General features: G+C 61.6%; 48 protein-coding genes (2 of these 48 cut by a window edge). 20 read left to right on the forward strand and 28 right to left on the reverse strand.

The window, feature by feature from the left end; genetic code table 11:
• Window positions 1-155, reverse strand: partial view of a high frequency lysogenization protein HflD gene (gene hflD, locus CKO25_RS01265; RefSeq protein ID WP_200386081.1) — the start only. The gene continues 478 nt to the left of window position 1, outside the view; the window shows 155 of its 633 coding nt (coding positions 1-155); its start codon is at window positions 153-155; its stop codon lies beyond the left edge, outside the window.
• 121 nt (window positions 156-276) lie between these two features.
• Window positions 277-1,395 carry a tRNA 2-thiouridine(34) synthase MnmA gene (gene mnmA / locus CKO25_RS01270; RefSeq protein ID WP_200386082.1) on the reverse strand — a complete coding sequence of 373 codons (1,119 nt, stop codon included), beginning with the start codon at window positions 1,393-1,395 and terminating at the stop codon, window positions 277-279.
• Between the two features lie 272 nt (window positions 1,396-1,667).
• On the opposite strand from mnmA, the gene icd reads away from it, so the two are divergent.
• Window positions 1,668-2,927 carry an NADP-dependent isocitrate dehydrogenase gene (gene icd / locus CKO25_RS01275; protein ID WP_200386083.1) on the forward strand — a complete coding sequence of 420 codons (1,260 nt, stop codon included), beginning with the start codon at window positions 1,668-1,670 and terminating at the stop codon, window positions 2,925-2,927.
• Between the two features lie 172 nt (window positions 2,928-3,099).
• On the opposite strand, the gene cspD is transcribed toward icd, so the two are convergent.
• Window positions 3,100-3,306: a cold shock domain-containing protein CspD gene (gene cspD / locus CKO25_RS01280; protein WP_007193300.1), complete on the reverse strand. Its 207-nt coding sequence runs from the start codon at window positions 3,304-3,306 to the stop codon at window positions 3,100-3,102.
• 257 nt (window positions 3,307-3,563) lie between these two features.
• On the opposite strand from cspD, the gene clpS reads away from it, so the two are divergent.
• Both clpS and clpA read left to right on the forward strand, forming a co-directional pair.
• Entirely contained in the window at window positions 3,564-3,887 is a 324-nt protein-coding gene (clpS, locus tag CKO25_RS01285; protein ID WP_200386084.1) for an ATP-dependent Clp protease adapter ClpS, read from the forward strand.
• A 114-nt stretch (window positions 3,888-4,001) separates the two neighbouring features.
• Window positions 4,002-6,266, forward strand: coding sequence for an ATP-dependent Clp protease ATP-binding subunit ClpA (gene clpA / locus CKO25_RS01290; RefSeq protein ID WP_200386085.1), 2,265 nt, complete (start codon window positions 4,002-4,004; stop codon window positions 6,264-6,266).
• Between the two features lie 325 nt (window positions 6,267-6,591).
• Here clpA and infA read toward each other — a convergent pair whose 3' ends face one another.
• From infA to CKO25_RS01320, 6 genes are all read right to left on the reverse strand, one after another.
• Window positions 6,592-6,810, reverse strand: a complete 219-nt coding sequence (gene infA, locus CKO25_RS01295) for a translation initiation factor IF-1 (RefSeq protein ID WP_200386086.1) — start codon at window positions 6,808-6,810, stop codon at window positions 6,592-6,594.
• A 256-nt stretch (window positions 6,811-7,066) separates the two neighbouring features.
• On the reverse strand, window positions 7,067-7,840 hold the full coding sequence (locus tag CKO25_RS01300) for an arginyltransferase (protein ID WP_200386087.1): 774 nt from the start codon (window positions 7,838-7,840) through the stop codon (window positions 7,067-7,069).
• Window positions 7,841-7,892: 52 nt separating this feature from the next.
• The gene (gene aat / locus CKO25_RS01305) at window positions 7,893-8,627 is read right to left on the reverse strand and encodes a leucyl/phenylalanyl-tRNA--protein transferase (RefSeq protein ID WP_200386088.1); all 735 of its coding nucleotides are present in this window, start codon (window positions 8,625-8,627) and stop codon (window positions 7,893-7,895) included.
• A 92-nt stretch (window positions 8,628-8,719) separates the two neighbouring features.
• Window positions 8,720-9,886 (reverse strand): GNAT family N-acetyltransferase, encoded by a 1,167-nt coding sequence (locus CKO25_RS01310; protein WP_200386089.1) that lies wholly within the window; start codon window positions 9,884-9,886, stop codon window positions 8,720-8,722.
• Between the two features lie 98 nt (window positions 9,887-9,984).
• Window positions 9,985-10,950 (reverse strand): thioredoxin-disulfide reductase, encoded by a 966-nt coding sequence (trxB, locus tag CKO25_RS01315; RefSeq protein ID WP_200386090.1) that lies wholly within the window; start codon window positions 10,948-10,950, stop codon window positions 9,985-9,987.
• A gap of 96 nt (window positions 10,951-11,046) precedes the next feature.
• Window positions 11,047-12,324, reverse strand: a complete 1,278-nt coding sequence (locus tag CKO25_RS01320) for a cation:proton antiporter (RefSeq protein ID WP_200386091.1) — start codon at window positions 12,322-12,324, stop codon at window positions 11,047-11,049.
• 368 nt (window positions 12,325-12,692) lie between these two features.
• Between CKO25_RS01320 and CKO25_RS01325 the strand changes: the two genes are divergently transcribed.
• From CKO25_RS01325 to CKO25_RS01365, 9 genes are all read left to right on the forward strand, one after another.
• Entirely contained in the window at window positions 12,693-13,151 is a 459-nt protein-coding gene (locus CKO25_RS01325) for a C40 family peptidase (protein ID WP_200386092.1), read from the forward strand.
• A 275-nt stretch (window positions 13,152-13,426) separates the two neighbouring features.
• On the forward strand, window positions 13,427-13,795 hold the full coding sequence (locus tag CKO25_RS01330; protein ID WP_200386093.1) for a high-potential iron-sulfur protein: 369 nt from the start codon (window positions 13,427-13,429) through the stop codon (window positions 13,793-13,795).
• A 215-nt stretch (window positions 13,796-14,010) separates the two neighbouring features.
• Window positions 14,011-14,865 carry a hypothetical protein gene (locus CKO25_RS01335; protein WP_242467259.1) on the forward strand — a complete coding sequence of 285 codons (855 nt, stop codon included), beginning with the start codon at window positions 14,011-14,013 and terminating at the stop codon, window positions 14,863-14,865.
• Between the two features lie 4 nt (window positions 14,866-14,869).
• Window positions 14,870-15,490 carry an RlmE family RNA methyltransferase gene (locus CKO25_RS01340; RefSeq protein WP_200386094.1) on the forward strand — a complete coding sequence of 207 codons (621 nt, stop codon included), beginning with the start codon at window positions 14,870-14,872 and terminating at the stop codon, window positions 15,488-15,490.
• A gap of 84 nt (window positions 15,491-15,574) precedes the next feature.
• Window positions 15,575-17,488 carry an ATP-dependent zinc metalloprotease FtsH gene (gene ftsH / locus CKO25_RS01345; protein ID WP_200386095.1) on the forward strand — a complete coding sequence of 638 codons (1,914 nt, stop codon included), beginning with the start codon at window positions 15,575-15,577 and terminating at the stop codon, window positions 17,486-17,488.
• Between the two features lie 11 nt (window positions 17,489-17,499).
• A complete protein-coding gene (glmM, locus tag CKO25_RS01350; RefSeq protein ID WP_200386096.1) occupies window positions 17,500-18,861 on the forward strand; it encodes a phosphoglucosamine mutase in 1,362 nt (453 codons plus the stop codon).
• Between the two features lie 73 nt (window positions 18,862-18,934).
• Window positions 18,935-20,320: a sodium-dependent transporter gene (locus tag CKO25_RS01355; protein ID WP_200386097.1), complete on the forward strand. Its 1,386-nt coding sequence runs from the start codon at window positions 18,935-18,937 to the stop codon at window positions 20,318-20,320.
• 344 nt (window positions 20,321-20,664) lie between these two features.
• Window positions 20,665-21,099 carry an SRPBCC family protein gene (locus CKO25_RS01360; RefSeq protein WP_200386098.1) on the forward strand — a complete coding sequence of 145 codons (435 nt, stop codon included), beginning with the start codon at window positions 20,665-20,667 and terminating at the stop codon, window positions 21,097-21,099.
• A complete protein-coding gene (locus CKO25_RS01365; RefSeq protein ID WP_200386099.1) occupies window positions 21,089-21,418 on the forward strand; it encodes an RnfH family protein in 330 nt (109 codons plus the stop codon). The genes CKO25_RS01360 and CKO25_RS01365 overlap by 11 nt, the downstream gene beginning before the upstream one ends.
• A gap of 148 nt (window positions 21,419-21,566) precedes the next feature.
• Here CKO25_RS01365 and CKO25_RS01370 read toward each other — a convergent pair whose 3' ends face one another.
• Window positions 21,567-22,058 carry an outer membrane protein assembly factor BamE gene (locus CKO25_RS01370; RefSeq protein WP_200386100.1) on the reverse strand — a complete coding sequence of 164 codons (492 nt, stop codon included), beginning with the start codon at window positions 22,056-22,058 and terminating at the stop codon, window positions 21,567-21,569.
• A gap of 396 nt (window positions 22,059-22,454) precedes the next feature.
• Between CKO25_RS01370 and fur the strand changes: the two genes are divergently transcribed.
• Window positions 22,455-22,883 (forward strand): ferric iron uptake transcriptional regulator, encoded by a 429-nt coding sequence (fur, locus tag CKO25_RS01375; protein WP_200386101.1) that lies wholly within the window; start codon window positions 22,455-22,457, stop codon window positions 22,881-22,883.
• 225 nt (window positions 22,884-23,108) lie between these two features.
• Here the strand turns inward: fur and mfd are convergent, their stop codons facing one another.
• The 7 genes from mfd to CKO25_RS01410 all read right to left on the reverse strand — a co-directional run bounded on the left by mfd (window position 23,109) and on the right by CKO25_RS01410 (window position 37,898).
• Window positions 23,109-26,603: a transcription-repair coupling factor gene (mfd, locus tag CKO25_RS01380; RefSeq protein WP_200386102.1), complete on the reverse strand. Its 3,495-nt coding sequence runs from the start codon at window positions 26,601-26,603 to the stop codon at window positions 23,109-23,111.
• Window positions 26,604-26,761: 158 nt separating this feature from the next.
• Complete coding sequence (locus tag CKO25_RS01385) at window positions 26,762-27,631, reverse strand: DUF429 domain-containing protein (protein ID WP_242467261.1); 870 nt, start codon at window positions 27,629-27,631, stop codon at window positions 26,762-26,764.
• A 66-nt stretch (window positions 27,632-27,697) separates the two neighbouring features.
• On the reverse strand, window positions 27,698-28,738 hold the full coding sequence (locus CKO25_RS01390) for an NADP(H)-dependent aldo-keto reductase (protein WP_200386103.1): 1,041 nt from the start codon (window positions 28,736-28,738) through the stop codon (window positions 27,698-27,700).
• Between the two features lie 328 nt (window positions 28,739-29,066).
• A complete protein-coding gene (locus CKO25_RS01395; RefSeq protein ID WP_200386104.1) occupies window positions 29,067-31,235 on the reverse strand; it encodes a T6SS phospholipase effector Tle1-like catalytic domain-containing protein in 2,169 nt (722 codons plus the stop codon).
• 283 nt (window positions 31,236-31,518) lie between these two features.
• Complete coding sequence (locus tag CKO25_RS01400; RefSeq protein ID WP_200386105.1) at window positions 31,519-32,460, reverse strand: glutathione S-transferase family protein; 942 nt, start codon at window positions 32,458-32,460, stop codon at window positions 31,519-31,521.
• Window positions 32,438-34,432, reverse strand: a complete 1,995-nt coding sequence (gene glsA / locus CKO25_RS01405) for a glutaminase A (RefSeq protein WP_338115039.1) — start codon at window positions 34,430-34,432, stop codon at window positions 32,438-32,440. Before glsA ends, CKO25_RS01400 begins: the two co-directional genes overlap by 23 nt.
• Window positions 34,332-37,898, reverse strand: coding sequence for a PPi-type phosphoenolpyruvate carboxykinase family protein (locus CKO25_RS01410; RefSeq protein WP_242467263.1), 3,567 nt, complete (start codon window positions 37,896-37,898; stop codon window positions 34,332-34,334). The genes glsA and CKO25_RS01410 overlap by 101 nt, the downstream gene beginning before the upstream one ends.
• 479 nt (window positions 37,899-38,377) lie before the next feature.
• Here CKO25_RS01410 and galE point away from each other — a divergent pair, with 479 nt between their 5' ends.
• A complete protein-coding gene (galE, locus tag CKO25_RS01415) occupies window positions 38,378-39,391 on the forward strand; it encodes a UDP-glucose 4-epimerase GalE (RefSeq protein ID WP_200386106.1) in 1,014 nt (337 codons plus the stop codon).
• 218 nt (window positions 39,392-39,609) lie between these two features.
• On the opposite strand, the gene thiC is transcribed toward galE, so the two are convergent.
• Window positions 39,610-41,502: a phosphomethylpyrimidine synthase ThiC gene (thiC, locus tag CKO25_RS01420; RefSeq protein ID WP_200386107.1), complete on the reverse strand. Its 1,893-nt coding sequence runs from the start codon at window positions 41,500-41,502 to the stop codon at window positions 39,610-39,612.
• An 897-nt stretch (window positions 41,503-42,399) separates the two neighbouring features.
• Here thiC and CKO25_RS01425 point away from each other — a divergent pair.
• Complete coding sequence (locus CKO25_RS01425) at window positions 42,400-44,472, forward strand: EAL domain-containing response regulator (protein WP_200386108.1); 2,073 nt, start codon at window positions 42,400-42,402, stop codon at window positions 44,470-44,472.
• Between the two features lie 32 nt (window positions 44,473-44,504).
• Window positions 44,505-45,059, forward strand: coding sequence for a hypothetical protein (locus CKO25_RS01430; RefSeq protein ID WP_200386109.1), 555 nt, complete (start codon window positions 44,505-44,507; stop codon window positions 45,057-45,059).
• Window positions 45,060-45,078: 19 nt separating this feature from the next.
• Here CKO25_RS01430 and CKO25_RS01435 read toward each other — a convergent pair whose 3' ends face one another.
• The 4 genes from CKO25_RS01435 to CKO25_RS01450 form a co-directional block, all read right to left on the reverse strand.
• Entirely contained in the window at window positions 45,079-45,861 is a 783-nt protein-coding gene (locus tag CKO25_RS01435; protein ID WP_200386327.1) for an endonuclease/exonuclease/phosphatase family protein, read from the reverse strand.
• A 189-nt stretch (window positions 45,862-46,050) separates the two neighbouring features.
• Complete coding sequence (locus CKO25_RS01440) at window positions 46,051-46,665, reverse strand: c-type cytochrome (protein WP_200386328.1); 615 nt, start codon at window positions 46,663-46,665, stop codon at window positions 46,051-46,053.
• A 311-nt stretch (window positions 46,666-46,976) separates the two neighbouring features.
• A complete protein-coding gene (locus tag CKO25_RS01445) occupies window positions 46,977-47,465 on the reverse strand; it encodes a copper chaperone PCu(A)C (RefSeq protein WP_200386110.1) in 489 nt (162 codons plus the stop codon).
• Window positions 47,466-47,489: 24 nt separating this feature from the next.
• The gene (locus tag CKO25_RS01450; protein WP_338115040.1) at window positions 47,490-48,143 is read right to left on the reverse strand and encodes an SCO family protein; all 654 of its coding nucleotides are present in this window, start codon (window positions 48,141-48,143) and stop codon (window positions 47,490-47,492) included.
• A 203-nt stretch (window positions 48,144-48,346) separates the two neighbouring features.
• Between CKO25_RS01450 and CKO25_RS01455 the strand changes: the two genes are divergently transcribed.
• Both CKO25_RS01455 and CKO25_RS01460 read left to right on the forward strand, forming a co-directional pair.
• The gene (locus tag CKO25_RS01455) at window positions 48,347-49,162 is read left to right on the forward strand and encodes a M90 family metallopeptidase (protein ID WP_200386111.1); all 816 of its coding nucleotides are present in this window, start codon (window positions 48,347-48,349) and stop codon (window positions 49,160-49,162) included.
• Between the two features lie 206 nt (window positions 49,163-49,368).
• Window positions 49,369-50,115 (forward strand): methyltransferase domain-containing protein, encoded by a 747-nt coding sequence (locus tag CKO25_RS01460; RefSeq protein WP_200386112.1) that lies wholly within the window; start codon window positions 49,369-49,371, stop codon window positions 50,113-50,115.
• 31 nt (window positions 50,116-50,146) lie between these two features.
• Here the strand turns inward: CKO25_RS01460 and CKO25_RS01465 are convergent, their stop codons facing one another.
• From CKO25_RS01465 to ampD, 3 genes are all read right to left on the reverse strand, one after another.
• Entirely contained in the window at window positions 50,147-50,881 is a 735-nt protein-coding gene (locus CKO25_RS01465) for a 16S rRNA (uracil(1498)-N(3))-methyltransferase (RefSeq protein ID WP_200386113.1), read from the reverse strand.
• 10 nt (window positions 50,882-50,891) lie between these two features.
• Entirely contained in the window at window positions 50,892-51,311 is a 420-nt protein-coding gene (locus tag CKO25_RS01470; protein WP_338115041.1) for a DUF423 domain-containing protein, read from the reverse strand.
• A gap of 560 nt (window positions 51,312-51,871) precedes the next feature.
• Window positions 51,872-52,465, reverse strand: a complete 594-nt coding sequence (gene ampD / locus CKO25_RS01475; protein WP_200386114.1) for a 1,6-anhydro-N-acetylmuramyl-L-alanine amidase AmpD — start codon at window positions 52,463-52,465, stop codon at window positions 51,872-51,874.
• 86 nt (window positions 52,466-52,551) lie between these two features.
• Here ampD and nadC point away from each other — a divergent pair, with 86 nt between their 5' ends.
• Entirely contained in the window at window positions 52,552-53,466 is a 915-nt protein-coding gene (gene nadC / locus CKO25_RS01480; RefSeq protein WP_371829687.1) for a carboxylating nicotinate-nucleotide diphosphorylase, read from the forward strand.
• A 69-nt stretch (window positions 53,467-53,535) separates the two neighbouring features.
• On the opposite strand, the gene CKO25_RS01485 is transcribed toward nadC, so the two are convergent.
• The 3 genes from CKO25_RS01485 to CKO25_RS01495 all read right to left on the reverse strand — a co-directional run bounded on the left by CKO25_RS01485 (window position 53,536) and on the right by CKO25_RS01495 (window position 56,568).
• Window positions 53,536-53,880, reverse strand: coding sequence for a chaperone modulator CbpM (locus tag CKO25_RS01485; RefSeq protein ID WP_200386115.1), 345 nt, complete (start codon window positions 53,878-53,880; stop codon window positions 53,536-53,538).
• Window positions 53,881-53,883: 3 nt separating this feature from the next.
• Window positions 53,884-54,810: a DnaJ C-terminal domain-containing protein gene (locus CKO25_RS01490; RefSeq protein WP_200386116.1), complete on the reverse strand. Its 927-nt coding sequence runs from the start codon at window positions 54,808-54,810 to the stop codon at window positions 53,884-53,886.
• Between the two features lie 228 nt (window positions 54,811-55,038).
• A complete protein-coding gene (locus CKO25_RS01495; protein ID WP_242467268.1) occupies window positions 55,039-56,568 on the reverse strand; it encodes an AAA family ATPase in 1,530 nt (509 codons plus the stop codon).
• Between the two features lie 392 nt (window positions 56,569-56,960).
• On the opposite strand from CKO25_RS01495, the gene CKO25_RS01500 reads away from it, so the two are divergent.
• Window positions 56,961-57,671, forward strand: the 5' portion of a protein-coding gene (locus tag CKO25_RS01500; RefSeq protein WP_200386117.1) for a 2-isopropylmalate synthase. The gene runs 840 nt beyond the window's last position; the window shows 711 of its 1,551 coding nt (coding positions 1-711); the start codon lies at window positions 56,961-56,963; its stop codon lies beyond the right edge, outside the window.

Below are 57,671 nucleotides of genomic sequence, written 5' to 3' on the forward strand. Positions count from 1 at the left end.
CTGACCTCATCGGCATCGACCTGGAGCAGGCTGTAGATGCAGGGCTCCATGGTGTCGAGATCGACCGTGCCATGCCGTGCGACGCGCAGGACGCAGTTGACGGCCTGGTAGATGCCAGCGAGAGCGGTGAGGCGGTCGAGAGGGTCGTGGGACATGCCAGTGGGGTCTTCTTCCATGGGGATTGTCTTGTTATACCCGATCCAGTCGAAATTTTCGCGCTCTAGGGGATACCGGGTCGGCCTCGCGGGGATGACCCTGGGGGGCCGTTGAGCGGGCTCATGCCGCGCAATCCGATTGCAGCACAACCGCGCCGCCAAGACATTCATCGTCACGGTAGAAGACGATTGATTGCCCTGGCGTCACGGCGCGTTGTGGCTGATCGAAGTGGACGCGACAGCCCGCCTGATCACCGGCGAGGATCTCACAGCCTTGGAGCGGTTGGCGGTGACGCAGTCGGGCACGGCATCGGAAGGGCCATTCCCCTGGTGGGTGCCCGGCGATCCAGTGCGCCGGGCCGGTATGGGCCACGCTCGACATCAACAGTGGGTGATGGGTGTCCTGGACCAGGATCAGGCGGTTCCGCGCGACATCCTTGACGGCGGCGAACCAGGGCCGCTCGGGGCGCCCCGGCTTCCCACCGACCCCGAATCCTTGTCGTTGTCCAATGGTGTAGAAGGCCAGACCGCGATGCTCGCCGATGCGGACGCCATCGGGGGTCTCGATGGGGCCAGGCTGATCCGGTAGATAACGCGCGAGGAAATCGCGAAACCGACGCTCGCCGATGAAGCAGATCCCCGTGCTGTCCTTCTTCTCGGCGTTCGCCAGCCCGAGTTCGCGTGCGCGGGCGCGAACCTGGGATTTCTTGAGGTCCGCGAGCGGAAACCGGGCTTGGGCGAGCTGCTCCTGGTCGAGCAGGTGCAGGAAATAGGTCTGATCCTTCTCCGTGTCCGCGCACAGTCGCAGGTGCGCTCCCTGCGCGTCATGGGTCACGCGCGCGTAATGACCGGTGGCGATCGCCTCGGCACCGAGCGCGCGCGCATGGTCGAGGAAGGCGGCGAATTTGATCTCGCGGTTACACAGCACATCTGGGTTGGGTGTGCGGGCGGCGCGGTATTCCGACAGGAAGGTCTCGAAGACGTGATCCCAGTACTCGGTTGCGAAGTTGACCGTGTGCAGCTCGATGCCCAGACGCTCCGCGACGGCGCGGGCATCCGCGAGATCGGCGGCCGCGGCGCAATAACCGGGGTCATCGTCCTCCTCCCAGTTCTTCATGAAGAGCGCCGAGACCGCGTGGCCGCGTTCGATCAGGAGATGAGCCGCAACGGCGGAATCAACGCCGCCCGAGAGACCGACCATGATGCGTTTGCTTCGCTCGGCGTCTGGCCTGTTGCTCATCTGTCGCTTGTCCTGCATGCCAACGATCACCACTGCATTCTACACCGAAGGGTGCGAATCGCCTCGAGGCTCACCACGCCTCGGCCGCGCGCGCATGGCGTGGTGAGCATTCCTGGACGCGCTGGCCACCAGCGAGTGGCGCCTGCCACGGCGCGGCGCTGAGCGGCGGCTTGCGGGCGGACGGGCGAGCCGCCGCGCGGGCGGCGAGATCTGCGCAAGCGACGACGGCAATGGTAGCATGAGGGTTTTCCGCGATCGGGAGAGCAGGCAAGATGGCGTACACAAAGGTTCAGATTCCAACGGGCGGTGAGAAGATCACCGTCAATCCTGATTTATCGCTCGTAGTGCCGGACAACCCCATCATCCCCTATATCGAGGGAGATGGGATCGGGATCGACATCACGCCGGTGATGTGCGCGGTGGTCGATGCCGCGGTCGCGAAGGCCTATGGCGGTGCGCGCCGGATTCACTGGATGGAGATCTTCGCCGGGGAGAAATCGACCCGAGTCTATGGCGAGGACGTGTGGCTTCCGGAGGAGACCCTCGCCGCGGTGAAGGATTTCGTGGTCTCGATCAAGGGGCCATTAACCACGCCCGTGGGCGGTGGGATCCGCTCTCTGAACGTGACCTTGCGCCAAGAGCTCGACCTCTATGTCTGCTTGCGACCGGTGCGGTATTTCAGCGGGACACCGAGCCCGCTGAAGGAACCACAGCACACCGACATGGTGATCTTCCGGGAGAACTCGGAAGACATCTATGCCGGCATCGAGTGGCAGGAAGGCACGCCTGGCGCCAAGCAGGTCATCGAGTTCCTGCGCACCCAGATGGGGGTCACCAAGATTCGCTTCCCGGAGACCTCCGGCATCGGCATCAAGCCGGTATCGCGTGAGGGAACGGAGCGGCTGGTTCGCAAGGCCTTGCAATATGCGATCGACAACGATCGCACCTCGGTGACCCTGGTGCACAAGGGCAACATCATGAAGTTCACCGAGGGGGCCTTTAAGCAATGGGGCTATGACCTCGCGCAACGAGAGTTTGGCGCCGCGGAGATCGGTGGCGGACCCTGGTGTGCCTTCAAGAACCCGAAGACGGGACAGGAGATCGTGGTTAAGGACGTGATCGCCGATGCCTTCTTGCAGCAGATCCTGTTGCGACCGAAGGACTATGCGGTGATCGCGACCCTCAACCTCAATGGCGACTACATCTCGGATGCCTTGGCCGCCCAGGTCGGTGGCATTGGGATGGCGCCCGGGGCCAATCTCTCGGACTCGGTGGCGATGTTCGAGGCCACCCACGGCACCGCGCCAAAATATGCCGGTCGCGACCAAGTCAACCCCAGCTCCCTTATCCTTTCGGCCGAGATGATGCTGCGCCACATGGGATGGACCGAAGCGGCTGACCTGGTCATCAAGGGGGTCGAGGGAGCGATTGCAGCCAAGACCGTGACCTATGATCTCGATCGCTTGATGGACGGGGCCACGAAGGTGAGCTGCTCGGGCTTTGGTGCAGCGGTCATCGAGAAAATGGACTGAGTGCCCGATCGGCGTCCTCCTGGAGTTCGTTGACCTCCAGTCGACGCGTGCCGCGGCGCGTTTCGGGGGGGGTGGGGAGGACGCACGCGGTGTCAGGCGGTGAGGCTCGGGACGTCGCACGCAGGCCGCGCGACGTCCCCATCTGAGGGGGAACGACTCCGATCGCGTGAGTTCAACTCACCCGATGAACATTTGCCGCATGCAGACCCTTCGGACCTTGGCTGATCTCGAACTGAACTTTTTGTCCCTCACGGAGGGTTTTGTAACCGTCCATGTCGATCGCCGAGAAGTGTACGAAAACATCCTCATCGCGCCCGTCTGGCTGGACGAAGCCGTAACCTTTCGCGTTGTTGAACCACTTGACCACACCTGTAATCATCGTCAGCACTCCTCCGGGAGGTTCAGGTCTCTCATTTGGTTTCATCGTCGTTGTTGTCGTCTGGCGTGCCTTGAAACCACCGGAGCACACCATAACTGCGAAGTATAGTAAGGTGAATTCGTTGGTCAAACCGACTCTTTACCACTCTCTACGACGACGGAGCAGGCGACGCCTCCGTGCCGGGGTCCGTGCGGCAGTGTCACACGGGTGTTCGATGCGACCTGCAAGCCTAACATTGATGTCTAGAATTCCGAATTATGAGCGATGACCTTCCCGGCGACGGGCGTGAATCAGGACTGACCGTCCAGGAAGCCAAGCCGAAACTGCGGCGACCGCCTCTGTTCAAAGTCCTGTTGTTAAACGACGATTACACCCCGATGGAATTCGTCGTGCTCGTCTTGGAGACCTTCTTCGGGATGAATCGTGAAAAAGCGACCCAAATCATGCTGCACGTCCACACGCGCGGACGCGGCATTTGCGGGGTCTATACCAAGGATATCGCCGAGACAAAGGTCTCGCAGGTAAACGATTTCGCACGCAGCCACCAACATCCGTTGCTGTGTACGATGGAAGAGGCTTGACTCGATCGTGCAGCGGTTGCCTGGCGTCCAGCCAGTCACGCTATCCCGGCACCTGCTTGCGGGACACGATCGTGACGTGAACTGTTTCGTCAACCCCCCGCTTGGACCAGGCCAATGCTGAGCAAAGAACTCGAATTTACGCTGAACCGGGCCTTCAAGGAAGCGCGCGCGAAGCATCACGAATACATGACAGTCGAACACATGTTGCTGTCACTGTTGGATAACCCGACCGCGGCGAAGGTCTTGCGGGCCTGTGGCACGGATTCCGAGCGGCTGCGCCGCGAAATCACCTCTTTCATCGACGAGACCACGCCCCTGATCCCCGAAAGCGAGGATCGCGACACCCAGCCGACCTTGGGTTTCCAGCGTGTCCTCCAACGTGCGGTTTTCCATGTGCAATCCGCCGGCAAGAAAGAAGTGACTGGCGCCAATGTCCTCGTTGCCCTTTTCAGCGAACAGGACTCGCAAGCGGTCTATCTGCTCAATCAGCAGGATGTCACCCGGTTGGATGTCGTGAACTACATCGCCCACGGCATCTCCAAGGTTCCGGGTGAGAGCCAGGAAGACGAGGCGCCGGGTGATCTCGAAGAGCCCCGTGGCGAGGACAAGGAAGGTCACAGCCCGCTTGAGAATTTCGCGACCAACCTCAACGAGATGGCGCGCCAAGGCCGCATCGATCCACTGATCGGGCGCGCCAACGAGGTCGAGCGCACGATTCAGATCCTCTGTCGGCGCCGTAAGAACAATCCGCTCTTCGTGGGTGAAGCGGGGGTGGGTAAGACCGCCATCGCCGAGGGGCTGGCGAAGAAGATCGTCGATGGCGCGGTGCCCGAGGTGCTTGCGGATGCCGTGATCTATGCGCTCGATCTCGGTGGCTTGGTTGCTGGCACCAAGTACCGTGGCGACTTCGAGAAACGCCTGAAGGCGGTGCTTGCACAATTGAAGCGGCAGCGCCATGCGATCCTCTTTATCGACGAGATCCATACGATCATCGGTGCGGGCTCGGCCTCCGGTGGGGTCATGGATGCATCGAATTTGATCAAGCCTGTCCTGGCCTCGGGTGATCTGCGCTGCATCGGCTCGACGACCTACCAGGAATACCGTGGCATCTTCGAAAAAGATCGGGCGCTTGCGCGGCGGTTTCAGAAGATCGATGTCGAGGAGCCCTCGGTCGAAGAAACCTTTGAGATCCTCAAAGGGCTGAAGACGCGTTTCGAGGATCACCATCAGGTGACCTATACCAATCCCGCGTTGCGGGCGGCCGCCGAGCTCTCCAATCGGTATATCAACGATCGGCATCTGCCTGACAAGGCGATCGATGTCATCGACGAGGCCGGCGCGCACGTCCAGCTCAAAAGTCCCGGCAAGCGCAAAAAGCGCATTGACGTTGGCGATGTCGAGGCGATCATCGCGAAGATGGCGCGGATCCCATCCAAAAAGGTGTCTGCATCCGATACCGAGTCGCTGAAGAATCTCGACCGCGATCTCAAGATGGTCGTCTATGGACAGGATGCCGCCATCAATGCCCTGACCGCCTCGATCCGGATGAATCGCTCTGGTCTCGGACCGGAGGAGAAACCCATCGGGTCCTTTCTCTTCACCGGCCCGACCGGTGTTGGTAAGACCGAGGTGACCCGGCAGCTTGCGCGCATCCTGGGCATGGAGCTGTTGCGCTTTGATATGTCGGAGTACATGGAACGGCACACGGTTTCGCGCTTGATCGGCGCACCGCCGGGCTATGTGGGTTTTGATCAGGGCGGACTCTTGACCGAAGAGATCAACAAGCATCCACACTCAGTGTTGTTGCTCGATGAGATCGAGAAGGCGCACCCCGATGTCTTCAATCTCCTGCTCCAGGTGATGGACCATGGAACCCTGACGGATAACAACGGACGCAAGGCCGATTTTCGCAATGTCGTCCTGGTGATGACGACGAATGCCGGGGCCGAGGAGACGGCGCGGCGCTCGATCGGCTTCACCGAGCAGGACCACTCAAGCGATGGGCTCGAGGCACTCAAGCGCTATTTCACGCCGGAGTTTCGCAATCGTCTCGATGCGATCGTCCAGTTTTCGCCGCTGAGCGAAGAGACGATTCGGAGCGTGGTCGACAAATTCGTCTTCGAACTCGAGCAACAACTCGAAGAGAAAAAGGTCGCCTTGTCGGTTGAGCCGGCTGCGCGGGCCTGGTTAGCCCAGCATGGATACGATCCTAAGATGGGCGCGCGGCCCATGGCGCGCGTGATTCAAAACGAGATCAAGAAACCGCTGGCAAACGAGCTTCTGTTCGGCAGCTTAGTGAGCGGAGGCCAGGTTCGGATTGATGTGAATGAGGATGGTACGCTTGGATTCGATGTGAACGGTAGCCCCTTGGAAGCCTGAGGACCAACGGCGCCGCCATGCCTGGATGTGGCACGTTTAGGTTGCCCGGTGTGCGGATGGCATCCCTAGGTTGTGCGTCCGCGGAATCACAACCAACGTCCTCGCTATCGAGTGTTGGCCAAATACAGGCTCGGGTGACCGCCTGAAGTCGGGCCGTCGTGTCTGTGCTGGCTCAAGTGAAGTGAGAGCCATCGGTCATGTGCCGCTGTTTGAGCGACTCGGGACCGTGCCTCGAAGGGGGTGCCGATTCCAAAACAGCCACACGCAGGGAAGATATCAACCCGCGAGTGCGACTGAGGATGGCGATCAGCGGGCGTGTGGTTCGTCAGCGTGCGCGATAGACGATGCGACCCTTAGTGAGATCATATGGAGTGAGCTCCACCGTGACCTTATCCCCGGTGAGGATGCGAATGTAGTGCTTGCGCATCTTTCCCGAGATGTGAGCGGTGACGACATGGCCGTTTTCCAACTCAACCCGAAACACGGTGTTTGGCAGTGTCTCCGTGACCGTGCCTTCCATCTGAATGACATCGTCTTTTGACATAATCTGTTCGTTGCCGACAACTGAAACAATCCTGAACCAAGAACTGCGGAAGTCTAGCATAGGTTCGAAACGGCGTGGGAACGCGCGCGCGTCTGTGTTCACCGCGCCAACGCAAGACCGCGATCCGGATGCCCTCATCTTCAGGGAACCTCGGCCACGGAGCCCCTGACACGCGCGTCAGGGTGCATGACATGAGGCACCCATCCCGTGCGGGCCGACGGCGTGATCAGTCGGTGGGTCCTGGCTCACCCGCCCATCAAGTCCTCGATGGCTCGCCTAGTGAGATGGATTCGCCGCGCTCGACGCGTCGCCACTGGCGACCATCCAAGATCTCAAGTGGGCGAAAGTGCTCCTTATAGCGCATCTTGGGTGAGTCGTGCAGCCAATATCCAAGATAGAGATAGGGCCGCTGTTGGTGCCGTGCCGTCTCGATCTGGGCTAGGACCGCGAAGGTGCCCAGTGCGCGCCGCGACATGGCCGGCTCGAAGAAGGTGTAGACCGCTGACAACCCCCGTGCAAGAACGTCGGTGATCGCCACTGCGAGCAGTCGTGTCCCGAGTCGCATCTCGAGAAACCGTGTCGCCCCACCCCAGCTCTCGACGAGGAAACGACGATAGGCCTCCTCGGTTGCATCCGTTGACATGATGCCACCTGGGTGGCGGGTCGCCAGATAGCGCTGGTAGAGCGCGAAGTGTTCGGGTTGGAAGGAGGGCGTGGCAGCAGTGAGCCTAATGTCTGCGGCATTATGACGCCAATTGCGACGTTGTGAGCGATTTGGCACGAATGCCTCGACTGGGATCCGTGCCGGGATGCAGGCCGCGCATCCTCGACAAGCCGGGCGATAGACATGAGTTCCACTGCGGCGGAACCCCTGTTCAAGTAAAGACTCGTAGGTGGCTCCATCGAGCTGGGCGTGAGGATCGACGAAGAGCGTGCGGGCCTGACGGCCGTCCAGATAGGAACAGGGATGCTCGCCCGTGAGGTAAAGGGCAAGATGGTGGCGGTTCAGTGGGATGGCGCCAGCATGCATGGCTCGAATCCGACGGTTGATGACACATGAACGAAGCGTGGGGTGGAACGGCTCAGCCCGCGGCATCCGCCGGCGTTTGCTCAAGCGGGGTGTGTTCGCAGCCATCGTCCCAATTCGGACCTGGGTCAGGCTGTCGACACAGACGATCGAGTCGGCGGACGAGTTCCTCGCGAGGGATTTCAACGGCGCCCAACCGCATCAGGTGATCCGTTTTCATCTGGCAGTCGATCAGACCGAACCCCCAATGCGCGAGGCGGTGACACAGCTGGACCAAGGCAACTTTCGAGGCATCAGGGCTGTGCGAGAACATCGACTCGCCAAAGAAGGCCCGTCCGATACACACACCATAGAGGCCGCCGACTAGGTCTTGGCCGTGTCGAACCTCGACTGAATGGGCAATGCCCTGACGATGGAGTTCCTCGTAAGCGCGGATCATCCGCGGCACGATCCAGGTTCCGCCTTGGGTGTCACGCGGTGCCGCGCAGGCGCGAATGACGCGCCCGAACTCACGGTCCATCGTAACCCTGAAGAGGCGCTGACGCAGTCGCTTGCGCAGGCTGCGCGAGATGTGAAGGCGCTGCGGGAAGAGGACGGTGCGTGGGTCGGGGGACCACCAGAGGATGGGGTCGCCCTCGTTGAACCAGGGAAAGATCCCGCGCCGATACGCATTGACCAGTCGCTCGACCGTGAGATCACCGCCGCAGGCGAGCAGGCCGTTAGGTTCATGCAAGGCGAGCCGCACGTCGGGGAAGTCGGTGCGATTGCGCGGATCGAGACGTGTGATCACGCGGGCGGCTCCCGTGGTGGCGGGGCCGCGAAATCCTTGATCGTGATGCCAAGGACAGGATCAGGCATGCGGGCGTCGTCCTTGCATTGTATTCAGCTCAAGGCGCCGGTCGCGGGCGGGGGATCTTGCCGATAGGGGCTGTGTGTTCGCATCTGCGCGAGATAATCCTGCATGCCCGCGGTTTCCATCTGGACGAACTGTTCAATCGCGACGCGGAACTGCGGGTCCGCAACCCAGTGCGCGGACCAAGTCGGAGTCGGGAGGAAACCGCGACTGACTTTATGCTCGCCTTGCGCGCCCGGTTCGAAGCGCTCCAGACCCTGTTCAATGCAGAACTCAAGCCCCTGATAATAACAAGCCTCGAAGTGCAAGCTGTGGAAATCCTGGAAGCACCCCCAGTGCCGGCCATAGAGGGTGCGGGTGCCGATGAGATCGAAGGCGGCGGCGACGGTTGCCTGTCCGTGCTCGGCCAGCACCAGTAGGAGTTGCTCCCCCATGGTTTCGGCAATGGCCAGAAAGAACGGCATCGATAGGGTCGGGATGCCGCCACGCTTGTCGAAGGTGTCACAATAGAGTCGATGAAAGGTCGCCCATTCGGCTTCGGTGACCTGATCCCCACGGATCCGCCGAATTCGGACGCCCGCCTCGATCACGCGACGCCGTTCTCGCTTGACCTTTTTCCGTTTCTCGGAGGTGAAGGAGGCGAGCAAGTCGTCGAATGACGCAAAGCCCTGGTTACGCCAATGGAATTGGCAGCCGGTTCGCGTCAGTAAACCCTGTTCCTCGAGCAGTGCCTGCTCATCATCCGCGGTGAAGAGCCAATGCAGTGAGGACACGCCAGTCTCCTCGGCGAAGCGCAGGGCGCCACTGATGAGTGCCCGAGCATGCTGCGAACGTCCGGGCGCGTTGCCGGTGAGGATGCGCGGCCCGGTTGCCGGTGTGTAGGGTGAGGCGATGACCAGCTTCGGGTAATAGGCCAAACCGTTGCGGCGATACGCATCGGCCCAACTCCAGTCGAAGACAAACTCGCCATAGGAGTTGAACTTGAGATAGCAGGGCGCGGCGGCGACCAGAGTGCCCGAGGTGTCCCACAAGGCAAGATGCCGAGGGATCCACCCTAGGGCCTCGCCCACGCAGCCATGGGCCTCCATGGCGTGCAGGAACGCATGGCGGAGGAAGGGGCTGTCATCCCCCGCCAGCCGGTCCCAGTCCGTTGCGGGGATCTCGGCAATCTGAGAGTGGGAGGTCAGTCGATACATGGGTCGTCGCAGGGTCGCGCAACACGGTTGATCGTCTAGATGAGGGCGTGTGGCGCACGCCCAAGGGCGACACGCCAAGCGGGCGAGCGTCCAGTGCGCTACTCTCCCGCCACGGCGAGGGCGTCGAGGTATTTCTCTGCGTCCAATGCGGCCATGCAACCGGTTCCAGCAGAGGTGATTGCCTGGCGATAGACATGATCCATCACATCGCCCGCGGCGAAGACTCCGGGTATCGAGGTTGCGGTGGCATTGCCATCACTGCCGCTGTGCACGCGAATATAGCCGCCGCTCATGTCGAGCTGACCCTCGAACATCTGGGTGTTGGGCTTGTGGCCGATCGCGATGAAGACGCCTTGCAGGTCGATATCCTGCGTCGTGTGGTCCAGGGTGCTGCGGATGCGAATGCCCGTCACGCCCGTGGCATCGCCAAGCACCTCCTCGAGCGTATGGTTCCAAGCGATGCGGATATTGCCGTGGTCCGCCTTATCGAATAGCTGCTGTTGCAGGATCTTCTCCGCGCGCAGGGCATCGCGTCGATGGACCAGCGTGACCTCGGAGGCAATGTTCGAGAGATACAGAGCTTCCTCAACCGCCGTGTTGCCACCGCCGATCACGGCGACCTTCTGATTGCGATAGAAAAAGCCATCGCAGGTCGCGCAGGCGGAAACGCCACGGCCGCGAAACGCCTCCTCGGACGGTAGGCCCAGGTACATGGCGCTGGCGCCCGTGGCAATGATGAGGGCATCGCAGCTGTAAGTAGCCGAGTCGCCCGAGAGGATGAAGGGTCGTACTCCAAGATCCACGGCGTTGATGTGGTCGAAGATGATCTCGGTCTCAAAGCGTTCGGCATGGCGCCGCATGCGGTCCATCAACTCTGGACCCTGGACGCCGTCGGGATCACCGGACCAGTTGTCGACATCCGTCGTCGTCATGAGTTGGCCGCCCTGCTCCAGGCCGGTGATGAGCCTGGGGCTCAAGTTGGCGCGTGCCGCATAGACGGCCGCCGTGTAGCCGGCTGGACCTGATCCCAGAATCAGGAGTCGGCTGTGTTTGGGTGCGCTCATGTCTCGATCCTCGTCTGCTGGTGGGTCTGGTTGAGGGCGGAGTGGCGATCGTCGTGGTGATTCGCATCCACTGTCGAAGCCAAAGGGGTACTGCCCTCAGTGTGCTGTGTCGTCGGGTTGTTCCGCCGAGGGTTGCGCGGGTGGTTTGGCGTAAGCGCGCACCAGCGGTCCTAGGGTCATGCCTTGGATCAGAACGGAGAAGACCACGATGATGTAGGTCACCGTCAAGATGAGGTCACGCGCCTCCCCGTCCGGCAACGACAGGGCGAGCGCGACCGAGACGCCGCCGCGCAATCCGCCCCAGGTTAGGATCGCCAGGAACCCGGGCTCGAAATGCCGTTTGCGTCTCAAGAGGCGGAAGGGGAGGCCGACACTGATCCAGCGTGCGCCCAGGACCAAGGGAATCGCAAGAAGCCCCGCCAGGATGAATTCTCCGGTGATGGTCACCGCCAGCACCTCAAGGCCAATGATCACGAACAGCACGGCATTGAGGATCTCATCGATCAGTTCCCAAAAATCATCCAGGCGATGGCGGGTCGCTGGCGTCATGGCCCGGCTGCGTCCGCGACTGCCGATGATGAGGCCGGCGACCACAATGGCGATCGGGGCTGAGACATGCGCGTGCTCGGCGATCGCATAGCCGCTCATGGCGACCGCCAAGGTGATCAAGATCTCAACCTGATACCGTGAGGTGTGCTTGATCATGTACAGGGCCAGCGCGCCGATCCCGAAACCGAAGGCGAAGCCACCGAGGATCTCGGTCAGGAAGAGCAGCAGGGTGCCGCCGATGCCAGGGGGATTGTGGCCCGTCGCGATGCCGACGAGCAGCATGAAGACGACCACGGCGACGCCGTCGTTGAAGAGGGATTCTCCCGTGATCTTCATCTCGAGGGACTTGGGGGCCGCGGCGTTCTTGAGGATGCCCAGAACAGCGACTGGATCGGTTGGCGAGATGAGCGCGCCGAGGAGCATGCAGTAGATGAACGGGATCCCGAGCCCGAGGCTGTTGAGCAGGAGCCAACTGCCAGTGCCGATTAGGATGGTGGCCCCAATGACGCTCGCCGAGGCGAGTAACGCGATGGACCAGCGGTGTTTGGCCAGTTCGCGCAGGTCGACGTGCAGGGCCCCGGCGAACAGGAGAAATCCAAGCATGCCCTGCAACAAGGCCTCGCCAAGATCGATGCTGTCGATCATCTGTTGAAGCTCGAACTGCAGACTGTTGGTGCCCGGGATTGGGAGCGTGAGGCCGAGCGAGAAGATCAGGGCGATCAACATCAGTCCGATGGCAGTGGGTAGTTTGAGAAAGCGATCGTTCAGCCAACTGAAGAAGGCTGAGAAGCCGATCAAGATCGCAAGGATGTCGAACAATCGCATCGTTGAAGACCCCATCAGGATTGCGTGGTCGTGTCCTGTTGGCAGGACACGGCGGAGGGTCCGGTTGCGTGGCGGTCAGGTCTGCGCGCGCCAGATCCTGGCGGTGTGAGGCGCACCTACTCATCAGGCCCAGCTCGGACGATCCACGTTTGAATTATGCCCACTTCGCGGCGATTCGGCGCGTCGAGCAATCAGACCCCATGTGAAGCGGCACGCCGCGCGCGCGGATCCGCGCGCCCAGAAGCGCGGTAGCGTGCCCCGGCCTCGACCAGGTCAAAGAGTGTCGAAGGGATCCTTGACACCCTTTGGTTCGCGGTCTAAAAGGATTACTTACAGCACTTTGCGCAGGATATCGAGAGCGGCTTGTCATGAATTGCTCAACCATCGCAATCGCCATTGTCATCGGCGCACTGATGCTGCCAGGCTGCGCGACACATCGCCTCAACCCCGCGGATGCCTCGCGCGGCGATGTCGTCCTAGCCGGGTTGTCCCAGGTCGGAACGCCCTATGCGTACGGCGGAACACGCCCAGGTGAGGGGTTGGATTGCAGCGGCTTGACCTACTATGCCCATCATGTTGCCGGGGTGCGGATTCCACGGGTCTCGCTCGATCAATTCCAGGCGGCGAAACCCGTGCCGGGACGGCGCCTGCGCCCAGGGGATATGGTCTTTTTCGAGACCGCGCCAGGCCAGTATCACGTCGGTTTGATGGTGGATGATGAGCGTTTCGTCCATGCCTCTACATCGCGCCGCCAAGTTCGCATCGATCGCCTTAACACACCCTACTGGCAGGCGCGCTATCTTGGCGCGGGCACCTATTTCGATTGAGCCCTGACGGATCCCGCGCCTCTGGTGGTCAACGCCAGCGGATCCCGGCCGGGCGTTTCGCGCCAGCGGGGCTAGGCAGGCGTATCGTGATCGTGCGACGCCAAGCGGAGCGTGGGCTGACAGCCGTGCTCGCGGATCGGAATCCGCGCCGGATCACCCCGCCATGGGGTCTTGTGCTCGCGTTTTGCGAACCAATGTAGCACAATGCGCGACAGCTTCCGGCTGTACTGGAAGCGCCGCATGTCACCACAACGAAGGTTAAGGAGTTGACAATTATGTCCGATAAGCCACAGAGCACGAGCCGTCGAGACGCTGTCAAGGTCATGTTGGGAACCGCAGCCGCGATCCCGGTCATCAACCTCGTCGGCTTTGGCACCGCCCGCGCCGAGATTCCAGCGAATGCCGTTGCTGCCAACGACCCCACCGCGATTGCCCTGAAATATGTCGACGACGCGACCCAGGCTGATCGCGCCGCGGCGAATCGCCCCGGTTTGCCACCGGATGAGCAGATCTGTGAGAACTGTCAGTTCCACCTCCCCGACGTCGCTGGTGCGACCGAAGAGTGGCATGGCTGCAGCTTGTTCCCCGGCAAGCTCATCAATGTGAACGGCTGGTGCGCGTCCTGGACGCTCAAGGCTGGCTGAAGCAATCCGCTGATCGTCGAGGCGGTTTAGATCGGGGCCTGCTGGCCCCGATTTGTCTGACCATCTCTCTTTCAAAACGGCCTGAGTTGCGATGGTCTGTCCGCGACGCGGACTGCTGATTGACCCGAATTCATTGTTGAGGGGTTAAGGACTCTTCGGCACACCCTGTGCATGCACTCTCGTCATCCTTAGGGTCACGAAGCTCCAGTCCCGCCATGCCGCGCTTGCACGAATCCACATCCACGTCTCAATCACTCCCGACGCAACAGGGCACATCACCGCATGCCGGTGGCGCCATCGGTCCGAACTGGCGCCTCATGGTGTTGCGCGGAATCGTCTGGGGTCTGATCGGGATGATCTATGCACCCCTCTTCTCGGGTTTCGTTGAACTTTTCCAACATCTTGGCTTCGGGCATGCGACCTATGTTTTGGCCGCCGCGCTGGCGGGCGCGATCGGCGCCGCGCTCTACGGCGCACGGGAGGTCGCGCTCATCGCAACCGGGATCGGTGTTCTGGTCGGTGTCTTCATCCTCATGGTTCTCGCCGATCATGTGACCGTCATGCAGGTCGTGCTCGCGGCCGCGGCAGTGGCCGCCATGGTCGGGATATTGCTCGACTTTCCCGAGCGGTGCTCACGTCACGTGCCCGGTAAAACGCTGGCGGGACTGGCTACGGGGGCTTGCTGCGGTGGTTTTCTTGCGCTGGTCGAGCCATTTCACCCTCAGCCCTTCTCCGCCTTTGCGGTGCTGGCCTTCCTCGTGAGTGTGAACGGTGTCTTGTACGTGGCAACCGTGCGTTGGTGGGTGCGGCTGTCCCGTCGTCTTCACTGCGAGTCACGGCCCTGTTATGTGATCGAATCCCTGGTGATGGCCACGCTTGCCGGGGTTGCAGCCGGAAGCGTCTGGATGATGATCGGCCCGCTCATCAACCTCGAGATCGGGGTGTGGCAGTCGGCTAGCGCGGCGATGCACGATCGAATCCCGATGGCGATCCTCGGCGGACTCTTCGGTGGCGCGATTGCCGGGATGTTGCTCGAATACTTTCGGTTTTCCTGGGTGCACGATCTCTAACGCCATGGCCAAAACAGCATCCAGTCGAAAATGGCTCGCACGGCAACAGACTGATCCCTATGTCAAACGTGCACAACGTGAGGGCTATCGTTCGCGTGCGGCTTACAAACTTTTGGAGATCCAGGAGAAGGATCGAATCCTAAGGCCGGGGCTGCGGGTCGTGGATCTTGGGGCCGCTCCGGGCAGTTGGTCGCAGATCGCGGCCCGTTTGGTTGGCCGCGGCGGTCGAGTGGTGGCCCTGGACCTGCTGCCGATGACACCACTGCCAGGGGTCGTGTTGTTACAGGGGGATGTCCGTGAGCCGGCGGTCCTCGAGGAATTGGTCACCCAACTCGATGGTGCGCCGCTCGACCTGTTGCTCTCGGATATGGCCCCCAATATTACTGGATTGTCAGCCGTCGATCAGCCGCGCTCGATCCATTTAGTCGAAATCGCCTTGGAACTCGTGCGAGAACGGTTGCAGCCGGGCGGCGTGTTTGTTGTCAAAGCCTTTCAGGGCGAGGGCTTCGATCAAATGCTCGCTGACATACGACAGAGCTTTCAACGGGTCGTGACGCGCAAGCCTAAGTCTTCGCGTCCGCAGAGTCGGGAGCTTTATCTCGTTGCCAAGGGCTTTCATCCTTGAGTCGTCGATGCTAGTTTCGCTCGTTCGGCCCAGGCGCCGGTGCGCCGGTCCACAATCAGTCGGGGGCAAGCTGCCGTGAGTGACATGGCGAAAAATATACTTCTCTGGGTGGTCATCGCGATCGTGCTGATGTCCGTCTTCAACAATTTCACGACCACACCGACCAGCCCGCGGACCCTGACCTACTCGGATTTCATCGAGCAGGTCACGCAGGGCGAGGTGAAGGAGGTCACGATCCAAGGGCGGACGATCGAGGGCATCACGTCCTCCGGTCAACGCTTCACGACCTTCAGCCCAGGTGATGACGGGCTGGTCGGCGATCTGCTGAATCACGATGTTGTGATCAAGGCCACGCCGCCTGAAAAGCAGTCGGTGCTGATGCAGGTATTGATCAACTGGTTCCCGCTGTTGATCTTGATTGCGATCTGGATCTTCTTCATGCGCCAGATGCAGGGTGGCGCGGGCGGTCGAGGCGCGATGTCCTTTGGCAAAAGCCGTGCCCGGCTGTTGTCGGAGGACCAAGTCAAGGTCACCTTCCAAGACGTCGCCGGCGCTGAAGAGGCGAAGGATGAAGTGACGGAAATCGTCGATTTTCTGCGCGACCCATCCAAATTTCAGAAATTGGGCGGGAAAATCCCCAAGGGCGTACTCATGGTCGGTCCTCCGGGTACTGGCAAGACGCTTCTTGCGCGGGCGATTGCCGGTGAGGCAAAGGTACCCTTCTTCACCATTTCGGGCTCGGACTTCGTTGAGATGTTCGTGGGGGTCGGTGCCTCACGTGTCCGCGACATGTTTGAGCAGGCGAAGAAACACGCCCCCTGCATCATCTTCATCGATGAGATCGATGCCGTCGGACGTCACCGTGGTGCCGGGCTCGGTGGCGGGCATGACGAGCGCGAGCAGACCTTGAATCAACTCCTCGTCGAGATGGACGGCTTCGAGGGCAACGAGGGTGTGATCGTCATTGCCGCGACCAACCGTCCTGACGTACTCGACCCCGCGCTGCTGCGCCCGGGACGCTTCGATCGACAGGTGGTCGTGCCCTTGCCCGACGTGCGGGGTCGGGAACAGATCCTCAAGGTTCACATGCGCAAGATTCCCGCCGCGGAAGACGTGCGGGCCTCGATTCTGGCGCGTGGAACGCCGGGTTTCTCCGGCGCGGATCTCGCCAACCTGGTCAACGAGGCCGCACTCTTTGCCGCGCGATCGAACAAGAAAATGGTCGACATGGACGACATGGAAAAGGCGAAGGACAAGATCATGATGGGTGCGGAGCGTCGCTCCATGGTCATGTCGGATGACGAGAAAAAATTGACCGCCTATCACGAGTCCGGACACGCGATCGTGGGTCGTCTGGTTCCCGATCATGATCCCGTGCACAAGGTCAGCATCATCCCGCGAGGGCGTGCGCTTGGGGTGACCCTTTTTCTGCCGGAAGACGACCGCTTCAGCTACAGCAAGCAGCGTCTGGAGAGCAGCATCTCGAGTCTCTTTGGTGGTCGCTTGGCCGAGGAGCTGATCTTCGGTGCGGAGAGTGTGACCACGGGTGCGCAAAACGACATTCACCGTGCCACCGAGATCGCCCGCAACATGGTGACCAAGTGGGGCCTGTCGGACAAGCTTGGCCCGCTCACCTACAGCGAGGAGGAGCAGGAAGTGTTCCTCGGCCATTCCGTGACGCAACACAAAAGCGTTTCCGATGAGACCACGCATCTGATCGATGAAGAGATTCGCAATGTGATTGAGCGCAATTACGAGCGTGCCCGCAAACTCTTGATGGCGAATCTCGACAAGCTGCATGCCATGGCAGACGCCTTGATCAAGTACGAGACGATCGATAGTGGCCAGATCGAAGACATTATGATGGGGCGCCCGCCTCGCCCCCCAAGTGGTTGGGACGACGATGAGCTGAGTGGCCGTCCAGCCTCCGAGCGTGTCGATCCGACCGTGCCGGAGTCAGGAGACGGCTCCCTTGGCCGTCCGGCGAGCGAGCACTGAGGGGCTCCGGGATGTCGGCGCGTCGGTATTTCGGAACGGATGGCATTCGTGGTCGGGTCGGTGAGGGGATGATCACGCCCGATTTCGTCCTGAAGCTTGGCTGGGCCGCGGGCCGGGTGTTTGGTCAGGGCAAGGGCGGGATGGTGTTGATCGGTAAGGACACGCGGATCTCGGGCTACATGTTCGAGTCGGCTTTGGAGGCCGGTCTGGTGGCCGCGGGTGTCGACATCCGTCTGCTAGGGCCGATGACGACGCCGGGTGTGGCCTATCTAACCCGTACCTTTCGCGCATCGGCCGGCATCGTGATCACGGCTTCGCACAATCCCTATCAGGACAATGGGATCAAGTTCTTTTCTCCGGATGGCGATAAGTTGCCCGATGCACTCGAGACGGCGATCGAGGCTGAACTCGAGCAACCCTTGCGGACTGTTGATTCAGCGGCGCTCGGAAAGGTCAAGCGCGTTGAGGATGCAAACGGTCGCTATATCGAGTTTTGCAAGAGCACTGTTCCGCCGCGCATGAACTTTCGTGGGACCAAACTCGTCGTCGATTGCGCACACGGGGCAACCTATCACACCGCGCCTCAGGTCTTCGAGGAATTGGGCGCCGAGGTGATCCGGATCGGTGCCGAGCCAGATGGGTTCAATATCAATCGTGGCGTGGGGTCGACCGCTCCCGAAGCCTGCTGCCGTGCCGTGGTCGCAGCCGGTGCCGATCTCGGGATCGCCTTCGATGGTGACGGTGATCGCGTGTTGATGTGCGATCGCGCGGGCCACCTGATCGATGGTGACCGCCTCCTCTATATCATCGCAAGAGATCGGCTGGCTGCCGGTACGCTGCGGGGCGAGGTGGTGGGAACCCAGATGAGTAACCTTGGACTTGAGCATGCCTTCCAACGGCTCGGGGTCAGCTTCGTGCGCGTCAATGTGGGAGACCGCTTCATTATGGAGCGCCTCAAGGGTGTCGACGGCATCCTCGGCGGAGAGCCCTCGGGGCATCTCATCTGTCTGGATCGCACCAGCACCGGGGATGGGATCGTGTCGGCCTTGCAGGTCTTAGTGGCGCTCAAGAATCTCGATCTGGATCTTGCTGACCTGGGCCGCGAAGTCCAGAGTTATCCGCAGGTGTTGATCAATGTCCAATTGGATACCCCCGCTGAGGTCGTCGCCGCGCCCGCTGTGGTGCAAGCGCTGAGCCATGCCGAGGCAGGACTCCAAACCCGTGGTCGGGTCCTCTTGCGTCCTTCAGGAACCGAGCCCCTCGTGCGGGTGATGGTCGAGGGCGTTGATGAGGAGGAGGTGCGACAGACCGCCGAGTCACTCGCGGAGGTGGTTCGTACGCATGCGCAGCGCGCCCCGCGTGTCGGCGCCTGATGTGGCTCGTAGATCAACAGCATCCCGTGCGGCTGATCGGTCTGTTCGGCACGGCTCCGCCTAGGGTTCATCCATGACGGCAACGACCTCGATTCATGGCATGTGGTCGACACGGCTGGCCTTCATCTTGGCGGCGAGCGGATCCGCGGTGGGTCTTGGAAATATCTGGCGGTTTCCCTACACCGCGGGTGAGTACGGCGGTGGCGCCTTCGTGCTCGTGTATGTGCTCTGTGTGGCGCTCATCGGGCTACCGATCATGATGGCGGAAATCATGCTCGGGCGGCGAGGCCGGCGCAGCCCGATCAATACCATGCGCGAGTTGGCGCGTGCAGAGGGGCGTTCCCCAGCCTGGCAGTTGCTTGGTTGGTTGGGCATCCTATCCGGTTTTCTCATCCTATCCTTCTATAGCGTCATTGCCGGCTGGACCATGGCCTATGTCTTCCGCGCCGCCAGCGGAATGTTCACCGGTATTGACGCGACAGCCAGTGAGGATTTGTTCGCGGCACTTGTGGGCGATGCGGAACGCCTCCTGGCTTGGCACACCATCTTCATGGTGCTCGTGGTGCTGGTCGTGGCGCGCGGCGTGGCAGGAGGACTGGAGAAAGCGGTGCGTGTCTTGATGCCCGCCCTCCTGGTGCTCTTGATTGTCATGGTCGGTTATGGGATGCAGACAGGTTCGTTCGATGCCGCGGTGGCCTATCTCTTCGCGCCGGATTTTGGCGAGTTTCGGGGGAAGGCGGGCGAGGCGATCTTGAATGCCATGGGGCAAGCGTTTTTTAGCCTCAGCCTTGGAATGGGAGCCATCATGATCTATGGCTCCTACCTGAAGCGGGATTCCTCGATCGCACAAAACACCATGTTGGTTGCGGGGTTGGACACATTGGTCGCCATCCTCGCGGGTCTGGCCATCTTTCCGATCGTGTTCGCCAATGGCCTGGCCCCGGACAGTGGTCCAGGACTTATTTTCCAGACCCTGCCGATCGCATTTGGCGAGATGACGGCGGGGGCGCTGTTCGGAATGCTCTTTTTCGTCCTGTTGCTGTTTGCGGCCTGGACGTCAGCCATCTCATTGCTCGAGCCGCTCGTGGCTTGGTTGGTCGAGAATCTCAATCTGAGTCGCGTCCGGGCATCCATTCTCGGTGGCCTCTCCGTTTGGCTGCTGGGAATCGCTTGTCTGCTATCGTTGAATCTTTGGTCCGATGTCAAGATCTTCGATAAAGGGTTCCTCGACCTGTTCGATTATTTGACCGCGAACATTCTGCTGCCTTTGGGGGGGATCCTGATTGCAGTCTTCGCTGGCTGGCTGCTATCTCGCTCCTCGTCAGTCGACGAACTGCAGATGGGCGAGGGACTGGGCTTTCGAATCTGGTGGATCCTCATCCGTTATCTGGCCCCTATAGCGGTTGGGGTCGTGATGTTGAATGCCGTCGGATTGTTTGAACTGTTCGAGATTGGTTGATGGATGCGGTGACGGTGTGATGGCCCTCGGACGAATGCCGTGACGCGGGATCGAATCCGTGTGTCGTTTCAGAGGAACCCATGGTGGGGGACGTCATGGTGTCGATGTCATGCGTCCGTGGCTGAGGTTGGATCTCGTTTGCGATGCCTGGGCGCGTGATTGGACGGGTCGTCACAGACTGTGCCCGCGCGCACCATCCTCGGATCGGACCAGGCTCATGCAATTGCCTGTTTCCGAACCGATTGCGCCGAGTTGAACAAAGCGATCAAGGGCTTTTGACTTGGATGATCGACTGACCATTGGCAACGGATCATTGGTCACCACACTCTATACGCGGTTTCATTGTGGCTATCGTTAGAAAAAGTGCGCTCGTCCCCTATTCGGCCTCGCAGATGTTCGACCTCGTCTACGACGTCGGGGCCTATCCCGAGTTCTTGCCCTGGTGTCACAAGACGCGTGTGATTTCCGAATCTGACGAAAAGATTTGCGGTCAGATCGAGGTGGCACGCATGGGCATCCGGCAAACCTTCAGCACCTGTAACCGCTTCGAGCGTGATCGCAGCATGAACATCGACTTGCTCGACGGTCCGTTTCGCAAATTGGTGGGTGGTTGGCGCTTTATCCCGTTGCGTGAGGATGCCTCGAAGGTTGAGTTGGAATTGGAATTCGAGTTCTCCGGCCACTTAATCGACAAGGCCTTCGGGGCTGTCTTCCATCAAATTGCCAACACCCTTGTGGATGCCTTCTGTCGGCGTGCCGAGAGCGTTTATGGCAACTGATTATCTTCAGGTCACCCTCGTCCATGTCGGGCGGGAGGCGCAATTTCAGCGATCCTTCGAGGTGCAACAGGGGAGCCACATCAGCGAGGTGATTGCGCAGTCGGGTGTTCTCGATGTGTGTCCCGAGATCGACCTGAGCGTCAACCAAGTCGGGATCTTTGGGAAAGTCGCGAAATTAGAGCAGGTCGTGGCCGATGGCGACCGGGTCGAAATCTACCGTCCGTTGATCGCCGATCCAAAGCAAGCGCGCAAGAAGCGCGCCGCGGAAGGCCGGCCACCGCGCAAGGGAGCGTCCGAGGCCGCATCAGCGGATGGGTAGGCCATGTTCCGGAAACCACGCCACGGCAGGGGGGCGGGCGTCCGCTGGACTCAGCGACCGCGGATCGCAAAGTCTTTGGGCCACGCTCAAGTCCTCCCGAACGGTCCCGCTGGGGGGCAGGACTTTGCGGAATGCGCCATCGCGCCCGTCAATCCGCGCGTTCGAGTCCGATGGCATTCAACGTTCGTGTGAGCAAGCTACGACGTTGTTCTTGATCCGGGACGGAGACGATGGTGTCTTCCGGAATACGGGCTTGCGCGCGGGCCGGATTGGGCTGGAGGTCGCCATCGACTCTGACGAGTTCGTCGTCTTGAAAGTGCAGCGTCAACTGACGAATCTCCATGGGATTGTGTCCCCGGCGGATCGTGTAGGTGTAGTCCCAACGGTCAGCCTGAAAGAAGTCCATCAGTAAGGGCGTGCCCAGCACAAACTGTACTTGGCGCTTATTCATCCCGAGTTCGAGTTGATCCACCATCTCATCGGTGATGATATTGCCCTGTTGCACCGTCATCCTGTAGACGAAGGGGAGATCCGCCAGCAGTGACTCCCGGTTCTCGTCGGACCTCCTGTCCTTTGAGCAGCCGATGGTGACGAGCACGCCTAGGCAGCAGAGCAGTGGGAGTGAGAGCGGTTTTGGCATGTCTTTGAACCTAGGGAGGCGGACCGCTTGGCGGATCGTCACCGAGTGTTTGATCAATCGACGGTCGTGTGCAGTCGGGTGATCCACTCGGAGCATGAGATCAGGGTGACCGCCAAGGCATCCCGCGTGCGGCGTTGGGAACGAGTTTCGGACCGTGCGCGAATCGGCAACCCAGTCGAACGCCCCCGATCAGTGGAGGCCGAGCCATCGCACAGCTCGACAAGCCTGTCGGTGGATGGGTGCGACGACCGATCCGGGTCGGTGAAGCGGCACGGTGATCACGATCAGCGACATGATACCGCAGCGTTCGCATCGGATCATCGGGCAACACGTCATCTGAGTGCCCATGGGGTGACTCGGCAGGTGCGCGAAAACCACGGGCGGGGGGGATTAGAGGTGGAAATCGATCAGATCAAACAAGCAGGACTCAAGGTCACGGCGCCACGCGTGGCAATTCTGACCATCCTGGAGAACTGTGGTAAGCGCCATCTGAGCGCCGAGGATGTGTATAAGGAACTGCTCAACAGAGGGGAGGAAATCGGGCTCGCGACCGTTTATCGGGTGCTCACACAATTCGAGGGCGCGGGCCTGGTGTGCCGGCGCCATTTCGAAACCGGACAGTCGGTGTTCGAGCTCAATAGTGGCGAGCACCATGATCACCTCGTCTGTATCAAGTGCGGAAAGGTCGTGGAGTTCTGCGATCCAGTGATCGAGGAACGCCAGGCGAGGATCGCATCGGAGCATGGATTTCGGATCGAAGATCACTCCTTGGTGCTCTATGGGGTCTGTGCGGGTTGCGAGACCAGGAAGCCTGCGTCGGTTTGAGCAGGCGCAGGCATTGCGGTTGCGGATTTGAGCGGGGCGCGCGTTGCCGGTGCTGGGCTGGCGGTGCCAGGTTTCCCGTTGTACGGGGATCATGCCCGGTGAGCCGACGTGGATCTGATGCGCTCGGCGTCGTGCTTGATAGCTACTTGCACTGGTGCCGCGATGCCCATTGCGATGGACCACTGACTCGGGGTAAGCGCATCGGGGCAATGGCGGGTGTCAGGATCAGGCCGCCGGCCTCGGTCCGACGAGCTGCCCGATGATGCGCCCAATGTGGGTGATCCGCTGTGCTGGGTCGGACATGTCGCAATAGAACCGCAGCGTGTCGGCACCGTCGAGCTTGAACTCTTTCGGACGCTGTTGAACCAGGCGAATCAGGTTTGTTGGATCGACCTTCGGGTGCTCTTCGAACAGGATGCGCCCGCTCATGGGGCCAGCCTCGATCTTGCGAATCCCATGTGGTTGGACCTCGAGCTTCAATTGGGTGATGGCGATGAGGTTGCGTGCGGGCTCGGGCAAGAGACCGAACCGATCGATCATCTCGACCTGGAGTTCCTTGAGCTCAGCGGTGGACGTCGCACTGGCGATGCGTTTGTACATCACCAGACGCGCATGGACATCAGGCAGATAATCATTCGGCAAGATGGCGGGCACGCCGAGGTCGATCTCGGCACCATGACTGAGCGGCCGGTCGAGTTCGGGCGTCCGCCCGGCCTTCAGGGCTTGGACGGCACGTTCCAACAGATCCATGTAGAGTGAGAAGCCAACCTCGTGGATCTGTCCGGATTGTTCGTCACCGAGGAGTTCGCCGGCGCCGCGGATCTCCAAGTCATGAGTCGCTAAGGTGAAGCCCGCGCCAAGATCTTCCATCGACTCGATCGCCTCGAGTCGTTTCTTGGCATCCGCCGTGATGGCCGTACTTGGAGGGGTGATCAAGTAGGCGTAGGCGCGATGGTGTGAGCGCCCGACCCGCCCCCGCAGTTGATGCAATTGCGCCAGACCGAGCTGATCAGCGCGGTTGATGACGATGGTGTTGGCGCTCGGCACATCAATGCCGCTCTCGATGATGGTGGTACACACGAGCAGATTGAAGCGCTGGTGGTAAAAGTCCCGCATCACCCGTTCCAGATCGCGCTCACGCATCTGACCGTGCGCGACCTGGACGCGGGCCTCGGGGATGAGGGCCTCAAGCTTTTGGGCCTGGTTCTCGATGGTCTCCACCTTGTTGTGGAGGAAGTAGACTTGCCCGCCGCGTTTGAGTTCGCGCAGCACCGCCTCCTGGATCAAGCCATCGTTCCAAGGGCTAACGAAGGTCTTAATGGGATGACGTTCCACCGGCGGGGTGGCAATGATGGATAGGTCGCGCAAACCGGACATGGCCATGTTCAGCGTCCGCGGGATCGGCGTGGCCGTCAACGTCAGGACATCGACCTCGCTGCGCAGGCTCTTGAGCTGTTCCTTGTGACGGACTCCGAAACGGTGTTCCTCGTCGATGATGGCAAGCCCTAAATGCTTGAAGCGGATGTCTGACTGCAGCAGCTTGTGCGTCCCGACCAGGATGTCGATGGTGCCCTGGGCGAGCCCCTGCAAAATCGCTTTCTGCTCCTTCGCCGAGCGAAAGCGTGACAGGCTTTCGATCTTGATCGGCCAATCGGCGAAGCGATCGGAGAAATTCTCGAAATGCTGTTGCGCAAGCAGCGTGGTGGGGACGAGCACCGCGACCTGCTGACCACCCTGAACAGCGACGAAGGCCGCGCGCATCGCGACTTCGGTCTTGCCGAAACCGACATCACCACAGACCACACGATCCATCGGTTTGGTGTCTGCCATATCCGCTAGCACGGACTCGATGGCGCGGAGTTGGTCCGGCGTTTCCTCGAATGGAAAGGCGGCCGCGAAGACCGCGTATTCCTCGGCTGGGGCCGGAAAGGCGATCCCTTGGCGCGCGGCGCGGCGGGCATAGATATCCAGCAACTCCGCCGCGACATCGTGCGCCTTTTGGGCGGCTTTGCGCTTGATGCGATCCCATTGCTCGCCGCCGAGTCGATGCAGCGGTGCGTTTTCCGGTGAGGCGCCCGTGTAACGTGAGATGAGGTGCAGCGAGCTGACAGGGACATAGAGCTTGTCCCCACCGGCATATTCGAGCGCGAGAAACTCGGTGACCAGTCCGCCGACCTGGAGTGTTTGCAAGCCAAGATAGCGACCGACGCCATGTTCCTCGTGCACCACCGGGGCGCCTTCGGTCAATTCGGTGAGATTGCGCACGATGGCATCCGCATCGCGTTCACGTGCGCGCCGCCGCCGTTCTTGGCGGACCCGTTCACCGAACAGCTGCGTCTCGGTGATCAGCGCGAGGCCGGCGTCCTCGAGCAGCAGCCCTTGCTCGAGTGGCGCGACGGTCAGGGCACGATCGAGATCGCTCGAGAGGAACCGCGACCAGTCCTCGATCTGCCGAAGCCGGATGCCGAAGCCTGCGAGATGCTCGCTCAACAGTTCGCGTCGACCGGTGCTTTCGGCGATGAAGAGGACACGGCGTCCCGGCTCGGCGAGAAAGGTTTGTAGGGCCTGAGCGGGTTGTGCCGTGTGCGCTTGCAGTGACAGTGGCGGTAGGCTACTGGTCGTAAAGTTGTGGAAGCCGGCATAGCCCTTGCCGCGGTCCGTGACCTCGGTTGACTGGTGGATGACTCCGGTGAGGCGGTTGAGTGCGCCGGCGAGTTCATCGGCCGGGAGGTAGAGGCGGTTGGGTGCGAGCAGGGGCCGCTCGAGATCATGACGACGTTGTTCATAGCGTTGCGCCACGCCGCTGAGGAACGTCTGAGCCGCTGCACGACAGGCTTCAGCTTCCAGCACTAAAACCGTCTCGGGTAAATAGTCGAACAGGGTCGAGGTCTGTTCGAAAAAAAGCGGCAGATAATACTCAAGACCGCCCGGCGTGCGCCCCTCGGAGACCTCGCGATAGATGATGCTCGATTGCGGATCACCTTCGAAGCAGGCGCGATAGCGTTGGCGAAATCCGGAGATCGCATCCTCGGTCAGCGGAAATTCGCGTGCCGGCAACATCCGAACCTGCGACAGCTTATCTTGGGAACGTTGCGTTTCCGGGTCGAAGATCCGGATGCTCTCGATCTCGTCATCGAACAGATCCACGCGCAGCGGCTCGGTGCTACCCATTGGAAAGATGTCGATCAGGGATCCACGGACCGCGTATTCGCCGTGGCCAATGACTTGTGACACGCAGCTATAGCCGGCGCGCTCCAGGCGGCGGCGGGTCGCCTCGATGTTTAAGCGCTCCCCGACCGACAGTACAAGAGATTGGCGCTCCACATAGTCGCGTGGGGGCAGCCGCTGGAGCAGTGTTGCGACCGGGACGAGGAGAATGCCCTGGTTCAGACTCGGCAAACGATGCAGGGTCGCCAGGCGCTCGGAAACCAACTCCGGGAGCGGGGAGAAGACGTCATACGGAAGCGTCTCCCAGTCTGGAAAGCTTAACAGCGGCCAATCTTGACCGAGAAAGAAGGCGAGTTCCGCACGCAGCGTGGTGGCGGCTTGCATATCCGCCACCACGGCGACGACCAGCCCAGGATGTCGCCGGACCGACTCGGCCATGGCAAGAGCCGCCCCCGCCCCTTGGAGACACCCCCAGCGCAGCCGTTCGCCGGGTCGCTTGGGCAATGGGGGAAGCAGAACGGACGCCATGGTGTTCAGGTTCGGCGCAGGCATGGACGGGACAACCTCAAGACAACATCAGAAGCCTGATTCTCGCACAGCCCGATTGCCGATGCAGAGGGACCCCGCAGGGCCGGGCGGCGTGCGACCGGGATCGCTGCCCGGGAGGCCAGTTCGTTGGGCACGGGAGGAGCGAGCACCACCCGGATGGATCAGGACACCAAGGGTGCCGCGATGGCATCGGGTTTCTGCGGCTCGAAGCAACAGGGATCGGCGATCACGCCCTCGAGAGCATCGATCACGCCTGGCCATCCTTGTGTGTTGCTGGCGCGCCAAGCCCAGGCGGCCTGAATGGCACAGATGAGTGCATCGAGTCGATCACCGCTGGAATCCGCAGCGGTATCGAGATCGGTCGGGGGCAGGACCCGGAGGCCATAGTGCTCACTGAGGGTGTCATCGAGGATATGCGCGAGCAGTCTCTCACGGGCCGAGGCCTGTGCTGGGTGGTGTCCTCCGCGGCTGTCCTGCTTATAGGGGCAGCGGCCGATGAGGCGGCGTGCGAGAACGCCGGGGTAGGTTTCGACCGCGATGCGCAGCGGGTCACCCGCCAGCAATCCGGGGATGGTGACGCCGGCCTTGAGAAGACGCGGGGCGCCTTCAAAAAACATGAGACCGACCGGGACGCCATAGAGCTTTTGAGGGCTGATCGCACCGGCGGCGATATCGGTCGCGCGCCGGTGTTCCTTATCCCCGATTGCGCGCTGACGCCGATAGCGGTCGAGCTCGGCACGAAAACCATCGCGACCGAGCCGTTGGGCATGCCTGACATAGTTCGACCAGGTGTCCGGCCAGCCCGCGTTGGTGAGAAAGGTCCGTGACTGCCCGAAGGGGAAGTCGAAACCACAGATCCAAGGACCGGGCCGTGCCAACGCGGCCTCGAATGCATCGAAATGACACCATTCCTCGAGCGCGACAGGTGTGAGTGTCGCACCCTCGAGTTGGCAGGTGATGCAGGTGATGGGCTTGCGGGTGCTCGGTCGACTCGTGAAGTCGACTCCGAGGACCCGCATGGCGTTCTTCATCTCCTAGTTGCCCCTTGTCTGCTGATCCATCATGGACACCCTGTTTGACCGGTCAGGAGGTTGCGCTCAAGGCGCCGGGTTCGGCTGCGCGATGTGAATGGCATCGATTTCGGAGATCAAGTCGTCCGACAGGTGCAGATCGAGGCTGGCCAAATTGTGTTCCAGTTGCTCGCGGGTGGTCGCGCCGATGATGTTTGAGGTGGTGAAGGGTCGGCTTGTCACCCAGGCCAATGCCATGTGCGCTGGGTCCAGCCCATGGCGTTGGGCTAACGCAACATAATCCGCCGTCGCGCGTTCGGCCTGTGGATTGGAGTAGCGGTTGAAGCGCTCGTAGAGGGTGAGCCGGGCTCCCGCCGGACGTTGGCCATTGAGATATTTACCCGAGAGCACGCCAAAGCCGAGCGGTGAATAGGCCTGCAGTCCGCAGTGCTCGCGTTGCGCAATCTCCGCAAGCCCGACCTCGAAACTGCGGTTGAGCAGGCTATAAGGGTTTTGGATCGTCACCATGCGTGGGAGTCCTTCGCGCTCGGCGAGTGCCAGGAAGCGCATCAGTCCCCAGGGTGTCTCATTCGACACGCCGATCGCGCGCACCTTGCCCGCGCGCACCAGGTCGCCGAGCACCTCAAGGGTTTCGAGGAGTGGCACGCTCTGGTCATCATCCGTTGGTGAGTAGCCGAGTTTGCCGAAATAATTGGTCTCGCGATCCGGCCAGTGGAGCTGGTAGAGATCCAGGTAGTCGGTTCGCAGCCGTTTGAGACTGCCCGCTAAGGCCGCCTCGATGTTGGGCCGGTCGAGACGCGCATGCCCGCCTCGCAGATGCGGTAACCAGGATCCTGGGCCGGCAACCTTGGTTGCAAGGACAACGCGATCACGACATCCGCGTGCCTGCAGCCAGGTCCCGATGAATTCCTCGGTCCGTCCCATGGTCTCCGCGCGGGGTGGGACTGGGTACATCTCGGCGGTGTCGAGGAAGTTGATCCCCGCATCGAGCGCGCGGTCGAGTTGGGCGTGTGCGTCCGCTTCGTCGTTCTGTTCTCCAAATGTCATGGTGCCAAGACAGAGTGCGCTGACACGGATGTCCGTGCAACCGAGTGGTCTGAATTCCATGCAAGATCCTCCAGAGAAGTCCATGCGGATCACACAGGATCAGTCGTTCTACCGCCTGTGGGCCTGCGGGTCCGCGACATCAAGATGCCCGTGGGTACCGAGATTGACGACGCCTAACGGGTACAGGAATTGCGGTCCATCCGCCGCGATCGGACCAGAAGATATCCAGAATCATCACCAGGGTGCGCAGAGGTGACGAGGCACGTCGTGATGAATCGGTTCGGGCCATCAACACCCTTGATACAGATGCGCCCGCGATCGCTTCGTGCAAGCCGTCGGGCGCCTGCTGGGTCGCCCCGTGAAGGCAGGACGGAGGCCACGGAATCGCTTACCGCTCCTTCGCGCACGTGTGGCCGGGTATGGTTTCGCGGGACCAGCCTGGTGCTTCGTCTGGCAGGTGTTCGACGCGGATCCGCGCGATGCCGTGATTGTTGCAGTAGAAGAGGTCGCGAAGCATGGGGATGCGCAGGTCGGCGTCGTTGACGAAAAGTTCGAGCATGCCCCGGTGCCGCGACTTGATCTCTGTGCCGTGTCCGATCGGTTGTGGACGCGATCGGCCAACCCTGGCGAGCAGCATGAAGATGGGTTGGTGAGGATCCCGGAGCAGTGGCGTCGCCAGCTGGACGAGACGTGGCGGCTGGTTGCAGAGGCCGCAAGGTGTCGCCTCATGGTGTGCGTCGCGCCATCCGGAAGCGTGTTCAACCTCGATCGCGTAACGCTCGCCGGCGGCGAACTCAATTCCCGTCTTGAAGGAAAACTCATTCGTCTCGAATACCAGGCTGCGTGCCTCGCCCTGAGCGAGTCGGATCGGCTTGGCGAGACTGGTATGCCATGGGCACGGTATACACCAGGCTGAATGGAGGTAAGCACCGCCGCGCAGGATCGGGTAGGCGATGGCGGACAGCACGCGGACGATGGCGCCGTGGGTGATCTCAGCGAGCAGATTCACCGTGCGCGCTGTGCGGATGCGCGTCGCGATCTTGAGGATGCTCGAAGATGAGATGTGTTTCAGCAGGTCTTGTCCGTGCGGGCGATGATCCGAGTTGAGACATGCCCAGCCAGCGCTGGCAAACTCGTGTTGCCGCGCTTTGAGGACTTGACGGGCACCGAGCATCAGCGGGATCAGTAGAAGCGGGACCCAGAGTGTCCAGTTGCTCTTCAAGGCATCTTCGAGTCCACCTGGACGCCCGATCTGGTAATGATCGGCCGGGAGCAGGTTCGGTGGCAGGAGGTCGGCGAGTGGCCACATCGTGACCGCGTGCAACATCAGCACCATTAGGCTCAGGAGCAGCACGTAGTAGATGAGTTGACGCATCCATGTCAGGGTCCAACAGGCCTGCATGGCCGTGCGCCATCCATCGGTTGCGACGAGACGGCTCGCGAGTGCGTGGGATGACATGGCGCAACTCGGCAGCTGATGTGGAGCATAGCGGTCAGTTGCCTGTTCGAGCCGGGCAAGGACGGAGGGATGCAGGTGGAGTGCGCCCGGTGTGTAATCCTGTCGCAGTTTCTCCAGGTCGCGTGGTGCATAGCGATAGATGGCACCAAGACCCACACGTGAGTCGTAGAGACGACCATGGGGATCGGCCGCTCGTGCGATGGATTCGAGTATGACCGGATCGAACACGAGCCGCTCGGATGGGTTGGCGATGCTGCGTTGGTCGCATGCACGCACCCGCTCAATCATCCAGGCCAACGAGACCAGTGCCATTTGCGGCTTAGGATAGCCGCCACCGACATTCGCATGGGCGCCGGCGAACCAGACCTGTTGAATCCGTCGCGCGTCTGGCTCGCAATCCAGATCGGGCTCTAGACGCTCGTCCCACATGACCGGATGAAAGGTCTTGCGGGCATCATCGATCGCCAGGGCATGACAGCCATGAGTGACACTGTGGCTCAGCACGCGATCCCGGAAACTGAGATGCATGACCCGATCGAAGGCCTCACGCAACTCGTCAAAGGGCATGCCGATGGCGTCGACCGTGTCCCAGATCCCAACGAAATGAACTGAGATCTTGCCGGAGTTGGTGTCATCAGCGTGTTGGCGACCATGATGCGTTCTGAAGTTCTCGGTGAACTGAGGGGCATCGTGGTGGCGTCGATAGGCACAATAGGCAAGGCGCACGACGCGATTGAACGCATTTTCGGAGTCGATGGCACCGAGGTCGGGAATCCCGCAATGGACGATGAGCCCTGTGAGCAGACGCACAGTGAAGGCGCCACGACTGAACCCGAACAGATAGATCCGGTCACCTGGTTCCCAGTGGCGAATCAGAAATCCATAGAGTTCGCGGACATTGCGGCTCAAGCCGATCCCGAAAGCGCCTGCGGCGGCCCTGAGGGGTTTGAAGTCCTGCGAGCCGACGCCGTCGCCATAGCAACAGATTTGACCGTCCTGACGCGCGATCGCCCGGTCGAGACGCCAAACATTGCTCTCGTGTCCGACCCCGCCGTGATTGCCCGTCCCATCCGACAACAACACGATATTTTTTGGCATGTCCCTAGCCCACCCTTTGCGGCGACGCGCGCGGCATCCGAATTCGGTCTCACCCGATTTTCTGCGGGTTTAAACGTGACGCTTAGATTGGGTATAGAAGGGCACTGGTCATCTGTCAACTGACACCGCGCACCAAGGTCTGATGATGGCGAACGGGGTGCGGAGGGGCCGGGTCGGGGAATCCCAGGTTCGGGGATGACGGAAGTGGTCCAGCGTTGGGCGCAATCACCAAACGCCCAATGATGTCATCGGTCCGGCCGGTCGCTGGGCGAGGGATGCGCGCTCATCCGGGATGCTCTGCACGACCATGGGGCTGCCCGAAATCGAGCTCGGGACCCTTGGGCACGATTCCCGACGGGTTCAGTTGCGGATGGCTGGCATAGTAGTGGGTTTTGATGTGATCCAGGTGCACCGTCTCGGCGATCCCCGGGACTTGGTAGAGGTCCCGGGTGTAGGCCCAGAGGTTGGGGTAATCCATCAGCCGTCGCTGGTTGCACTTGAAGTGGCCATGATAGACGGCGTCAAAGCGCACTAAGGTGGGAAAGAGGCGCCAGTCCGCCTCGGTCCAGGTCGGGCCGAGCAAATAGCGTTGTTGATCCAGACGCTGTTCGAGCCGATCCAGCGCGGCGAACAGGGCGTCGAAAGCGACCTCATAGGCGGCTTGGGTGGTCGCGAATCCAGCCCGGTACACGCCGTTGTTGATCTGTTCGTAGATCTCCTGATTGATGGCGTCGATCTCGCTTTGTCGCTGCGCTGGATAGAGATCGAGGTCGGCGTTGCCCCAGGCATTGAAGGCCTGGTTGAGCATGCGGATGATCTCGGATGATTCGTTGTTGACGATGGTCCGCCGTTGGGTGTCATAGAGCACGGGAACCGTGACCACTCCGTCGAAGTTCGGATCGACCTGGCGATAGAGTTCGCCGAGTGTCGCCAGGCCCTGCACGCGGTCGCCGGTCGCGCCGGGGTAGGCGTCGAAGGTCCAACTCTGTTCCGGCATCACGGGGTGGACAACCGAGATCCCGATACCGTCTTGCAAGCCTTTCAAGGCGCGGACGATGAGGGTGCGATGCGCCCAAGGACAGGCGTAGGACACATAGAGATGATAACGCCCCGGGGCAGCCTGGAAACCGCCCTCACCGCTTGGTCCCGGGGCTCCATCGGCCGTGACCCAGTGGCGGAATCCGGAATGGGTTCGCACATATTCACCCTTCAAAGTCACCTCCATCAGGGGTTGGTTCGCCAGCGCCTGATCCTTCCGTTAGTCGTTCGGCAAGACGCGTGGCGAGGCTCGCGAGCAACTGCACCTTGAGCTCAGGGGCGATCGCGCGATAGGGAATACGCCAGCATGCTGCGCGATCATTCAAGGCGATAACCGTATGATCGCGTGATCGACCGGTCGCGAGCGGCAGATCGCCAAAGACCAGACCCGGTCCCAGCGTTGCGCATCGAAGCGGGATCCGCGCGCTTGCGGTGGATTGGATCTGGAACTGACCACGGGCGATCAGGAAGAGTGCATCGGCCGGATCGCCTGGATGATAGACCACTTGTCCAGCAACGCAATCCAGCCGTTCGGCGATCGTGATCAGTTGATCGCGCGCGTTCGCGTCCAGGGTTTCGCACAGATCATTCTCGATCAGGGGTGTTTCCGTGACAGGATCCTGAAGCGCGCGTCCGAGGAGTTGATCTTCCGCCCACTCGAGCGCCTGGTCGCGCTCCGTGAAGCGCAATGGCCCAGGCGACCCGGTCTCAGAGGATACCTCCGCCAGCGCGTGCACGAGCGGCGGCTGATGATGGCCGCCGGGCAGGAGGAGGGTGCGTTCGTGTGACTGAAGGTCGTGCGCGAGTTCGCTGAGCAGTCGCGCGGCGGCCTGATCGAGACCGACGACGCGGGTCAAGTCGAGGATCAGGATCTCGAATGCAGCGCGTTCTCGCAAGACGTCATGGACTAGGGATTCGGTGGCGCCGAGATTCAGTTCGCCTTGGAGTTCATAAAGGCGCACCCGTGCGCCGCGCGCCCGCAGCCGGGTGCGTTCGGACCGCCGTCGACGTCGGCTGGAGCGGAGCTCGGTCCCATCGGATCGCGAGCGAATGATGGACGCGGCGGTCGCTCTCGGGGTGTGAAAGAGGTGTAGAGCGAAGTCGGCCGAGATCTCTTCGCAGACGCGGATGCCACGCACACTGTTCCCGCGCGAGTCGAGTGGTGGTGAAAAGACGGCAATGCCCATCTGGCCCGGGAGCACGGCGATGATTCCACCCGCGACGCCGCTCTTCGCCGGCATCCCGACCCGATAGATCCAACCACCTGAGAAGTCATACATGCCGCAGGAGGTCATCACCGCGAGCACCCGCGCGACGTCTGGCGCGGCGAGCGCGCGCGCGCCGGTGAGCGGGTTGACCCCGTCGTTTGCGAGGGTTGCCCCCATGATCGCGAGATCGCGACAATCCACCAACACCGAACACTGCCGGAAATAGAGATCGAGCCCGGGCTCGGGATCGCCGGTGATGATGTCGAAGTTGCGCATCAGATGGGCGAGGGCACGATTGCGGTGTCCGGTGCGAGCTTCGGAGGCATAGACGCGCTCGTCCACTGCCATCGTGCGCCCGGTGTAGCGTTCGAACATCGCCATGATGCGGCGTTCCCCATCGGCGGCGTCCGTTCCCGCGATCATGGCGCTGACCGCGATGGCGCCGGCATTGATCATGGGGTTCAGCGGCCGCCCGGTATCGGGCTCCAGGCTGATGGAATTGAAGGCCTCGCCCGTAGGTTCGACGCCCACCTTGGCCAGCACCCGCTCAACACCCTGCTCCGCGAGCGCCATGCCATAGACGAATGGCTTGGAGATGGATTGAATGGTGGCGCATTGCGCGGTGTCGCCGACGCTGTAGAGATGACCGTCCACCGTGGCGATGGCGATGCCGAACCAGGCCGGGTCGGCATGCGCGAGTTCGGGAATATAGGCCGCGACCAAACCCTCACGTAGGGGTGCGAGACGCCGGTGCAGGGCGTCTAGATAGGTTTGGATCGGCGACCCGCCCGGCAGTGGACTCAGCGTCGGATCTCCCTGATGTCGGTGCGCATGGGCCTGCTCGCTCTGTTCAGGCGGCCTCCCGCTGCGCTGCGGGCTGAACGCTGCGTGCCGGCTGTAAGGGGTCTGCTCCGATGGTGCCGACGAGTGATTCGAGGTAGGCCGGATCACGCACGCGCGCCAACTGGTCTTGGGCGCGTTGCAGTCGGGTTGTCGCATCGAGTCGCGCCGCTTCGTCAGCATAATGGCGCAGGTCCAGGAACTGCTGGAGATTCAATACGAGACGGTTGGCTAGTTGGAGATCGCGCTGCTGCTTCACCTCCAAACGTTCGCGGTACCAGTCCGAACTCATCAGGGCCTCGCGTGTGAAGAGCCCGCGGATGGCCGGGTCCTGAATGGTCCGGCCATGATCGTGGCCCTCCGCCATGATGTGGATGAGTGCAGCGAGCGGTGGGCAGGCCTCCGCAATGCTGCCGTCCTCCAGATAGCGCCGGGCAACACGTTGCTGTGCCTCGCAGATGTTCTCGATCCCGTCGACGAACACCGCGAGATCCTGCGACTCGGGACGCAAGATCGCCTCGGTGAAGACGGCGCTGGGGTTGTCGAAGATCTTCCCCATGAAGTGCGCGACGAAGCGGTCGGTGATGCGATAGCCGAGACGACTGGCGAGCACGGTGCGACCGTCGTATTCAAAATCCTCCAGTGCTTCCAAATAACCGTTCTCGATCAGATACCCCGGGTCACGTTCTTGCTCGGTCAAACGGGCCCAGATCTCCGGGATCAATAATGAGATGTCGTGCGCGACTCTGACGTTGGTCCCGATATGACCGGCGGAACTGGAGAAGCCGGCGAAGCCGGTGAGGATGAAGGAGACGAGTGCGTTATTGAGATCGGCCGTTGGATTGAGCGCATTGAAGGGCGCTTTGGTCAGTGCGCCCTCGCTCCCCGCGCCGGTTGTCGAGGGAGACTTGCCGGTCAGGGAACACACGAAATCCATGAAGAGTTCCGGCAACTCCTGGTAGTGGATCGGGTTGTAGACCGCAAGCGGGCGGATGCCCGGCTCGGGTGGGTTATTCCGTCGCCCCACCAGCACCGCGTCCACCGGGGTCGCGAGTGGGATCTGCAGTGGGAGTTTGCGATGGAACCGAGCACCGATTTCAGCGACGTATTTGCGCACCGGATTGACGAGGTCAGGACGGATCTGAAGGTAGCGCGGGTTCTTCGTCGGCTGCCCATTCACCAGCTTCGGATGCGCCGATGACACCACCAGGACCTGGTCACGTGCGGCCTGCTCAAGCCGCTGTCGCATGGGTGCCGTAAAGGTCGAGAGGGTGGGGACGTCCTCGAGGATGGCGGCCAATGCTGGACCACCGAGGGGCTCGTAGTTGGCCATGAAGTTGCCGTGCTGGGCTAACTCACGCTCGGTCTGTTTATCAAAACCCGGGATGATGGCGTCGTCCGGGCGCTGGAACAGCCGATACTCACAGTTGCGGATGAGCTTGATGCTGTGCTCCGTTTCTGGCGGTGTCGGATGCCGACCGGGCACCTGCGCGGGTGGTACAACGACGGACGTGGTGATGTCGTCTTCCATCTGGATCTTCTCCGCGGCGATAAAATCCTGGCGCAGCTTGAAGGTGCGCCATTTCTCCGCCTGATCGAAACCAACACGCAGATAGGAGGCGACGATCCGTCGCCCGAAGACTTTCAGTTCGTGCCCCGGCGCACCGTCGATCTCGTCGACGGAGAAGTGCTTGCGCCAGGCATCGCCCCAGCTTGGCTGATAGAAGCGTTTGATCATGAAGACCAGTGCGAGCAGCCGGGGTGGGATGGAATGCAACCAGGTGTTGTATTCCCAGGTATGACTCGGCGAGGGTGTCAACAATTTGATCACGGAGCCCAGGCTGCGCTCCGAAGAGAGGATCTTGCGCCCGGCATCATGGTCCTCGTGTTCGAAGCCGGGCCGAAATCGATCCGTGTAATCACGTGCGCAGATCTCCTCGACGCGATCGAGATCCTGGCTCAGATCGTCGACGAAGATGGGGCCGTAGAGCACCGCGTCGTCCAACGACTTGGAGATCTCCGACTTCCCACCTCCCGAAACGGTACAGGGTTTGTGGCAGAAGGTGCCCTCGGGCTTGGTGCCGATGAGCCGCCAGGAGGGCGCGCCCGGATGCTTTTGCATCTCGATCTTATAGCCGTTTGGTTGGACATAAATCCGATTCGGCTGCAGGCGGATGCTCTGAGCGACGCCATCCTGTGTCCAGGCGATGCGTTGGGTGCGCAGGTCCATACGCAGGTCTTGTGGCACATAGATGACTTGGGGATAACGCTTGTCGATGCCGTAGCCTTGCGGCTGCAATTCCATGAGTTCACCGAAGCGTGCCACCGTGTCGGCAAAGTCGTAGCCGGGTTCGCGGGTCGCGGGATCGACTCCGAATTCCTCGCCATGGTTGAACCGAGGAAAAGCCAGTGCGCCGCCGGCGTGCTCCTCTTCGGCCATGCCATAGAGGTTTGCGGCGAAGCTGATCTGGGTTTTGACCTCTTTTTTGCAGTAGCCGTAATAGTTATCGGTGATCAGGGTGAAGATCACGCCCGACGCGTCACGTGCGGTGAGTTTAAACGGCGTTCCATCGTTATAGCGCTCCGCTGGGTCGCGCCAGCACATGCCGTCGGTACGCTGACGCTCGGTGGCCTGATCCCAGTGGGGAAGCCCCAGCTCCTGTTTGGTCAAGGTGGTCAAATGGGGGGCGAGCAGGACGCATCCGGTGTGTCCGGACCAGTGATCGACATCCAGAGCAGCATCGAAATCGGCGAGATAAGGATTCCCTCCGTTCCCGAAGATGCTTTCGACGAAATCCAGATTCGAGACCAAATTGCCCGGCGCGAAGAAGCGGATCTCCATGTTCTTCTCCGGTTGGATGCCGGGAATCTCGGGACAGATCGGGGGCCGCAGCAGGAGCGACACGAACATCCGCGCCGGCTGCTCCTGATCAGCTGTAAAGGGGATGACCAGAAGGTCTTCAGGCGGATTCAAGGCTGCTTGCAGCAGGCGCGCGAACACGATCTTGGGTACGGCCTTCTTGTCACCGGGAATGGGCAGCCCGCCCTCGGCGATATGGAATGACCCCGCCGTTGTGCGGCGATCGCTCGCGGGATTGTTCAGCACGCCTTGGGCGACGCGGTAGCTGGAGATGATGTTGGAGTGAAAGGCATCGCGGTCGATCGGAACGGAGAGTTCGCGGGCCAAACCATGTCGGTCGAGGATGAAGGTCTGGTGTGGGAGGGCTGGGATCCGCTCCCATTCCAGGTCATCGAGATAGTGTTGGAGAAAATCTTGGATGCGTCGATCAACCGGGCAGAGATAGTTCGCTAGGAGGCGGTTTTTCTCTCGGTAACTCGACAGCAGATCATGGGCGATCTCAATGAACTCGGCCGTACCGGCCGTCCCGCAGGCGCTCTGTCCCGAGGAGATCAACTTGAAGTTGATGTATAGATGCAGTTTTTGGCGGTCTTCGGGAGTGAGCAGCGGTGTGGGCTGGTGTGCGTGCTCAGCGGTGGAGCCCGCTTGAGTGTGTGCGTCTGTGCAGTGTCCGGTGCTGTCGAGTTGAAGGCCAAGCTGGCGAAGAGAATCGATCATATCGGTTTCCTGCGACGTTGTTGCGAAGGGTCACACGCACTTCAGCGATCTAATAAAGCATAAATGACGCCATCTTTCGCCCCTAAAATTCACCTCCGTTCATCGCACTCGTTGCCGCTGACAAGCACTAGTAGTCTGATTCGCAAGGGAGTTCGAGGACGCATTAGAGGCGATGCACGGGCGTCATGCGCCCCCTTCGCGTGCGACCAATGCATGGTTTCGGTTCAGCGTCGCAGTAAATGCACCCTTTGAGTGCATCGCGATGGCTTAGCCTCCCGCCCATCCGCTCGGTCCGCGGGTGGATCCTAGCCCGGGGTGAATCGCGCTATCATCGCGGATGTGGCCATGATCGGAGGCGCGGATCGTCCTCCGCCAGGGCACTCGGAACTGGGATTGAGCGTCGCGGAGCCGTCTGGATGCACGACGGCAAGAGATCGTTGTCCCGGACACAGCATCGGGCGAGGTGGAGGTAGCGGTTGATGAGGATTCTCGTAACGGGCGGTGCCGGCTACATCGGGAGCCACACCTGCGTGGAGATGTTGCACGCGGGCATGGACGTCGTTGTCCTCGACAATCTGTGCAACAGTAAAGCAGAGTCGTTGCGCCGCGTGGGTGAGCTCACCGGGGCGGCACTCCACTTCGTGAAAGCCGATCTGCGTGATCGTGGTGCGCTTGATGCCCTGTTTCGTGAGATTCGGATCGATGCCGTGGTGCATTTCGCTGGGTTGAAGGCCGTGGGTGAATCGGTTGCTTTGCCGCTTGCCTATTACGACAACAACGTCGGCGGTACTCTCACGCTCTGTCAGGCCATGGCGGCAGCGGGGGTGCGGAGTTTGGTCTTCAGCTCGTCAGCGACCGTCTATGGTGATCCTCGGAGCGTCCCGATCCGGGAAGATTTTCCGTGCAGCGCCACCAATCCCTACGGCCGTTCGAAGCTGTTCATCGAGGACATCCTGCGCGATGTGCAGGTTGCCGATCACGCTTGGAACATTGCCCTACTGCGCTATTTCAACCCGGTTGGCGCGCATCCAAGCGGGCGGATCGGTGAGGATCCGAGCGGGATTCCCAATAACCTGATGCCCTATGTCGCGCAGGTGGCCGTCGGGAAGCTGGCGCGTCTGCGCGTGTTCGGCAATGACTACCCAACAGATGACGGAACCGGTGTGCGCGACTACATCCATGTCGTTGATCTGGCCCGTGGTCATCTGGCCGCCTTACGTCGGCTGGAGCAGGCGCCCGGCGTGGTGACCTACAACCTCGGAACCGGCCGTGGTTACAGCGTTCTGGAGATGGTCGCGGCCTTCGAGCGCGCGAGCGGTCGCCCGGTTCCCTATGAGATCGTGGCCCGGCGTCCCGGCGACATCGCCGTCTGTTACGCGGATGCGTCTTCGGCGAAGGCCGAGTTGGATTGGGAGGCTGAGTTCGACATCGACGCCATGGTGCGCGATGCCTGGCGCTGGCAGTCGCAGAATCCGCGGGGATACGACGACTGATGGTTGAACCGGCGAGCCGCTTGACTCAGGCCGTGCCGCCGCGCTGATTGATCCGTATCCTCATGGGGGGCGCTCCTAGGTCGCTGTCGCATCGGATTTGCGCCGCGCGCGGCGGCGTGTCCTCCTCGATTCTCCATCACGCCAGGCCATGTCCGGCCTGCTCGCGGCGACCCGATGTCCGCGCGCTCGGCGAACACCGGGGAGCATTCCCAGCCTACTCAGATCGGTCGATAAATGTGTCCACCCTCTTCTCTGAATTCGCTGGCCTTCGCCTTCATGCCTTCCTCGAGCGCACTCGTGACGTCATCAAGTCGATGTGCCTCCGCATAATCACGCACGTCCTGGGTGATTTTCATGGAACAGAAATGCGGGCCACACATGGAGCAGAAGTGCGCGACCTTATGTGACTCGTGCGGCATCGTGCGGTCGTGATACTCGCGTGCGCGATCAGGATCAAGCGAGAGGTTGAACTGATCCTCCCATCGGAATTCGAAGCGGGCCTTCGAGAGGGCGTTGTCGCGGATTTGGGCACCTGGCAGGCCCTTGGCGAGATCCGCGCCATGGGCTGCGATCTTATAGGTGACGATGCCGTCGCGCACATCCTGCTTGTCGGGTAAGCCAAGATGTTCCTTGGGGGTGACATAGCAGAGCATCGCGGTGCCGTACCAGCCGATATTAGCCGCACCGATCCCGGAGGTGATGTGGTCGTAGGCGGGGGCGATATCGGTGATCAAGGGGCCGAGCGTGTAGAACGGGGCCTCGAAACAGTCGTGTAGTTCCTTGGTCACATTCTCTTCGATCATCTGCAGCGGCACATGCCCAGGTCCCTCGATCATGACCTGCACATCCTGCTCCCAGGCGAATTTGGTGAGTTCCCCAAGCGTTTCGAGTTCGGCGAATTGGGCCGCGTCGTTGGCGTCGGCGATCGAGCCGGGCCGCAGCCCGTCACCCAGACTGAAGGCGACGTCATAGGCCTTCATGATCTCGCAGATCTCGGCGAAATGGGTATAAAGAAAATTCTCCTGATGGTGTGCAAGACACCACTTGGCCATGATCGAGCCGCCGCGCGAGACGATGCCGGTGAGCCGATCAGCCGTCAGTGGAACATAACGCAGGAGCACTCCGGCATGAATCGTGAAGTAGTCCACACCCTGCTCGGCTTGCTCGATCAGGGTGTCGCGGAACATCTCCCAGGTCAGTTCCTCGGGTGTGCCATCGACCTTCTCGAGTGCCTGATAGATGGGCACGGTGCCGATGGGCACCGGGGCATTGCGGAGGATCCACTCACGGGTTTCGTGAATGTTCTTACCCGTCGAAAGATCCATCAGGGTGTCACCGCCCCAACGGGCGGACCAGACCATTTTCTCCACCTCCTCCTCGATCGAGGAGGTGACGGCCGAGTTGCCGATATTGGTGTTGATCTTCACCCTGAAATTGCGCCCGATGATCATGGGTTCGAGCTCGGGGTGGTTGATGTTGGCTGGGATGATGGCGCGTCCGCGCGCGACTTCTTCACGAACGAACTCGGGTGTGATGGTCTCGGGCAGGTTGGCGCCGAAGGCCTCGCCACGATGTTGCCGCAGCAGCTTGGTGTAGCGTGGGTCGGTGCGCAGGGCATCGAGTCGCAGGGTCTCGCGGATGGCAACGAATTCCATCTCCGGGGTGATGATGCCCTGGCGAGCGTAATGCATCTGGGTCACGTTGCGCCCTGGTGTGGCACGCCGTGGTGCGCGCCGATGGGCGAAGCGCAAGTGCGCGAGCAGCGGGTCGGATTGACGCCTCTGGCCGAAGGCGGAACTGGGTCCGCTGAGTTGTTCGGTGTCGCCCCGCTCCGCGATCCAGTCACCGCGCAGATCGGGTAATCCTGCGAGCAGATCGATGCGTGCGCGCGGGTCCGTATAGGGACCGGACGTGTCGTAGAGAGTGATGGGTGGATTCTCTTCCAGCCCCGTCTTGGTCTGGGTTGGGGTCAGTGTGACCTCACGCATGGGCACCCGCAGATCGGGACGCGATCCGGTCACATAGATTTTGCGTGAGTTCGGGAAGGGACGGGTGGCTTCATCGGATAGCGCGGCGGTCTTCTGAACGAAGGCCTCGGGGATGGCGTTCATGAAAGCTCCTAAATCAACGTCAGGCGGATGCGAGGTCAGCAGGGATGCGGGTTAACGCGCACGGCCCTGTCAGGATCGACGTCCAGATCGCCCAACACCTCGGTGTGGTTGGGCGGGTCGAGGACACTGGCTGCAGGGATCAATGCTGGCGAGGCGTGACATCCGGCCCGATCACTCAGTCGGACCAGCGTGCTGGTCAGCGGCACTCGATGCCGTGCCAACATGCGTCGTCGATCATGGGCGCACGGCACGGGGAATCGACTTGGTTTGCCGCGCCCGGATCTGTCGTGCATGCGCCCCCTGTTCGGCTCGCACAGTGATGGCTCCGATGATGGCCGCTGGTTCGATCTGACAACGCTCGTTTGACGGATCCGCCTGGCCTGCTTTCCTGCGCCGGCATGATCCGGATCAGGTTCAAAGGGTTAAGATCCATATCGACCGCTTGTTGAGCGCTGCACGTCCCCATGGTGGGATCATGTGGTCACTCGCGGACGGTCGTCTTGCCGGCTTCTAGTCTCTGAGCCGGTTCGATACTGGATCTCTCTCAGCCCTGACGCGCCCCGAACCATTCGCCCCTCGCCTTGCCGAAACGATGACCAGACTAGCGGGTCATGACATCAGATCGGCACATGGTGGTCGAACGATCACGGACGTTTATCGCGGGCACCCCCAGCAGCACTTGGAAACTATCGGAAGGCCGGGCGGATTTCAACCTGATCGAACGCGTGGTCGGTTGCCTAGGCTTGACCTTTGCCGTTGCGCTGTTGATCCTTTGGCCATGGCAAGACCCTCAAGACGCTCAATGAGTCATCCTGGCGAATCGACTGTGCACCATGCCCATCCGTCTAGGCCCTTGGGGGAGCGAGCCCAAGGCCGATCCAAGAGGTACGACAGCGCATGAATGAGGCAGTGGTCACGACCACGGACAATCAGGTCTTCTACTTCGGTGACGATGCCGTCCTGTGCATGGGGGTCGCGGCTCAAATCCAGCCCAGAGGCTTGAAACTCGAGTCCTTCGAGCATCTCGATGAGATCGAGCGGCGGTTGGCTGAAGGGCGGCCACGGGTACTGATCTTGGATCTACGATGCTTGACCGATGATCTGAGTCCGACGGACTTAATCGCCCGTTTGCGGGCAGAGGACACCTCGACCGCGATCTTGTGTCTTGCCGAGGAGGACAGTATCAACACGCGTCTGCAAGTAATGCGTGCCGGTGCGGCAGGTTACTTCCCCGCGCCAGTTGATCCCATTGACGTGGCGAAACGCATCATCGCCAGTAGCGGACTCGAGCGGGTCAAGGCTCCCAAGATTTTAGTGGTCGAGGACGATCTGGTGCAGGCGAAGTACATCGAACTGCTGTTGACCGGCGCAGGGATGCAACCCCACCTCGTCAATGAACCCTTGCAGATCATGGAGCGGATGCGAGAGGTGCAGCCCGACTTGGTGCTGATGGATCTCTATTTGCCGGGCGCGACAGGAGCTGAGTTGACCGCTGTCATTCGCGATCACGCGGAATTCTTCGATACCCCGGTGATTTTTCTGTCGGCCGAGACGGATCCGGACAAGCAACTTGATGCACTCAAGGTCGGTGGTGACAGTTTTATCTCCAAGCCGGTCAAACGTGAGCAGTTAATCGGATCGATCGAACACCGCATTCGGATGTCGCGATGGCTCAGGGAACATCGGGTCAAGATCGATCGCCATGATGCACCACAAGGCGTGTTGCCGCGGGAGGCCTTCATGCAGCGGCTCGACCGCCTCGTACATGACAGGACACCGATGTCTGAGGGAACGGGCCTGTTGGTGATCGAGCTGGACCGGCCGGAGCAGATCTTGGAAGCGCTGGGAGTGCAGAATATGGAGCGCTTGCTGCGGCGGTTGCAAGGACAATTCGCCGAGCAGCTTCAGCCGCAGGAATGCGCGGCGCGATTCGATGACATCGCGTTCGTCGTGCTGGCGCGCCGTGATGAGCAAGCTGACCTCGATGCCCTGAGCGCACACCTCCTGAAGGCCGTCGCCGCGACCAACCTGCGGGCAGGAGGGCAGCGGATACCGATCACCGCCACCATCGGTATCGGGTTGTTTATCCCGGCGGCGGATGATGCGATCACCATGCTGTCGCGCAGCCGCACGGCGCTGCTCAAGGCGAAGCACGAGGGCGGCAATCGGGTCCGGTTCTGGAAGCCGCTGGTCTCGCCCGGGAGCGGTTTGGACTACGATCAAGTGGTGTGCGATCTCGTGCGTCATGCCATCACGGGGGATGGTCTAGTCTTGATGTTCCAACCGATCGTATCGTTGGGAACGAACGTCGGCGAACTCTACGAGGTGCAGTTGCGTCTGCGCACCCCCCACGGCGAGGAGATCCCGGCGGCCGATTTCTTACCCGTGGCGGAGCGGGCGGGACTCATGCCCCAGATTGATCGCTGGGTGTTGGAAAATGCCCTCGATGTCATGAATGCACGCCGTTCGAAGCATCCGCGTTTACGGTTGCTGATCCACCAGACCATTGAATCAATCGCAACACGCGATTGGCTGCCCTGGTTTCGGGAGCAGATGGTGCAGCGGAACCTGATTCGGCGCCGCCCACTGCTGCAGTTCCAGATTCACGATGTGCGTGAGCATCTCGAGGCGACGCGCAAGATCGTGGCGATTCTCAGGAAATATGGCATTCAGGTGTGTATCGCCAATGTGTCGGGTCTTGCCGCTGATCTCGAATTGGTGTCGGATCTCTCGGTGTCGCTCGCCAAGCTCTCCTTCGCGACGCTCTTAAATTCGGAGCAGGCGGAGTTAACTCGGGTCGTGGAGCAACTGCGCGCCGGCGGAACCTCGGTGATTGCCGCCGGCATTGAGGATCCGGAGACGATCGCACGCGTCTGGAACTGTAAGCCAGATTTCATCCAGGGCAACTCGCTGCAAATGCCGAGCAGTGAGTTGATCTATGATTTTCATGATTCAACGGACGATCTATAACAAGGGCCCTAGCGCACCGGATCCGCATGTCCATGCATACTGGCCGTTTGGTGATCACCCCACGGGAGCCGGATTGCTGTCCTGAGCGCCCGTTGGTTGTGAGGGTCTTGACGGAGACCGGTTTCATCGAGGGTCTCTTGCCGGGTCGCGCACAGGACTTCATGGTCGGCCCCGCCTTTTTGGACCTGATCTCCTTCGTGGGGTGCGCGGTTGCTGTCTCCACCGATGCGGCTGCGGGTCTACCCTTCACGCATGTTCGATTGCCGTCTGATCCGGGGCGACCCCAGTGGTGCCATGGACGCAACACGCGTGCGCCACGCTGTCCCCGCTGTCGGACGCCGAGAACTGAGTGGCGCGCGCAGGTCGCGGCGGCGATGGAGTTGGGAGACCATGCAATCGACTGTCCAGCATGCGGTGCGAGCGCGCGACCTTGGTCTTGGGACTGGCGGCATCAAGGTGGATTTGGTCGCCGACTGATTGTCGTGGAGGAGGTCTTTCCGGGCGAGGCCATGCCCACGCCAGGTGTGCTCGACGCCTTGACGATGGCGACGGGGCGTGCGTGGCACTTTTTCTACGTTCAGGATTGAGCCGCTGCAGGGCGTCTGCCTAGTCCGCGATGTGGTCGATCGGTTGCGCCGCCGGTTCACCGGGCGCAGCGAAGGACAGGCCCTCGGGCAGTTCGACCGTCATGCTCAGTGGCAGGTGATCCGATAAGGCATAGTCAACGACTCTGGCGTTGACGAGGCGCAGTTCCTGCGAGATTAGAATGTGATCGAGGTTGTGCGTCGGGCGCCAACTCGGGAAGGTTTTCAATTCGCAGTCAAGCCCACGCATGCTCGTTCGCCGTACCATGGCCCGCAGCCCTTGTGAGTCACAGCCGCAATTGAAATCGCCCATGATCACGAGATACGGGTGTTGGTCCGCCAGTTCGACCAAGAAATCGAGCTGGCGGCGTCGCGCGCGCGAGCCGAGCGCAAGATGAACGATGGCGATGGCTAGGGTCGCTTGGTTGGATAACTCGATCTCGGCCAGCATGGCGCCCCGTCCGGGCAGCCCGGGGAGCTTGTGCTCGGTGATGTGTTTCAGCCGCAGCCGGCTGAGAATGCCATTACTGTGTTGCGCGAAGGGGCCGAGATTGCGGTTGATCTGGCGGTACCAATGCGGGAAGGCACCGTGGCGGGCGAGATATTGGATCTGATCGACATAGGCACTGCGTAACGAGCCGGCATCCACCTCCTGCAAGCCGACTAAATCGAACTGATGAAGCAGTTGCCCGATCCGCGTTAGGTTCGTGAGGCGCTCAGGATGCGGAAGAATGTGTTTCCAACTGTTGGTGACATAGTCGCTGTACTGTCGCGAACGAATGCCAGCCTGGACGTTATAGCTCAGTAGCTTGACCCGACAGTTTCGGGTGGCATGCGCGTCAGCGTGATCCGTGCGAGCGGCCGCGCCGGAGTCGCTCGAAGGTGACTCTGGCACCGGCCGCCCTGCGTGGGAGAGGTTGTCCACCGGATCCGTGATCGGCTGCGGGCTGATGCGCACTCAACCGGCGCGATGCGCGCCGGAGGACGCGATCCGTTACTGGCTCAGACCTTGGATATACTGAGAAACCGCAGCAATTTCCTGGTCAGTCAGCCGTGCCGCCGCACCACGCATCATCCCATTGGGATCGTTCGCGCGCAGACTGTCGCGGAAATGCTCGAGGGTCTGCTTGGTGTAGTCCGCGTGCTGTCCCGAGAGTCGCGGGAATTTTGCCAAGGACTGACCTTGGCCCGCTGGGCCGTGGCAACCGCCGCAAGCGGGCACGCCGCTCTCGGGATTGCCCCAACGATAGATCGACTCGCCCAAGGTGGCGAGTTCAGGATCAGCCTCGCCGGGGGTCTTGGCCTGCAGCGCGAAGTAGGCGGCGAGATCGAGCACTTCCTGATCGGTCAATGGCATCGCCATCGGCGTCATCTGTTCGTTGGCCCGGTTCCCCGCACGATAGTCGTTGAGTTGCTTGATGATGTATTCCGGATGCTGACCCGCGAGTTTCGGCCAAATGGGTACGATGCTGTTCCCTTGCGGCCCGTGACACGCCATACAGATACTGTTCGCTTTCTCTTCGCCAGCTTGCGGGTCCCCAGCGGCTTGCACCGCGCCGCTCACTAAGAGAGTTGCCACCGAAATCGTTATCAGCCAATTCTTTACCATGAGGATGCCTAATCGGGTCAGGAGTCGTGGTCGTGTCATCCGACTGATCCGTGCAGCAGGGTCAGTCACGAATTGATTCGTGGATGTATATCAGAAGCTACGCATATTGGTCAAACGGATGCCCCCGTGATCAGTGCGTCGCCGCCGGGTTGGCGGCACTGATCGTGGCTTACTGAAGACCCTTCCGGACGCTGAAGATTCCCACCCAATCCCCTCGTTCCGATTTTGGTTTTACCAGGCCCGGGAGGCGGGCCGGCAGCGTCGGAGCGTCGCGATCGGGCCGTGCTCGCTCCCGTGGGGTGTGGGGCGCGCTAATGGTGACGATGGTGCATGTCGAGCTGCTGCACGGGGGCCTGGATTTGAAGACGTTCGCCATCTTCGAACACGAGCGTGAGATCGACGATCCCACCCACCTCAAGAGGTTGCTTAAGCCCAATGAGCATCAGGTGCAGGCCGCCGGGTTGTAAGACGACGCGTTCGCCTGCCGGAATGTCGATCCGCTCGATCTGTCGCATGCGCATCATGCCGTCCTCTTCGAGATGCGTATGGAGTTCAACGGTCATCGCGCTCTCACTCTCGGCGGCAATCAGAGCCTGGTCTTGATCGGAGTGGTTTGCGATGGTCATGAAGACCGCGCTATTGGGTTGGCCGGGCGGCACCGCGCGGGCGTAGGGCTCCATGATGTCGAGCGTGGTAGTGGCTTGGTCCGCGGCTGCGAGCGCCCACGGAATCGCTGGTGGAGCCAGGGCAGCTAGGGCGAGGACGCCGAGGACGAGGTGGTGGCGGGTGCTGTGGCGCATCGTGTCAGTCTCCAGGTGAAGGTCTCATTCAGGGCTCGTTGTCGTGGGCCTGGTCTCGGTGCCGAGGAGTGTGCGAATAGCATCGGCCAGCTCGACGGATGGCGTGGCATGGTCGAGGGTCTGGACCAGACGACCATGCGGGTCGATGAGGTAGCTGTAGGCGGAGTGATCCACCACATAGCCCATGGCCGAGTCAGTGAGTTCGGTGCGTCGGTAGGCGGCGCCAAAGCGTGCGGCAACCTCGGCAAGCTGTTCGGGCGTCCCGGTCACGCCGCGGATCCGCGGGTGGAAATAGCCACTGTACTCTGCCAGTCTTTCCAGGCTGTCACGCTCGGGGTCGACGCTGATGAAGAAAACCTGAACGCGGTCGCGTTCCTCCGGCGTCAGGAGTGTGAGTGCGTTGGCGATCAGAACCAGATTGGTGGGGCAGATATCCGGGCACCAGGTATAGCCGAAATAGAGGAGCAAGACGTCACCGCGCAGGTCCGCCGAGTTGACCGGTCCGTCGATGGAGTCGAGTTCGAAATCGCCCCCGATCGGGGGTGCCGCAAGGTCCAGGGTGTGGTGCTGGAGCACCGGATGTGGCTGCTCCGGACCCGGTGGTGCCCACTGGAGGAGCCACACGAGGAGGCCACCTAAGATGAGGATCGCGATGATCAAGCCAGTGCGCATCGTCATGATGACGGGAACCGCCCGTGGAGGAATGACATCATCTTGGGGGGCGGTTGGTCAGCTGCATTGACCCAGATCAACCACTCATCAAGACCTTTGGTGGCACATGTCATCTTGTGTGATAACACCTACCGGCTGTGGGATCCGGCGCAACCGACGCCACTCGGAGCGCTCGGCACGCCACGGCCAGGTGGGCTGGGGAGACGAGCATGCGGGGGTTGATCAACTGGTGGCAAGGACGGGTGCTCGCGCATGAACGCGCACGGATTGCGCCGCATAATTGGGAGCAGGTCTGGGAGGCGCTGCCGTTGCTTGCTGATCTGACCGAGGCGGAATCCCGTCGACTCGCGGACCTTGCCCTCTTGTTCCTGCGTGAAAAGCGGATCGATCCGGCGCAAGGGCTGGAGTTGACCGATCCGATGCGGCTTGCCATCGCGCTGCAGGCCTGCTTGCCCATCCTGGAACTCGGGCTCGATTGGTTCACGGGATGGTATGCCGTGATCCTCTATCCGGAGGAATTCGTGCCCGAGCGCGAGGTCGTCGGCGATGACGGCGTGGTCTGGATCGAGCATGAGGCTAAGAGTGGTGAAGCATGGGAGCAAGGCCCCGTCATCCTGTCGTGGGCGGATGTTGCAGCCAGCTGCGAACGGGATGGGTACAATGTCGTGATCCATGAATTCGTGCATAAGTTGGATCTTCGTGATGGGGCCGCGAACGGCTGTCCGCCCTTACACCCCGAGATGTCGCCGCGGCAGTGGACGGATACCTTTGCGGCGGCCTACCAGGATCTTTGTGACCGTGTCGACGCGGGGGATGCGACCCCATTCGACTCTTACGCGACGGAGTCCCCCGCCGAGTTCTTCGCTGTGATCAGCGAAAGTTTCTTCGAAGTGCCCAAGCGGCTGCACGCGGAGTATCCTGGTGTGTATGAGCAGTTGCGTGCCTTCTATCGTCAGGATCCCCTGGCGCGGATGCGCGCAACCCGGCCATCGGCGCGGATGTCCCTCCCTGGTTGGAGCCGCTGACGCAACCCGCGGGTCTCGGCCATGAGCGGGTTTTCCGGCCAACGCTCTGGTCTGAGCGCAGAGGCTGAGACTCGGGCGAGGGTGCCGTAACCCTCGAGACCCCACGGCCCGCTCATGACACGGCATCCTGACTGTCCCGCTGGGGTCCGAAATGATCGATCGCGAGTTGTCGCATGCAAAGAGGTGACCGGATTGAGGCTTGGAGCGTGAGTGCCCCCATCAGCCATTGGCGCGAACTGAGCGCTGATCCTAATGACCCGCGGGTTCGCCAGTATCTACGCGAGCAGTTACGCGCGGCACGTCGGGGCCACATTCGTGAGACCGAGACCTTTCTCAAGGAATTCGTGCGGGATCAATCCGTGCTCGACATCGGTGTGGTCGCGCACACCATTGCGCAGGCCGACGACCCAAGGTGGCGTCATAATCTGATCCGCGACGCCGCATCCTCGGTGGTGGGTGTGGATATCCTCGAGGAGCCGGTCATGCAGTTGCGTGCGCGTGGCTATGACATCCGGGTCGTCGATGCCACCAGCGCCGCCGATCTGGGACAGCGCTTTTCGCGGATCGTGATCGGCGACGTGATTGAGCATGTGGACAATCCCGTCGCCTTGCTGCGGTTTGCGATGCGCCATCTGGCGCCGCACGGATGCGTGCTGTGCTCGACGCCCAACCCCTTCCATCTCGGCAGTGTTTGGAGCGTGCTGCGCGAGGGGACCTTCATCGCGAATGCCGAACATGTCTCCTGGATCACGCCGACCATGATCCTGGAATTGGCCCAGCGTGCCGGGTTGCGTCTGAGCCGCTATTGGACCGCGCCCAAGACCCGCGGCACCCTTCTGCGCAAAGTCTCTGTCAAGGCGCTCGCCTTCACCGGTATCTGGGATTGCGAACTCTTCTCGAGGACCTTCGTGTATCTTCTCGAGCGCGATGAGCATCCGGATGGCGTGGGCTGAGTGTCGCTCCGACGCGGGTCCTCCACACCCCTCAGTTGCCCCGCAGGTCACCCCAGAGTGCTTGAATGATCGCGATAGCGGCCAGCGGTGCGGTCTCGGTGCGCAGGATCCGTGGCCCAAGGTGGACTCCAGTAAAACCAGCCGCGCGCGCCTGCTCGCGCTCACGCGGGCCGAGGCCGCCTTCGGGTCCAACCAGGAGGGTGATGCGAGCGTCCGGGGGCGCCGCGGAGGCCAAGGGTTGGCGAGCGGTCGGATCGAGGAGCCATCCGCCCTCGCCTTGACCATCGAGCCAGTCTCGAAAGGGTGCCGCAGGATCGAGCCTGGGCACGCGTCGGCGACCGGATTGTTCGCAGGCGGCGATCAGGACGCCACGCCAATGGTTCTGTCGGCGCTCAAGCCGCGCCCCACTGAGGCGGACTTGGCTGCGTTCGGTGAACAGCGGGCTGATCCGTGCCACTCCAAGCTCGACGGCCTTTTGCAGCGCCACATCCATCCGCTCGCCCTTCGAGACCCCGAGGGAGAGTGTGATCGCGAGAGGGTGCCGCGGCTCAGGTTCGCCCGCGGCGAGGATGCGCACGCGCACCGCGGAGCGCTCGATGTGAATGATCTGTGCCCGGTAGTCGTGACCGTCGCCATTGAAGAGAACGAGCGGTGCGTCCTGTTGCAGTCGGAGAACCTGGGTGAGGTGCCTGGCAGGTTCAGGGGCGAGTTGCAGAACGCCGCCTGGAGCAAGTGAATCCTCGACGTAGATGCGTGGCTGTCGCATCCTCACGCGCTCAGGAGTGCTGTTCGGGCACGGCGGTGTGCCAACGCCAGCCGGCAAGCGTGAGGAGCGCCCAACCAGCGATCAAGAGCAATCCGCCGAACGGTGTGATGGCCCCCAATGCACCCAGATCCGTCAAGACCAGCGCGAACAGGCTGCCGCTGAAGAGAAGGGTTCCCAGCAGGAAGACCCGGGCCGCCCATTCGACCAGGTGCGCTTGCGGGCGGATGCTGAGCAGGACGCCACAGATGAGGATCACCACGCCATGGAGTGCGAGATAATCCGTTGCGGTGCCCCAGGCGACGAGTCGCTCGGGGGTAATAAGATGACGCAGACCATGTGCGCCAAAGGCGCCGAGCGCGACCGCGAGCAGCCCACATAGGCCACCTGCGATCAGCCAGGGACGGGGACTTGTCGAGGTTCTGCTGGACACTGGGGATGCTCCTCTGTTACGCACATGATAAGGGTAGTTTATGAACGCAGGTCAAAATTCTGTTTTGACCCGAAGGATGCTGGGTACTAACCTCAACACATCTTGAGTGGCCCCGCGGTCGGCGCCCATGATGGTGATCTTGTGAGGGCAGTCCTAATCCGACTTTGGTGAGCGGGCGGCTGTCGACCTGAATAGACGAGGAGAAGTAACACTGCGTTGCCAATGTCGTCTCTGATTGCAGAGACCAGGACTTGGTTCAGCCTTGAGCGCCCAGGTCGATGCGACTGGCATGAGCAACCTGTTTCAATAACGAAGCCAACCGGGCGAACCGCCCTGAGTCGGCTCAATGTTGACCGAACGTCTGATGACGTTCGGTCTTTTTGTTTGTACGGCATCCGTTCGTTGCCGGGCGCTCGCGGGTGTGGGGCCGGGCGTGTGCGAACGCGGCCGGCTCTCAGCGCGCCGGCTCACGACCACCTCCATTGCCACTGCCGCGTCCGGGGCAGAGCAGGCCGAGTGCGGCGATGACGGCGACACCGGGCGCTAGGCGTTCGGCGCACTCAAGATGCTGGCAAGTGGAGTGCGAGGCGATAACGTGCCCAGTCGAAGGCGGGTCCGGGGTCAGTCTTGCGTCCTGGTGCGATCTCGCTATGACCAGCGATGCGCTCTGGAGTGATGCCGGGGTAGGATTTGAACAGCTGATGCGTGCAACGCACGAGGCACTCATACTGAGCGTCCGTGAAGGGGGTGGTGTCGGTCCCTTCCAACTCGATGCCGATCGAGAAGTCATTACAGCCGTCGCGGCCGGCAAATCGCGAGACGCCGGCATGCCAGGCCCGTTGCTCACAAGGGACGTATTGCAACAACTCGCCATGACGGCGAATGAGGAGGTGCGTGGAGACACGCAGGCTGCTGATGGTCTCGAAATACGGGTGGGCGCTGGCATCGAGCTGTCCAAGAAAGAGGTCGTCGATCCAAGGTCCGCCGAAGTGGCCCGGCGGCAGGCTGATATTATGAATGACCAGGAGGTTGACCTGGGTCCCTGGTGGCCGTGGGTCGTGATGTGGTGATGGCCTTCTGCGCGCATCGCGAAGCCACCCCTCCTCATCAAGACCGGGTTGGCACGGATGAGCGGCTGGTGTCTGAAGCCTCATGTCGCTGACCTGTCTGGCCAGATCCGTTCTCGGGCGTGGCCCGCCATGTGAGCAGGGATCTGGCCGCTTTGTGTCGGAGTGAGTCTATGGTGAGTCTAGCGCAACGTTTGCCGTCGGAGCTTGTGCCCCCAGATCCAATGATGCCAGATCCAACGATGATTGATGCGCAGGTTCGCGCCGCGCTCGCGGAAGACGTCGGGACTGGCGACCTGACCGCAGCCTTGTTGGCTGATGAGCGCCTGGTGCGAGCGGAGTTGATCTCGCGAGAGTCGGCCGTGCTCTGTGGCGTGGCCTGGGCCGAGCGGGCGTTCCACCTGCTCGACCCGCGCATCCGGGTGCGCTGGGACCTTGGTGATGGCGGCCGCATCGTTGCGGGTCAACGCCTCGCCGTGCTCGAAGGCCCGGTTGCGGGGATCTTGAGCGCGGAGCGCACGGCCATGAACTATCTCCAAACGCTCTCAGGGACGGCAACGCGGGCCGCGGAGTTTGCCGCGGCGGTAGCGGGGTTGCCGGTGATGGTGCTGGATACGCGCAAGACCCTTCCAGGGCTGCGTCTGCAACAGAAGTATGCCGTCCGGTGCGGCGGCTGCCACAATCATCGGATCGGTTTGTTCGACGCCATTCTCATCAAGGAAAATCACATCCTCGCTGCCGGGTCGATCGGCGCCGCCTTAGCCGCGGCGGCGGCACTGGGTCGCGATGTTCCGATTCAGATCGAAGTGGAGCGTCTTGATGAGTTGGAGACGGCACTGGAGGCTGGGGCGCGCTTGATTCTGCTCGACAATTTCACACTCGATGATCTCCGTCGTGCGGTTGCGCTCACGGCCGGTCGGGCTCAACTCGAGGCCTCCGGGGGCGTGACGCTCGAGACGATTCGTGCGATTGCCGAGACCGGAGTCGATCGCATCTCGGTCGGTTCGCTCACCAAGGATGTACGGGCCGTTGACCTGTCGTTGCGGGTGGTCGACGCCGCGGCAGCTGCCGCGCTCCCGCCTGCTTGAACCGATATCGGCACTGGCTTGAACGCTCGCGCGGATCCCCGTTGCAGATCGGGCGATGCGCCTCGGTAGTCAGCGGATCGGCCGTGCCTGCCGCTGCCCGAGTTGGTGTTCGAGGACGCGCAGACGTTCGCGCAGATGCTCGATCTCATCGAGCAGATCGATCGCGAGCGCGGTTCCCGCGATGTTGAGTTTGAGGTCGCGACGCAGTCGCACGGCACGGCGGGCGCGGCGGACTTCGAGCCCATCGAATCGCCATTCCTCGGGTAGCGCTCCTTGCGGGCGCAGCAAACCCTCGGTGACCATGAGACTCACCATTCGGGTATTGGAGCCACAGAGCTGCGTCAACTCAGAGAAGGTCACGGTTAGACCTTCGTCGAGCAGGATCCCTTCAAGACGTGTCTCGGATTGCGTCATGGGTCAGACTCCCATCTCGGCCCTTGGGTTAAAGTGTAGACGCTCCGCCATCTCACGATAGGCCGCTTTCGCGTCGTCGGTCGTCGCCAGCGGCGTGACGATCTCGAGCACGACGATGGCATCGCCAGGCGGTTCACCCGGCAGACCCCGTCCTTTCAAGCGCAGTCGCTGTCCCGAGTGAGATCCCGCTGGGACCTTGAGGTTCACGGTTCCGCCAAGTGTTGGAACCGAGACGGAAGCCCCGAGTGCCGCCTCCCAGGGTGCGATGGGAAGTTTCAACTGGATGTCCTTGCCCTCGACACTGTACAACCGATGCGGATTGATCTCGATCTCGAGGTAAAGATCGCCTTCCGGCCCGCCATTGACGCCGGGTGTGCCTTGGCCGCTGAGTCGAATCTGTCGCCCGTGCGTGACGCCCGCTGGGATCCGAACATTCAACGTCTTGGTGCGCATCCGGGGACGCCCATCGGCTCCGAGTTCTGGGACGTCGAGCCGAATTTGGCGGGTCCCGCCGCGATAGGCCTCTTCAAGATCGATCGGTAGTCGCACGGTTTGGTCCTGTCCACGCCGACGTTGGCGCCCCTGTTCATCAGCACGGAACTCGCGTCCGAACAGGCTTGAGAAGAACTCACTGAACTCAGCCATTTCCTCCGCGCTGAAGTGAACGTTCTGATGGGTTTCGCCGGGGGCTGGGCGGAAGTTCTGCCCCGCATGCCAGTTAGACCCCAATGCATCGTAGGCCGCGCGCTTTTCGGGGTCGTGCAGCACCGCGTTGGCCTCATTGATCTCCTTGAACTTGACCTCCGCGTCGGTCTCCTGGCTGACATCTGGATGGTACTGACGCGCCAGCTTACGATACGCGCGTTTGATCTCGGCCTGGGTGGCATCACGGGCAACCCCCAGTGTTTTATAATAGTCCTTGTATTCCATTGCAGCGCCTCGGAGAAGTGGCCAACAGGGACTGTTGAACTCAGTGCAAGGTCGAATGTAGGGTCATGCCAGCGAGATTACGACATCGCACCGAGCCGCGGCCCAGGCTCCACCAACGGCGACGACGCGGGCTTCAGTCTGCTCATGCTGGAGTCTGGACGCGGGCCTCGACAAGGAGACCGCCCCGGCGCGCGGAGACTGGAGCCGTGTGATCCCCCGGTCCATCGGCTAGGCTCCCACGGGGGGCTGGTCGTGCGGCTCGTGGCCATCCTGATCCTCTGGGCCGTGAGCCTGGACCGTGCGGCCGCGTGACCAGGCGCGCAGGGCGTCGAGTTGTGACGACATCACCACCGAAAGCGGCTTGGTGCTGGTCACCTCCCGCATCAGCGCCTCGGTCGTGACGCGACCGCGTACGCTGCTGTCCGCATAGAGCGCGGAGACCACGGCCTGCTCGATCCCGGCACCCGTAAATCCCGCGCTGGCATCGGCGAGGGCGGCAAGGTCGAATGCCGCGGGATCGAGACCGCGGTGACGCAGGTGAATCGCGAAGATTTCACGCCGCACTGGGCCACCCGGCAAGTCGACGAAGAAGATCTCATCGATCCGACCCTTGCGAATCAACTCGGGTGGGAGCCGTGAGATGTCGTTGGCGGTTGCCGCGAGGAAGACGCGCGTCGTCCGTTCGGCCATCCAGGTGAGCAGGGTTGCGAGCACGCGCCGTCCAACGCCCTCGTCTTCCGAGCCGGTAGCGACGCCTTTCTCGATCTCGTCGATCCAGAGGACGCACGGCGCCATGAGATCGGCCGTGGCGAGCGCCTTGCGGACATTCTTCTCGGTCTCGCCGATGTATTTGTCATAGAGGGCACCGAAGTCGAGCCGTAGGAGTGGAACGCCAAAACCACCCGCAATGGCCTTGGCGGCAAGGCTCTTGCCGCCGCCCTGAACGCCGGTGATGAGGATGCCGCGGGGATGATCTCGCCCCGTCCCAGCGCGCAGAAAGGCCGAGCGCCGCCGCTCGATCCAGGCCTTGAGCGCGCTGAGCCCAGCGATCTCGGCGAAGGAACGGGTATCGTATTCGAAGCTGATGATCCCTTCAGGGCTCAGGAGTTCGTATTTGGCGCGCTTGACGGTCTCGACGTCCTCATGGGTGATGGCGCCATCATGACGGATCGCGTTGCGGATCAGGCGTCGCGCGTCGGATTCGGTGACGCCAAGCAGGTTGCGTGCGAGCTGATCAATGGCGTCACGACGGGTGCGGAAGCTGCGGCCGACCGCGCCGTCCTGCCAGCGTTGCGCCTCGTCACGAATCAACCAGAGCATGCGTTGTCGATCGGGCAGGCGCAGCTCGAATCGCAAACTGAGGTGGCGGATCTCCGGCGGGATCTCGAGCGCGTGGCTGACGAAGATAAGGGTCTTTGGCAAGTGCTCGTAGTCCTGAGCGATTTCCTTGATGAGCCGAACGTGCAGCGGGCTGTCGAGATAGGGGTGGAAGTCGAGCAGCATGTAGAGACCACGTTGCTGCGAGGAGCGGACATGACGGAGTAATTCGGTCGGATCGGCGAAGCGGCTGTGTGACCCGGTATCAAATTCGAGGCGTCGCAGTCCCTCGGTGATCGACCAGCGAAACGCCGGTTCGGCGATGCGCACGGCGAGTTTGGCAAAGAGTTCGATGACCCGTGGCTCCTCGATCGACTCGATCAGGACGATCGGCGTATCCGAGCGCAGCAGGATCTCCAAGTCATGTAGATCGGGCATCATGGCGCGCCGCCTCCCACGGTCGATGGGTCGAGATGCAGTCGTGCGGGTCGTTGATTATGCCGGGATTCACTCGATGCCGCTCGGTGCGCATGCGCCATGGGGCGCGCCACCGTGACGGCTGCCCGGCAATCGTCAGCGAAGCCGCGGTCTGTCTGTCCGACGCCAAGGAGGAACGTCTGATTTCGGCAGCTTATACACAGCGACCCGCTGGCCACAAGCAGGAGCTGATGCCGCTGTCATCGTTGGTTCGTCCAGCGGGTGATGAGCTGCGACTCGGGTGTCGCGCTGCTGGTTGTTGCCGTCTTCGTGCGCGTCGGGCAAGCTGCATGCTACTCGGCGAATTCGTGCCACTCACATCATTCTCGGATGTGGGCGTGACAGAGAGACTACCCATGATTGCTAAAGACCATTTGATCATTTTCGATACGACCTTGCGCGACGGCGAACAGAGTCCGGGCGCGTCCATGACCCGCGATGAGAAGGTGCGCATTGCCAAGGCCCTGGAGCGGATGCGCGTCGACGTCATCGAAGCGGGGTTCCCGATCGCCAGCCCAGGTGACTTCGAAGCCGTCAAGGCGGTTGCCGAGGCGATCCGCGACAGCCGCGTCTGTGGCCTGGCACGCGCGCTCGACCCGGACATCGACCGCGCCGGCGAAGCCCTGGCAGGGGCCGCGGCTGGGCGCATCCACACCTTCATCGCGACCTCACCGATCCATATGCAGAAAAAACTGCGCATGTCGCCCGATGAGGTGCTTGCGCAAGCCGTCCGTGCGGTGCAACGGGCACGCCGCTACACCGACGATGTCGAGTTCTCGCCCGAGGATGCTGGACGATCCGAAATTGATTTTCTCTGTCGCGTGCTCGAGGCGGTCATCGACGCCGGAGCCCGCACCGTCAACATCCCAGACACGGTTGGCTACAACATTCCGGACCAGTTCGGCTCACTGATCCAGACGTTACGGGAACGGATCCCGAACGCCGACCAGGCGATCTTCTCCGTCCATTGCCACAACGATCTCGGCTTGGCGGTCGCCAACTCGCTGGCGGCGGTGCGCAACGGTGCGCGACAAGTCGAGTGCACCATCAATGGTCTTGGCGAGCGC

Origin of the sequence: Thiocapsa imhoffii (assembly GCF_016583985.1) — a bacterium.
Taxonomy (GTDB): Bacteria; Pseudomonadota; Gammaproteobacteria; order Chromatiales; family Chromatiaceae; genus Thiocapsa; species Thiocapsa imhoffii.

Coding starts and splice junctions, on each gene's coding strand:
- mnmA (WP_200386082.1), bottom strand. CDS start 1,395: ATGAGCAACAGGCCAGACGCCGAGCGAAGCAAACGCATCATGGTCGGT.
- icd (WP_200386083.1), top strand. CDS start 1,668: ATGGCGTACACAAAGGTTCAGATTCCAACGGGCGGTGAGAAGATCACC.
- cspD (WP_007193300.1), bottom strand. CDS start 3,306: ATGATTACAGGTGTGGTCAAGTGGTTCAACAACGCGAAAGGTTACGGC.
- clpS (WP_200386084.1), top strand. CDS start 3,564: ATGAGCGATGACCTTCCCGGCGACGGGCGTGAATCAGGACTGACCGTC.
- clpA (WP_200386085.1), top strand. CDS start 4,002: ATGCTGAGCAAAGAACTCGAATTTACGCTGAACCGGGCCTTCAAGGAA.
- infA (WP_200386086.1), bottom strand. CDS start 6,810: ATGTCAAAAGACGATGTCATTCAGATGGAAGGCACGGTCACGGAGACA.
- CKO25_RS01300 (WP_200386087.1), bottom strand. CDS start 7,840: ATGCATGCTGGCGCCATCCCACTGAACCGCCACCATCTTGCCCTTTAC.
- CKO25_RS01310 (WP_200386089.1), bottom strand. CDS start 9,886: ATGTATCGACTGACCTCCCACTCTCAGATTGCCGAGATCCCCGCAACG.
- trxB (WP_200386090.1), bottom strand. CDS start 10,950: ATGAGCGCACCCAAACACAGCCGACTCCTGATTCTGGGATCAGGTCCA.
- CKO25_RS01320 (WP_200386091.1), bottom strand. CDS start 12,324: ATGCGATTGTTCGACATCCTTGCGATCTTGATCGGCTTCTCAGCCTTC.
- CKO25_RS01325 (WP_200386092.1), top strand. CDS start 12,693: ATGAATTGCTCAACCATCGCAATCGCCATTGTCATCGGCGCACTGATG.
- CKO25_RS01330 (WP_200386093.1), top strand. CDS start 13,427: ATGTCCGATAAGCCACAGAGCACGAGCCGTCGAGACGCTGTCAAGGTC.
- CKO25_RS01335 (WP_242467259.1), top strand. CDS start 14,011: ATGCCGCGCTTGCACGAATCCACATCCACGTCTCAATCACTCCCGACG.
- CKO25_RS01340 (WP_200386094.1), top strand. CDS start 14,870: ATGGCCAAAACAGCATCCAGTCGAAAATGGCTCGCACGGCAACAGACT.
- ftsH (WP_200386095.1), top strand. CDS start 15,575: ATGGCGAAAAATATACTTCTCTGGGTGGTCATCGCGATCGTGCTGATG.
- glmM (WP_200386096.1), top strand. CDS start 17,500: ATGTCGGCGCGTCGGTATTTCGGAACGGATGGCATTCGTGGTCGGGTC.
- CKO25_RS01355 (WP_200386097.1), top strand. CDS start 18,935: ATGACGGCAACGACCTCGATTCATGGCATGTGGTCGACACGGCTGGCC.
- CKO25_RS01365 (WP_200386099.1), top strand. CDS start 21,089: ATGGCAACTGATTATCTTCAGGTCACCCTCGTCCATGTCGGGCGGGAG.
- CKO25_RS01370 (WP_200386100.1), bottom strand. CDS start 22,058: ATGCCAAAACCGCTCTCACTCCCACTGCTCTGCTGCCTAGGCGTGCTC.
- mfd (WP_200386102.1), bottom strand. CDS start 26,603: ATGCCTGCGCCGAACCTGAACACCATGGCGTCCGTTCTGCTTCCCCCA.
- CKO25_RS01385 (WP_242467261.1), bottom strand. CDS start 27,631: ATGAAGAACGCCATGCGGGTCCTCGGAGTCGACTTCACGAGTCGACCG.
- CKO25_RS01390 (WP_200386103.1), bottom strand. CDS start 28,738: ATGGAATTCAGACCACTCGGTTGCACGGACATCCGTGTCAGCGCACTC.
- CKO25_RS01395 (WP_200386104.1), bottom strand. CDS start 31,235: ATGCCAAAAAATATCGTGTTGTTGTCGGATGGGACGGGCAATCACGGC.
- CKO25_RS01400 (WP_200386105.1), bottom strand. CDS start 32,460: ATGGAGGTGACTTTGAAGGGTGAATATGTGCGAACCCATTCCGGATTC.
- CKO25_RS01410 (WP_242467263.1), bottom strand. CDS start 37,898: ATGATCGATTCTCTTCGCCAGCTTGGCCTTCAACTCGACAGCACCGGA.
- galE (WP_200386106.1), top strand. CDS start 38,378: ATGAGGATTCTCGTAACGGGCGGTGCCGGCTACATCGGGAGCCACACC.
- thiC (WP_200386107.1), bottom strand. CDS start 41,502: ATGAACGCCATCCCCGAGGCCTTCGTTCAGAAGACCGCCGCGCTATCC.
- CKO25_RS01425 (WP_200386108.1), top strand. CDS start 42,400: ATGAATGAGGCAGTGGTCACGACCACGGACAATCAGGTCTTCTACTTC.
- CKO25_RS01430 (WP_200386109.1), top strand. CDS start 44,505: ATGCATACTGGCCGTTTGGTGATCACCCCACGGGAGCCGGATTGCTGT.
- CKO25_RS01440 (WP_200386328.1), bottom strand. CDS start 46,665: ATGGTAAAGAATTGGCTGATAACGATTTCGGTGGCAACTCTCTTAGTG.
- CKO25_RS01445 (WP_200386110.1), bottom strand. CDS start 47,465: ATGCGCCACAGCACCCGCCACCACCTCGTCCTCGGCGTCCTCGCCCTA.
- CKO25_RS01450 (WP_338115040.1), bottom strand. CDS start 48,143: ATGACGATGCGCACTGGCTTGATCATCGCGATCCTCATCTTAGGTGGC.
- CKO25_RS01455 (WP_200386111.1), top strand. CDS start 48,347: ATGCGGGGGTTGATCAACTGGTGGCAAGGACGGGTGCTCGCGCATGAA.
- CKO25_RS01465 (WP_200386113.1), bottom strand. CDS start 50,881: ATGCGACAGCCACGCATCTACGTCGAGGATTCACTTGCTCCAGGCGGC.
- ampD (WP_200386114.1), bottom strand. CDS start 52,465: ATGAGGCTTCAGACACCAGCCGCTCATCCGTGCCAACCCGGTCTTGAT.
- nadC (WP_371829687.1), top strand. CDS start 52,552: ATGGTGAGTCTAGCGCAACGTTTGCCGTCGGAGCTTGTGCCCCCAGAT.
- CKO25_RS01485 (WP_200386115.1), bottom strand. CDS start 53,880: ATGACGCAATCCGAGACACGTCTTGAAGGGATCCTGCTCGACGAAGGT.
- CKO25_RS01490 (WP_200386116.1), bottom strand. CDS start 54,810: ATGGAATACAAGGACTATTATAAAACACTGGGGGTTGCCCGTGATGCC.
- CKO25_RS01495 (WP_242467268.1), bottom strand. CDS start 56,568: ATGATGCCCGATCTACATGACTTGGAGATCCTGCTGCGCTCGGATACG.